The 57,671-nt window shown below is 67.1% G+C and carries 51 protein-coding genes and 1 tRNA gene (1 of these 52 running past the window's edge); 16 read left to right on the top strand and 36 right to left on the bottom strand.

Going from position 1 to position 57,671, the window contains the following annotated elements:
• From AC1DES_RS12780 to dinB, 12 genes are all read right to left on the bottom strand, one after another.
• A protein-coding gene (locus tag AC1DES_RS12780) for a UDP-N-acetylglucosamine--N-acetylmuramyl-(pentapeptide) pyrophosphoryl-undecaprenol N-acetylglucosamine transferase (RefSeq protein ID WP_476896074.1) crosses the window boundary here: on the bottom strand, window positions 1–390 show its start. Its footprint begins 738 nt before the window's first position; 390 of the gene's 1,128 nt are visible here — the first part of the coding sequence; the start codon lies at window positions 388–390; its stop codon lies off the left edge, out of view.
• A complete protein-coding gene (ftsW, locus tag AC1DES_RS12775; protein ID WP_476896073.1) occupies window positions 380–1,906 on the bottom strand; it encodes a putative lipid II flippase FtsW in 1,527 nt (508 codons plus the stop codon). Before ftsW ends, AC1DES_RS12780 begins: the two co-directional genes overlap by 11 nt.
• A 2-nt stretch (window positions 1,907–1,908) precedes the next feature.
• A complete protein-coding gene (murD, locus tag AC1DES_RS12770) occupies window positions 1,909–3,510 on the bottom strand; it encodes a UDP-N-acetylmuramoyl-L-alanine--D-glutamate ligase (protein ID WP_476896072.1) in 1,602 nt (533 codons plus the stop codon).
• Entirely contained in the window at window positions 3,492–4,601 is a 1,110-nt protein-coding gene (gene mraY, locus AC1DES_RS12765; protein WP_476896071.1) for a phospho-N-acetylmuramoyl-pentapeptide-transferase, read from the bottom strand. Before mraY ends, murD begins: the two co-directional genes overlap by 19 nt.
• Window positions 4,598–6,085 (bottom strand): UDP-N-acetylmuramoyl-tripeptide--D-alanyl-D-alanine ligase, encoded by a 1,488-nt coding sequence (locus AC1DES_RS12760; protein WP_476896070.1) that lies wholly within the window; start codon window positions 6,083–6,085, stop codon window positions 4,598–4,600. The genes mraY and AC1DES_RS12760 overlap by 4 nt, the downstream gene beginning before the upstream one ends.
• Window positions 6,086–6,091: 6 nt before the next feature.
• Window positions 6,092–7,750: a UDP-N-acetylmuramoyl-L-alanyl-D-glutamate--2,6-diaminopimelate ligase gene (locus AC1DES_RS12755; RefSeq protein WP_476896069.1), complete on the bottom strand. Its 1,659-nt coding sequence runs from the start codon at window positions 7,748–7,750 to the stop codon at window positions 6,092–6,094.
• 116 nt (window positions 7,751–7,866) lie between these two features.
• Window positions 7,867–9,669, bottom strand: a complete 1,803-nt coding sequence (locus AC1DES_RS12750; RefSeq protein WP_476896068.1) for a peptidoglycan D,D-transpeptidase FtsI family protein — start codon at window positions 9,667–9,669, stop codon at window positions 7,867–7,869.
• Between the two features lie 101 nt (window positions 9,670–9,770).
• Complete coding sequence (gene ftsL, locus AC1DES_RS12745) at window positions 9,771–10,424, bottom strand: cell division protein FtsL (RefSeq protein ID WP_476896067.1); 654 nt, start codon at window positions 10,422–10,424, stop codon at window positions 9,771–9,773.
• Window positions 10,421–11,419: a 16S rRNA (cytosine(1402)-N(4))-methyltransferase RsmH gene (rsmH, locus tag AC1DES_RS12740; protein WP_476896066.1), complete on the bottom strand. Its 999-nt coding sequence runs from the start codon at window positions 11,417–11,419 to the stop codon at window positions 10,421–10,423. Before rsmH ends, ftsL begins: the two co-directional genes overlap by 4 nt.
• A 199-nt stretch (window positions 11,420–11,618) precedes the next feature.
• Window positions 11,619–12,047, bottom strand: coding sequence for a division/cell wall cluster transcriptional repressor MraZ (mraZ, locus tag AC1DES_RS12735; RefSeq protein WP_116767521.1), 429 nt, complete (start codon window positions 12,045–12,047; stop codon window positions 11,619–11,621).
• Window positions 12,048–12,570: 523 nt separating this feature from the next.
• The gene (locus AC1DES_RS12730; RefSeq protein WP_476896065.1) at window positions 12,571–12,945 is read right to left on the bottom strand and encodes a DUF3040 domain-containing protein; all 375 of its coding nucleotides are present in this window, start codon (window positions 12,943–12,945) and stop codon (window positions 12,571–12,573) included.
• A gap of 299 nt (window positions 12,946–13,244) precedes the next feature.
• Complete coding sequence (dinB, locus tag AC1DES_RS12725) at window positions 13,245–14,405, bottom strand: DNA polymerase IV (RefSeq protein WP_476896126.1); 1,161 nt, start codon at window positions 14,403–14,405, stop codon at window positions 13,245–13,247.
• 200 nt (window positions 14,406–14,605) lie between these two features.
• Between dinB and AC1DES_RS12720 the strand changes: the two genes are divergently transcribed.
• Both AC1DES_RS12720 and AC1DES_RS12715 read left to right on the top strand, forming a co-directional pair.
• Window positions 14,606–15,142 (top strand): hypothetical protein, encoded by a 537-nt coding sequence (locus tag AC1DES_RS12720; RefSeq protein ID WP_476896064.1) that lies wholly within the window; start codon window positions 14,606–14,608, stop codon window positions 15,140–15,142.
• Window positions 15,139–16,233 carry a polyprenyl synthetase family protein gene (locus AC1DES_RS12715; RefSeq protein ID WP_476896063.1) on the top strand — a complete coding sequence of 365 codons (1,095 nt, stop codon included), beginning with the start codon at window positions 15,139–15,141 and terminating at the stop codon, window positions 16,231–16,233. The genes AC1DES_RS12720 and AC1DES_RS12715 overlap by 4 nt, the downstream gene beginning before the upstream one ends.
• A 90-nt stretch (window positions 16,234–16,323) precedes the next feature.
• Here AC1DES_RS12715 and AC1DES_RS12710 read toward each other — a convergent pair whose 3' ends face one another.
• A complete protein-coding gene (locus AC1DES_RS12710; RefSeq protein ID WP_476896062.1) occupies window positions 16,324–16,677 on the bottom strand; it encodes an Rv2175c family DNA-binding protein in 354 nt (117 codons plus the stop codon).
• Between the two features lie 319 nt (window positions 16,678–16,996).
• On the opposite strand from AC1DES_RS12710, the gene AC1DES_RS12705 reads away from it, so the two are divergent.
• Together AC1DES_RS12705 and AC1DES_RS12700 are read left to right on the top strand one after the other, a co-directional pair.
• Window positions 16,997–18,385, top strand: coding sequence for a lytic transglycosylase (locus AC1DES_RS12705; protein ID WP_476896061.1), 1,389 nt, complete (start codon window positions 16,997–16,999; stop codon window positions 18,383–18,385).
• A gap of 134 nt (window positions 18,386–18,519) precedes the next feature.
• Window positions 18,520–20,607, top strand: coding sequence for a Stk1 family PASTA domain-containing Ser/Thr kinase (locus AC1DES_RS12700; protein ID WP_476896060.1), 2,088 nt, complete (start codon window positions 18,520–18,522; stop codon window positions 20,605–20,607).
• 89 nt (window positions 20,608–20,696) lie between these two features.
• Here the strand turns inward: AC1DES_RS12700 and AC1DES_RS12695 are convergent, their stop codons facing one another.
• Together AC1DES_RS12695 and AC1DES_RS12690 are read right to left on the bottom strand one after the other, a co-directional pair.
• Complete coding sequence (locus AC1DES_RS12695; protein WP_476896059.1) at window positions 20,697–22,088, bottom strand: class II 3-deoxy-7-phosphoheptulonate synthase; 1,392 nt, start codon at window positions 22,086–22,088, stop codon at window positions 20,697–20,699.
• Between the two features lie 110 nt (window positions 22,089–22,198).
• Window positions 22,199–22,948 carry a lysophospholipid acyltransferase family protein gene (locus AC1DES_RS12690; protein WP_476896058.1) on the bottom strand — a complete coding sequence of 250 codons (750 nt, stop codon included), beginning with the start codon at window positions 22,946–22,948 and terminating at the stop codon, window positions 22,199–22,201.
• 111 nt (window positions 22,949–23,059) lie between these two features.
• Between AC1DES_RS12690 and AC1DES_RS12685 the strand changes: the two genes are divergently transcribed.
• From AC1DES_RS12685 to AC1DES_RS12675, 3 genes are read left to right on the top strand one after another with little or no spacing between them, the layout of a single operon-like run.
• Window positions 23,060–23,905, top strand: coding sequence for an alpha/beta hydrolase (locus AC1DES_RS12685; protein WP_476896057.1), 846 nt, complete (start codon window positions 23,060–23,062; stop codon window positions 23,903–23,905).
• Window positions 23,902–24,705 (top strand): alpha/beta hydrolase, encoded by an 804-nt coding sequence (locus AC1DES_RS12680; protein WP_476896056.1) that lies wholly within the window; start codon window positions 23,902–23,904, stop codon window positions 24,703–24,705. Before AC1DES_RS12685 ends, AC1DES_RS12680 begins: the two co-directional genes overlap by 4 nt.
• Entirely contained in the window at window positions 24,698–25,273 is a 576-nt protein-coding gene (locus AC1DES_RS12675) for a hypothetical protein (RefSeq protein ID WP_476896055.1), read from the top strand. Before AC1DES_RS12680 ends, AC1DES_RS12675 begins: the two co-directional genes overlap by 8 nt.
• A 29-nt stretch (window positions 25,274–25,302) precedes the next feature.
• Here the strand turns inward: AC1DES_RS12675 and AC1DES_RS12670 are convergent, their stop codons facing one another.
• Window positions 25,303–26,394 (bottom strand): ROK family glucokinase, encoded by a 1,092-nt coding sequence (locus tag AC1DES_RS12670; RefSeq protein WP_476896054.1) that lies wholly within the window; start codon window positions 26,392–26,394, stop codon window positions 25,303–25,305.
• A gap of 210 nt (window positions 26,395–26,604) precedes the next feature.
• On the opposite strand from AC1DES_RS12670, the gene AC1DES_RS12665 reads away from it, so the two are divergent.
• Window positions 26,605–28,425 carry an AMP-dependent synthetase/ligase gene (locus AC1DES_RS12665; protein WP_476896053.1) on the top strand — a complete coding sequence of 607 codons (1,821 nt, stop codon included), beginning with the start codon at window positions 26,605–26,607 and terminating at the stop codon, window positions 28,423–28,425.
• A gap of 89 nt (window positions 28,426–28,514) precedes the next feature.
• Here the strand turns inward: AC1DES_RS12665 and AC1DES_RS12660 are convergent, their stop codons facing one another.
• Entirely contained in the window at window positions 28,515–31,910 is a 3,396-nt protein-coding gene (locus tag AC1DES_RS12660; RefSeq protein WP_476896052.1) for a pyruvate carboxylase, read from the bottom strand.
• 322 nt (window positions 31,911–32,232) lie between these two features.
• Here AC1DES_RS12660 and AC1DES_RS12655 point away from each other — a divergent pair, with 322 nt between their 5' ends.
• A complete protein-coding gene (locus tag AC1DES_RS12655) occupies window positions 32,233–33,069 on the top strand; it encodes a ParA family protein (RefSeq protein ID WP_476896051.1) in 837 nt (278 codons plus the stop codon).
• Between the two features lie 103 nt (window positions 33,070–33,172).
• Here AC1DES_RS12655 and AC1DES_RS12650 read toward each other — a convergent pair whose 3' ends face one another.
• The 5 genes from AC1DES_RS12650 to gcvH all read right to left on the bottom strand — a co-directional run bounded on the left by AC1DES_RS12650 (window position 33,173) and on the right by gcvH (window position 36,292).
• Window positions 33,173–33,769 carry a MerR family transcriptional regulator gene (locus tag AC1DES_RS12650; RefSeq protein ID WP_476896050.1) on the bottom strand — a complete coding sequence of 199 codons (597 nt, stop codon included), beginning with the start codon at window positions 33,767–33,769 and terminating at the stop codon, window positions 33,173–33,175.
• Between the two features lie 272 nt (window positions 33,770–34,041).
• A complete protein-coding gene (locus tag AC1DES_RS12645) occupies window positions 34,042–34,545 on the bottom strand; it encodes a bifunctional nuclease family protein (protein WP_476896049.1) in 504 nt (167 codons plus the stop codon).
• A complete protein-coding gene (ftsR, locus tag AC1DES_RS12640) occupies window positions 34,545–35,261 on the bottom strand; it encodes a transcriptional regulator FtsR (RefSeq protein ID WP_476896048.1) in 717 nt (238 codons plus the stop codon). Before ftsR ends, AC1DES_RS12645 begins: the two co-directional genes overlap by 1 nt.
• Before the next feature lie 23 nt (window positions 35,262–35,284).
• Complete coding sequence (locus AC1DES_RS12635; protein ID WP_476896047.1) at window positions 35,285–35,761, bottom strand: FHA domain-containing protein; 477 nt, start codon at window positions 35,759–35,761, stop codon at window positions 35,285–35,287.
• 144 nt (window positions 35,762–35,905) lie between these two features.
• Entirely contained in the window at window positions 35,906–36,292 is a 387-nt protein-coding gene (gene gcvH, locus AC1DES_RS12630; RefSeq protein WP_476896046.1) for a glycine cleavage system protein GcvH, read from the bottom strand.
• Window positions 36,293–36,446: 154 nt separating this feature from the next.
• On the opposite strand from gcvH, the gene AC1DES_RS12625 reads away from it, so the two are divergent.
• A complete protein-coding gene (locus tag AC1DES_RS12625; protein WP_476896045.1) occupies window positions 36,447–37,316 on the top strand; it encodes an Fpg/Nei family DNA glycosylase in 870 nt (289 codons plus the stop codon).
• Between the two features lie 80 nt (window positions 37,317–37,396).
• Here the strand turns inward: AC1DES_RS12625 and AC1DES_RS12620 are convergent.
• The 10 genes from AC1DES_RS12620 to AC1DES_RS12575 all read right to left on the bottom strand — a co-directional run bounded on the left by AC1DES_RS12620 (window position 37,397) and on the right by AC1DES_RS12575 (window position 47,226).
• Window positions 37,397–37,473, bottom strand: a tRNA-Pro gene (locus AC1DES_RS12620).
• Between the two features lie 148 nt (window positions 37,474–37,621).
• Window positions 37,622–39,172, bottom strand: coding sequence for a ribosome biogenesis GTPase Der (gene der, locus AC1DES_RS12615; RefSeq protein WP_476896044.1), 1,551 nt, complete (start codon window positions 39,170–39,172; stop codon window positions 37,622–37,624).
• Window positions 39,169–39,849, bottom strand: a complete 681-nt coding sequence (locus tag AC1DES_RS12610; RefSeq protein WP_476896125.1) for a lysophospholipid acyltransferase family protein — start codon at window positions 39,847–39,849, stop codon at window positions 39,169–39,171. Before AC1DES_RS12610 ends, der begins: the two co-directional genes overlap by 4 nt.
• Window positions 39,850–39,910: 61 nt before the next feature.
• Window positions 39,911–40,636 carry a (d)CMP kinase gene (cmk, locus tag AC1DES_RS12605; RefSeq protein ID WP_476896043.1) on the bottom strand — a complete coding sequence of 242 codons (726 nt, stop codon included), beginning with the start codon at window positions 40,634–40,636 and terminating at the stop codon, window positions 39,911–39,913.
• Entirely contained in the window at window positions 40,636–41,745 is a 1,110-nt protein-coding gene (locus AC1DES_RS12600) for a prephenate dehydrogenase (protein ID WP_476896042.1), read from the bottom strand. The genes cmk and AC1DES_RS12600 overlap by 1 nt, the downstream gene beginning before the upstream one ends.
• A 1-nt stretch (window position 41,746) precedes the next feature.
• Window positions 41,747–43,012, bottom strand: coding sequence for a pseudouridine synthase (locus tag AC1DES_RS12595; RefSeq protein WP_476896041.1), 1,266 nt, complete (start codon window positions 43,010–43,012; stop codon window positions 41,747–41,749).
• Window positions 43,013–43,125: 113 nt separating this feature from the next.
• On the bottom strand, window positions 43,126–43,719 hold the full coding sequence (gene scpB / locus AC1DES_RS12590; protein ID WP_476896124.1) for an SMC-Scp complex subunit ScpB: 594 nt from the start codon (window positions 43,717–43,719) through the stop codon (window positions 43,126–43,128).
• Window positions 43,720–43,832: 113 nt separating this feature from the next.
• Complete coding sequence (locus AC1DES_RS12585; RefSeq protein WP_476896040.1) at window positions 43,833–44,684, bottom strand: segregation and condensation protein A; 852 nt, start codon at window positions 44,682–44,684, stop codon at window positions 43,833–43,835.
• A gap of 8 nt (window positions 44,685–44,692) precedes the next feature.
• On the bottom strand, window positions 44,693–45,592 hold the full coding sequence (locus AC1DES_RS12580; RefSeq protein ID WP_476896039.1) for a ParA family protein: 900 nt from the start codon (window positions 45,590–45,592) through the stop codon (window positions 44,693–44,695).
• Between the two features lie 266 nt (window positions 45,593–45,858).
• Window positions 45,859–47,226, bottom strand: a complete 1,368-nt coding sequence (locus AC1DES_RS12575; RefSeq protein WP_476896038.1) for a cation:dicarboxylate symporter family transporter — start codon at window positions 47,224–47,226, stop codon at window positions 45,859–45,861.
• A gap of 139 nt (window positions 47,227–47,365) precedes the next feature.
• Here AC1DES_RS12575 and AC1DES_RS12570 point away from each other — a divergent pair, with 139 nt between their 5' ends.
• A complete protein-coding gene (locus tag AC1DES_RS12570) occupies window positions 47,366–49,174 on the top strand; it encodes a sensor histidine kinase (RefSeq protein WP_476896037.1) in 1,809 nt (602 codons plus the stop codon).
• Window positions 49,174–49,890: a response regulator gene (locus AC1DES_RS12565; protein ID WP_476896036.1), complete on the top strand. Its 717-nt coding sequence runs from the start codon at window positions 49,174–49,176 to the stop codon at window positions 49,888–49,890. The genes AC1DES_RS12570 and AC1DES_RS12565 overlap by 1 nt, the downstream gene beginning before the upstream one ends.
• Window positions 49,891–49,928: 38 nt before the next feature.
• On the opposite strand, the gene AC1DES_RS12560 is transcribed toward AC1DES_RS12565, so the two are convergent.
• Window positions 49,929–51,830: an AMP-binding protein gene (locus AC1DES_RS12560; protein WP_476896123.1), complete on the bottom strand. Its 1,902-nt coding sequence runs from the start codon at window positions 51,828–51,830 to the stop codon at window positions 49,929–49,931.
• A gap of 176 nt (window positions 51,831–52,006) precedes the next feature.
• Between AC1DES_RS12560 and AC1DES_RS12555 the strand changes: the two genes are divergently transcribed.
• The 4 genes from AC1DES_RS12555 to AC1DES_RS12540 all read left to right on the top strand — a co-directional run bounded on the left by AC1DES_RS12555 (window position 52,007) and on the right by AC1DES_RS12540 (window position 56,296).
• The gene (locus tag AC1DES_RS12555) at window positions 52,007–52,666 is read left to right on the top strand and encodes a GntR family transcriptional regulator (RefSeq protein WP_476896035.1); all 660 of its coding nucleotides are present in this window, start codon (window positions 52,007–52,009) and stop codon (window positions 52,664–52,666) included.
• Window positions 52,659–54,179: an MmgE/PrpD family protein gene (locus AC1DES_RS12550; protein WP_476896034.1), complete on the top strand. Its 1,521-nt coding sequence runs from the start codon at window positions 52,659–52,661 to the stop codon at window positions 54,177–54,179. The genes AC1DES_RS12555 and AC1DES_RS12550 overlap by 8 nt, the downstream gene beginning before the upstream one ends.
• On the top strand, window positions 54,179–55,081 hold the full coding sequence (gene prpB / locus AC1DES_RS12545) for a methylisocitrate lyase (RefSeq protein WP_476896033.1): 903 nt from the start codon (window positions 54,179–54,181) through the stop codon (window positions 55,079–55,081). Before AC1DES_RS12550 ends, prpB begins: the two co-directional genes overlap by 1 nt.
• A 63-nt stretch (window positions 55,082–55,144) precedes the next feature.
• Window positions 55,145–56,296 carry a bifunctional 2-methylcitrate synthase/citrate synthase gene (locus tag AC1DES_RS12540; protein WP_476896032.1) on the top strand — a complete coding sequence of 384 codons (1,152 nt, stop codon included), beginning with the start codon at window positions 55,145–55,147 and terminating at the stop codon, window positions 56,294–56,296.
• Window positions 56,297–56,370: 74 nt separating this feature from the next.
• On the opposite strand, the gene AC1DES_RS12535 is transcribed toward AC1DES_RS12540, so the two are convergent.
• The 3 genes from AC1DES_RS12535 to AC1DES_RS12525 all read right to left on the bottom strand — a co-directional run.
• A complete protein-coding gene (locus AC1DES_RS12535) occupies window positions 56,371–56,847 on the bottom strand; it encodes an 8-oxo-dGTP diphosphatase (protein ID WP_476896031.1) in 477 nt (158 codons plus the stop codon).
• Window positions 56,848–56,881: 34 nt separating this feature from the next.
• Entirely contained in the window at window positions 56,882–57,043 is a 162-nt protein-coding gene (locus AC1DES_RS12530) for a hypothetical protein (protein ID WP_476896030.1), read from the bottom strand.
• A 133-nt stretch (window positions 57,044–57,176) separates the two neighbouring features.
• Window positions 57,177–57,671, bottom strand: a 495-nt coding sequence (locus tag AC1DES_RS12525; protein ID WP_476896029.1) for an HNH endonuclease signature motif containing protein, incomplete at its 5' end; no start/stop codon positions are given.

Here is a 57,671-nt window from a genome sequence, read left to right as displayed (position 1 = left end):
GTTGGCTTCGTGGACCACGATCGGAATTTTCCGCCGCCACGCGGCGAGGTACAGCGGCGTGCACACATATCCACCGACCCCCACCAGGACGTCAGCCCGGGCCTCGTCAAGGATCACGCCGGCCTGCTTCACCGCACCGGCCAGCCGGCCCGGAAGCCGGAGCAGGTCGGGTGTGGGCCTGCGCGGGAACGGCACCCGGCTGATGGTGGCCAGGTCCAGCCCGGCGGCCGGGACCAGCCGGGCTTCCATCCCGCCGGGCGTGCCGACAGCCAGGAGCTGCGCCCCGGGACGGAGTTCCCGGACCGCGCGGGCAATGGCCAGCAGCGGGCTGATGTGCCCGGCGGTTCCGCCGCCGGCGAGGACCACGGACAAAGACGACTCAGTGTTCATGAAGGGGCTGTTTACGCTTTCGTGCGGGATTGCCGGGTGCGGGGCTTGTCAATGCAGGGCTCTTTGGGGACGCGTTCTTTGGTGCGGGGTTCGTTGGAGCCGGCTTCTTTGCGGCGGGGTTCGTTGGTGCGGGTTTCTTTGGTGCGGGGCCGGACCGCTTGGTCCTGGTGCGCCGGGGCAGGTTCATACCGAAGAGCCGCTTGGGCTGGACACCTGGTGCCATCTGCGCCCTGGCCAGGGACAAGACTACGCCGATCGCGCACAGCGACATGAGCAGTGCGGAGCCGCCGTAGGAAATAAACGGCAGGGGTACGCCGATGACGGGCAGGAGTCCGGTCACGACCGCCATGTTCACGACCGCCTGGCCCAGCAGCCACACCATGATGGAGCCGCCCAGAACGCGGTGGAAGAGCCCTTCCTGGGCCGCGACCACGCGGTAGATGGCCGCGCCCAGGATGGCGAACAGGACGAGGACGACGACCGTGCCGACCAGTCCAAGCTCCTCGCCGATGATCGCAAAGATGAAGTCGTTGTGGGCTTCCGGAATCCAGCTGTACTTCTGCCGGCTTTGGCCAAGGCCAACGCCAAGCCATCCGCCGGAGGCGAGCCCGTAGAGGCCGTTCGTTGACTGGTAGTTCAGGTCAGACCCGTCGGCGCAGGTCTGGCCGGTCCACGAAAGGATCCGGCACATGCGGTTCGGGCTGGTGATCGCCAGGACCGCGGTGCCAAGGGCCAGTCCTGCCCCGGCAATGCCGAACAAGCGCAGCCGCACACCGGCGAAGAAGAGTGCCGAGGCCATGATCACCATGACGATCATGGCCGTGCCGAGGTCGTTTCCGGCCAGGATGAGTCCGATGATGACCACAGCGCCCGGGAGCACCACGGGAACCAGTGCGTGCCGCCACTGCGTCAGCAGCTTGGCCTTGCGGTGCAATACCGTGGCCATCCACAGGGCGAGGGCGAGCTTGGCGGCCTCGGAAGGCTGGAAGGTGAAGGGGCCGACGTCGATCCAGTTCTGGTTGCCGAGCGTACTCCGGCCCACCAGCAGAACCAGCAGGAGGAGCACGGTTGCCACGGCAATCGCGGGCCAGGCGAAGCGCTTGAGCCAAACGACGTTGACCCTCGAGAGCACGAGCATGGCAAACACGCCAATGGCAGCGAAGAGGCCCTGTTTGAGGGCGGCCGAGTAGGGCGACTCCCCTGCCGCAATGGCTTCGACACTGGAGGCGGAGAGCACCATCATGATGCCGATCGCGGTCAACGCAAGGGTGGAGCCGAGGATCAGGTAGTACGTGGAGCCGTTCCGGGACTTGCCCGGGCCCTCCAGCGCCGCCCAGAAGCCCCGGTACCAGCGGCGCAGCGTCCCCGGAGGGAGCCCCCGGCCCAGGACCCCGCGGGGTGCCGTGGGTTTGCCGGCGGCGGGTCTGATGGCGCCGGGTTTGCCGGCGGGTTTGCCGCCGGGTTTGCCGGCGACGGCGGGCTTGACCGCCGTCGTGCGTGTGGGCGTGCTGACCATTGTTACTCCTCGCTGGTCTGAGCCTGCCCTTCCACGAGCTCGCGGACAGCTTCGATGAAGGCATCGCCACGGTGAGCGTAGGAAGAGAACTGATCCATGGAAGCAGCTGCCGGGGCCAGGAGCACAGTGTCCCCGGAGGCGGCCAGCTGCGCCGCCGATGCAACGGCCTGTGCCATCACAGTTTCGCCGAAAATCGGCGAAGGGCCTGCGGCGGCTTTGGCCGTTCCGGCAGTCTGCACCATTTCAGTGTCGCCCTTCCCCTGGCCGATCACGGGGACATCGGGTGCGTGTCGCTGCAGGGCCTCCTGGAGTTCGCTGGAGTCCGCGCCGATCAGGACGACTGCCTTGAGCCGGTGGGCATGCTCCCGGACCAGGGCATCGTAGTTCACGCCCTTGGAGAGGCCGCCGGCGATCCAGACGACGTCCTGGAACGCGGACAGCGACGCCGACGCCGCGTGGGGGTTGGTGGCCTTTGAGTCGTTGACCCAGAGGACGCCGTTGTGCCGGGCGACGGGCTGGATGCGGTGGTCGCCCGGAAGGTAGTTCTGCAGGCCCTGGCGGACGGCGGACGCTTCGACCCCGTAGGCCCGCACCAGGGCGGCGGCGGCCAGCGCGTTGGCCACCATGTGGCGCGGTGCCACCGCGCCCAGATCCGAGACGGCGGCCAGTTCCGCGGCACTATCCTTGCGCCCGGGAATGAACGCCCGGTCCACGAGCAGGCCTTCCACGACGCCGAGCATGCTCACGGCAGGCGACACCGTGGTGAAGGCCACCGCCCGGCAGCCTTCGACGACGTCGGCGTCTTCGACCATGCGCTCGGTTTCGATCTGCTCGGCGTTGTAGATGCACGCCTTCCGGGTGTTCGCGTAGACCTTGGCCTTGTCGGCCAGGTACGAAGCGTAGGAACCGTGCCAGTCGACGTGGTCCTCGGCGACGTTGAGGCACACGCTCGCGACGGGCGAGATGGAGTGGCTCCAGTGCAGCTGGAAACTGGAGAGCTCCACGGCGAAAACGTCGTAGTCCACCGGGTCGCGGAGGGCGTCCAGGATAGGGGTCCCGATGTTGCCGACGGCGATCGCCTTCAGTCCGGCCGCCTGCAGCATGGACTCGGTCAGGCCCACGGTTGTGGTCTTGCCGTTGGTCCCGGTGATGGTGAGCCAGTCGGCGGTCTTGCGGCCTTTGCGTTCGCGGACGCGCCAGGCGAGTTCGACGTCGCCCCAGACGGGAATGTGCGCCCGCGCGGCGCCGGCCAGCAGCGACTGGTCCGGCCGCCACCCCGGCGACGTGACGATCAGGTCCGGCTTCTGGCCATCGACCTTCGGGACGGACTCCACCGCCTCCTCGCCGAGCAGGACGTCTGCCGCGCCGACGATCCGGAGCGTGTCCGCCTGGGCCTGGGCTTTGGGGGTGGTGGCCGAGTCCACGACAACCACCCGGGCGCCGAGTTCGATCAGGGTGTCGGCGGCCGCGAAGCCGGAGACTCCGAGGCCGGTGACCACTACCCGCAGTCCGGCCCAGTCGGAATCCCAGCTGACGAGGTCGTTGAGCCGCGCCGAGGTCGTGAGGGGGGCGGGGATCGAACCGGTCACAGGAGCACCACCCATTCGGCGTAGAAGACACCCAGGCCCGCGGCGACGAACAGCCCGCAGAGGATCCAGAAGCGGACTACGACGGTGACTTCGGCCCAGCCTTTGAGTTCAAAGTGGTGCTGCAGCGGTGCCATCTTGAAGAAGCGCTTGCCCTTGGTGATCTTGAAATAGCCCACCTGGATGATGACCGAAAGGGTGATGAGGACGAAGAGGCCGCCGATGAAGGCCAGCAGCAGTTCGGTCCGCGACAGGATGGCGAAGCCCGCAACGGCGCCGCCGATGGCCAGCGAGCCGGTGTCCCCCATGAAGATCTTTGCCGGGGACGTGTTCCACCACAGGAATCCGACGAGGGCCGCGCTGAGGATCGCCGCGAGCAGTGCAAGGTCCAGCGGATCCCGGACCGAATAGCAGCCGCTGCCGGCCTGGCGCGGGGAACCGCAGGCCTGGTTGCTCTGCCAGATGCCCATGAGGGTGTACGCGCCGAACACCATGACCGAGGCGCCGGCGGCGAGGCCGTCCAGTCCGTCGGTGAGGTTCACCCCGTTGGTGGCCGCCGTGACAATCAGGTTGGACCACAGGACGAACAGGATCGCGCCGATCACCGTGCCGCCGAAGGCCAGGTTGAGCCACGGGATGTCGCGCACCAGGGAGATCTGCGTGGACGCGGGGGTTACCCCGGCTGAATTCGGAAAGTTCAAGGCCAGGACAGCGAAAATAATCCCGACCGCCGCCTGCAGGATCAGTTTTGCCTTGGCGTTCAGGCCAAGGCTGCGCTGCTTGGAGATTTTGATGAAATCATCCAGGAATCCGACGAGCCCCATGCCGACCATGAGGAACAGCAGCAGGATCGCCGAGGCTGTCGGGCCCGGGGATCCCGGGTTCATCAGCCACATGATCAGGTGCGTCAGGCCGTAGCTGACCAGCACGGCCAGGACAACGACGGTTCCGCCCATCGTGGGCGTGCCGCGCTTGGTGTGGTGGGACGTGGGACCGTCGTCCCGGATGAACTGTCCGTAGCTTTTCCGGACCAGGAGCCGGATGAACAGCGGGGTGCCCGCGAAGGCAAAGAGCAAGGCCATTCCAGCGCCCATCAGCAGTGCAATCACAGCAGTGCACTCCCTTCTGTGGCGGTTCCGTGGGCTTGTGGGGGTAATGCTATCCGATCGCCCAGATGGCGCAGTCCGATGCTGTTCGAGGACTTGAACAACACCAGATCACCGGGCCTGAGTTCGGCCTGCAGGAGTTCGTAGGCCTCGTCGGCGGTCTCGGCGAAGACACATTCATCGCCCCACGAGCCCTCCTGGACGGCAGAGACGTAGAGGGAGCGCGCCTCGCGGCCGACGACAACCAGCCGGGAGATGTTGAGCCGCACCACCTGGGTGCCCACGGCCGTGTGCTCGCGGATGGAGTCCGGGCCCAGTTCGAGCATGGCGCCGAGCACTGCCCAGGTCCGGCGGCCGCGGCCGAGGTCGGCCAGTGTCCGCAGGGCGGCCCGCATGGATTCCGGGTTGGCGTTGTAGGCATCGTTGATGATGGTCACGCCGTCGGCGCGTTCCGTGCGTTCCATCCGCCAGCGGCTGGCGGCCGTCTGGGCACTGAGCGACGCGGCGATCCGGGCGCCCGGGATGCCGGCTGCGTGGGCAGCTCCCGCCGCGGCGAGGAGGTTCGCGACGTGATGGGCCCCGATGAGGCCGCTGGACACGTGGTGCCCTGCGGTGTTGTCCGGCACGAAGAGCTCGAACTCGGGGTGTCCCGCGGCGTTCAGTTCAACGTCTTCCGCCCGGACCGGGGCCGGCTGGCCGTCGCGGGCAGGCTGGGAGCTGTAGCCGAGGACGCGTGCCTGCGTCCGGGCGGCCATGGCCGCGACGCGGGCATCGTCCAGGTTCAGCACCGCGGTGCCGGCGGCGGGGAGTGCCTCGACGAGCTCGCCCTTGGCGACGGCGATGTTCTCGATGCCGCCGAACTCGCCGGCGTGGGCGGAGCCGACGCCCAGCACGACGCCGATGTCCGGGCGGACCATGTCCGCGAGGTAGCGGATATGGCCGATCCCCGTGGCGCCCATTTCGATCACGAGGTAGCGGGTGTCAAACCCGGCCTTGAACACGGTCAGCGGGACGCCGATCTCGCCGTTGTACGAGCCCTGCGGGGCGACGGTGTTGCCGTCGGCGCCGGCGTCGGCGGCGAGGATCCCGGCCAGCAGGTCCTTGGTGGTGGTCTTGCCGGCGGAACCGGTGATGCCAATGACGGTGAGAACAGAACCGTCGGCTTCGCGGCGGGCCCGGATCCGGCGGACTGATTCAGCCGCCAGGGCGCCCATCGCGAGGACGGAGTCCTTCACGACGACGGCCGGGAAGTTCCGCCCGTCGGCGTCGGCAACGTCATGCTCCACGAGCGCCAGGACGGCACCCCGGTCGAAGGCGGCGCCCACGAAGTCGTGGCCGTCGGCCACCTCCCCCGGTTTGGCCACATAGAGGGAACCCGCTGTGGCTTCGCGGGAGTCGGTCACTACGGAGCCCGGCGTGATCCCCGGTTCCGCAGCCAGCCGGCCGTCGGTTATTTCGGCGATTTCCGCCGCTGTAAATGCAATCATCTCGGTTTAGGACTCTATCCGCTGGTCTTCGAGAACGGTGAATCCCCGTGCTGTCAAGGCATTCCGGAGCTCCACCCTGTCATCCAGTGCAAGGTTGACCCCCTTGACCTCCTGCCATATTTCGTGGCCCCGCCCGGCCACGAGGACGGTGTCCCCGGGCGCTGCGAGCTCCACGGCCTTCCGGATGGCGGCGGCCCGCGGGAAGACCTCCAGGACCGTACAGTCGAGCCCCTCGGCGTTCTTCGCCTCGAGCGCCCCTGCCATCACGTCCTGACGGATCGCGGCTGCGTCCTCGTCGTGCGGGTCATCGTCACTGACGATCACGGTGTCCGCCAGGCGTGCCGCGATGGCTCCCATGGCGGGCCGCTTCCCCTGGTCGCGCTGGCCTGTGGCGCCGAAGACAATGATCACCCTGGAGCCGGGCTGCGGGGAACGGACGGCCTCGAGCGCCCGGGCCAGGGCGTCCGGGTTGTGCGCGAAGTCGACCACTGCTGCGGGAGCGGTGGAGACGAGCTGCATGCGGCCAGGGACCGCGACGGTGAACGGATCCCCGGCGTCGAGGGCGGCCTGCACGGCGGCAGCATCGGCCCCGCCGGCGAGCACCATGACGGTGGCCAGCGCGGCGTTGGCGACGTTGAAGCTGCCGGGGAGGCCCGTGTGGACGCGCAGTTCGGCGCCCCCGCGGTGCCGCAGCACGAAATCGGTGCCCAGCCCGCGCGGGACAGGGTTGAGGACCGTCCAGTCGGCGTCTGCAGCCGGGCTGCCTTCCGCGCCCACGGAACGGGCGGTCGCCAGGGTCGTCACCGGGATTTCCGCCGCGGCGGCAAGCTTTCGCCCCCAGTCGTCGTCGACCGTCACGACCGCCGCGTGGGCGCGCCCGGGGGTGAACAGCCGGGCCTTGGTCTGGAAGTACTCCTCCATGGTTCCGTGCAGGTCCAGGTGGTCCTGTGTCAGGTTGGTGAAGCCTGCGACGTCGAACTCCACTCCGTCGACGCGGTGGAAGGACACGGCGTGTGAGGAGACCTCCATGGAGGCCGCGTCGAGCCCGCGTTCGCGCATCAGTGCGAGCAGGGCGTGGACGTCCGTGGATTCGGGGGTTGTCAGGAGGCTGGGGATCGGTTCTCCGCCCGCCAGGATCTCGATGGTCCCGATCAGTCCGGTCCGCTTCCCGAGCGCCTGCAGCAGTGAATTGATGAAGTAGGTGGTGGTGGTCTTGCCATTGGTGCCTGTAACTCCGAAGAGCGCCGGAGCGCCGGCTCCCTCCGGCCGGCTCTGGTAGATCAGGGCCGCGAGCCGGCCGACCAGGCTGCGCGGTTCATCGGCGAGCAGCACCGGGACCGGAACGTCGTTGGAGAGTGCCAGCAGGCGTGCACCGCCGTCGTCCGTCAGGACCGCTGCGGCACCGGCGTCAACCGCCTGGGCCACGAAATCAGCCCCGTGGCGCGTGGCGCCGGGCAGCGCAACGTACAAGTCCCCCGGCCGGACCGCACGGGAATTCAGTGAAATCCCCGTCACAGGGACGGAGCTGGACGCCCCTGGAACGACGACGCCGATCGACTCACCGATGGTTGCCAGCGGCACTGCGGCAACCGCAGCGGGCCGGAAGCCCTGGGTGGAGTCCTGGCCGGACGGCGCGGAAGCGTCGGGGGCGTTGAGCTCTGACAAGTGGATCTCCGTTGTGGTGCTAGTGGATCTTGCGCTGCGCACGGAGGCGTGCTCCGGCCCGCAGGCACTGTGGTTTGGCACTGGTTCGTGACGCCGGGTGCTGTGTGGAACTGGTGCTACTTGACGTACTGCGGCAGATGTACGGGGGTGCCGGTGGAAGGCTGGACGTTGAACGTGCGCAGCGTCTGGCTCATCACCGAACGGAACACCGGTCCGTTGGTGATTCCGTAGATGCTGCCCTTGGGCCGTTGCAGGACCACTTCAACAATAAACCGCGGATCGTCCATCGGCGCCATTCCCACCATGGAAGCGGTGTAGCCGCAGAAGCCGGACTTGCCGTCGTCACAGGGTGATTCCGACGTTCCGGTCTTTGCCCCGACCCGGTAGCCGTCAATCGCGGCGTCCTTGATTTCGCCCTCGGTCACGGCGCTCTCCAGGATGTCGCGGACCTGCTGGGCGGTGTCTTTGGTGACAATCTGCCGGGGCGCCTTGGCCGGGACCTTCTCCTCTGTCCCGTCCGGGTTGATGTAGCTGTCAATGAGCCTCGGCTGGAGCATGACGCCGCCGTTGGCGATGCTTTGGTAGGCACGGACGGTCTGGAGCGTCGACTGGGCCACGCCCTGGCCGAAGAGGACGGTGTACTGCTGCCGCCCGTCCCATTGATCGGCCGGGGTGAGGATGCCCGTGGACTCAGCGGGCAGCCCGATGTCCGGCGCTTCGCCGATGCCGAACTTCTGCAGCCAGTCGTGGCGCTTTTCCTTGCTGATCCGCTGGCCCACCATCACGGTGCCGGTGTTCATGGAATAGCCCACGATGCCAGCAAGGGTCCGCTCTTCCGTGCCGTGCACAAAGGCATCGCTGAAGGTCTGGCCGTCGACGGTGTAAGTCGGCGGAACGGTGAAGTGGTCCAGCGGGTGGGCGGTGCCTTCTTCGATCGCGGCCGCGGCGGTGATCATCTTCTCCACCGAACCCGGCTCATAGGCGGCCGTGACGGCGCGGACGCCGCGGTCCTTGGCTGCGACCTTGCCCGGGTCATTGGGGTCGGGCGCATCGGTGTCCGCCATCGCAATGATGTTTCCGGTTTTGACATCGGAGATCACTATCACGCCCCATTCGGCGCTGAGCTTGTCCTTCTGGCTCTGGATTGCCTGCTGGGCGAAGTACTGCAGGTCCGAGTTGAGCGTGAGCTTGATGTCCTTGCCGTTGACGGCGGGCGTCAGCTGGTCCACGCCCACCGGGATGCGGAGCCCGTCGGCGCCGATTTCGAAGAGGCGCTTGCCGGGGGTGCCCTTGAGGATGTCATCCTGGGTCTGTTCGAGTCCGGCCTGGCCGGTGGTGCCGTCCTTCAGGAAACCGACAATCCCGCCGGCCACGGAGCCGTTCGGGTAGACCCGCTTGCTGGTGCCTTCTGTGACGAGACCGGGAATCTGCAGCTTCGAGATGCGGTCCTCGACGTCCGGCATCACGTCCTTCGCGACGATGTAATAGCGCTGGTTTCCGGTCAGGGCGGCCCGCACGGCGTTCGTATCCATGCCGAGCACTGACGCCAGGTCGGAGATGCCTTGGTCGCGGGTGACCTTGACGAGCTGGTCCTTGCCGTCGACTGGTTCCAGGCGGTGAAAGGAGTCGGTCTTGGTGTTGACCGTCTGGTCGACCACGACGTTGTACCGGATGACGCTGCTGGCGAGGACGGTGCCGGAGGAGTCCAGGATGCTGCCGCGTTCGGCCGGCAGTTCGATCGGGGTGAGGCGGTTCTTGAGCGCGGCCTCGGCCATCCCGCCGACGTCCAGTCCCTGGACCAGGAACAGCTTGCCGCCGACGACGAGCAGGAGCGTCAGCATGAGGCCCAATCCCACGCGCAGCCGTCGCGTCGCGCTCGGCGCTTTCGCCTTGCGTGCCTTGCCGGTGTTTTGCGCCACGATGATTCCTTGCTGCTTGCCGTGCTGGTCGTCAGTGGTCTGTTACTGTCCCGGAACCTTCTGGGCCGGTGCCGGAACGGAGCCGCCGTGGAGTTCGACGGTTACTGTCCCGGAACCTTCTGGGCCGGTGCCGGAACGGAGCCGCCGTGGAGTTCGACCACGGGCACCGGTGGCGCTGCAGGCGCGGCCGGAGTTGCAGCAGGGGTTGGGGCGCTGTCAACCGGCTTGCGGTTCTCGAGCGGCTCCTTGGCCGTTGCCGGCGGGACAACAGTGAGCTGCCCTGCGACGGCCGGCGCTGCGATAACGGCTCCCGGGGCGTCCCCCTTGACGGCAGGTTTGGCCTTGCCCGTGACGCTCAGGGTGGAGAGGTCGATCTGGCCCTTGGCAACGGAAGCCACCATGCCCAGTTCCGTGGCCTTGGCGGCAAGGTTCTGCGGTGCGTCAAAGTTCTGCACCTGCTGGGTGAGGTCCTGGTTTTGCTTCGTCAGGGTGGTCTGCTCGCTCCGGAGCTGCACCAGCTGGTACTGGGCCGAGGACACGGAGATGTTCAGGACCAGCACGGCCAGGAGCGCAACCGCCAGGAGCCCGAAGCAAAGCACAACGAACGGGGCTCGGCGCTTGCGGGGAGCAGAGCGGACCACCGACAGCGGAGTGCGTGACTTCCGCGCCGGGCCCGTGCCGGGGTTGATTCCCGGCAGGGCACGGGCAGTGGCGCCTGTGGCAACGGGATAGCGGTTGACAGCGGCAGTGCTCATGCGGCTCTCCTGGCCTTGATGCGTTCTACGGCGCGGAGCCTGGCGGAGGCTGCGCGTGGGTTCTCAGCGATTTCAGCGGGTGTGGGCACCTCGGTGCCTTTCGTCAAGGTCTTCAATTCCGCTTTGTGCTCTTCGAGCTCCACCGGGAAGCCGAGCGGGGCGGCTGACTTCGATCCGCGCTGGAAGAAGCCCTTGACGATCTTGTCTTCCAGCGAGTGGTAGGACATGACGACGACCCGGCCTCCGAGGGCAAGGGCCTCGATGGCTGCGGGGACGGCGCGTTCCAGGACATCCAGTTCCTCGTTGACCTCGATCCGGAGCGCCTGGAACGTGCGCTTCGCGGGGTGTCCCCCGGCCTTGGCGGCCCCGGCAGGAACCACGGCACGGATCTGTTCGACCAGTTCCCCGGTGGTGGTGAAGGGCTTCCCGGCGCGTGCGGCGACAATCCTGTTCGCGATTCGGCCGGCGAACTTTTCTTCGCCCCATTTACGGATGATGCGGACGAGGTCTTCTTCGCTGTAGTTGTTGACGACGTCGGCGGCCGTCTGGCCGCGGCTCGTGTCCATCCGCATGTCCAGGGGCGCGTCGAAGGAGTAGGCGAAGCCGCGTTCCCGCTCGTCGAGCTGGAGGGAGGAGACGCCGAGGTCCATCAGGACGCCGTGGACTTCAGTGAAGCCCAGGTCAGCGAGGACCTCCGGAATTTCGTCGTAGACGGCGTGCACTAGGTCGATCCGGTCCGCGAAAGGTTTGAGCCGCTCCCCTGCCAGGGCCAACGCTTCCTCGTCGCGGTCGATCCCGATCAGGTGAAGATCGGGAAAGCGCTGAAGAAGGGCTTTGGAGTGGCCGCCCATGCCCAGGGTGGCATCAATGACCACGGGTGTCTCGCCGCGGCTCCGGGCCGCGTCGAAACCTGGTGCCAACAAATTGATGCACCGGTCCTTGAGGACCGGTACATGGCGTTCGGACGTAGGTTTCGCCTGGTCGGGATCCGTCATACCTTCGTCCTTTCGTGGTCCGGAGTCTTGCTGGCCGTCATACTTTTGCTCTTTGCCGTGGCTGCTCCTTGATCCAGATCCCCATCCGCGCCTATCCGGCGTCGGCCTGGCTCCGGGGAAGTGAGCCAGGACAACAGCCGGATGGGCGGCTGGAGATCTCGATCAAGGAACGTCTCTTGCGGGTGGGTCTTTCGGGTCTTCAGAGAATCCCCGGGATGGCGTCGTCGGTCTCCGAGAAGGCAGTTTCCTTTTCGGCCAGGTACTCGCTCCAGGCTTGGGCGTCCCAGATCTCTGCACGGGATCCGGCGCCGATAACCGCCAGTTCCCGGCCAAGGCCTGCGTATTCCCGGAGCGCCGGCGGAATCGTCACGCGCCCCTGCTTGTCAGGTACCTCGTCCGAGGCTCCAGAGAGGAATACCCGGATGTAGTCACGCGCCTGCTTGGAGGAGATTGGAGCCTCCCGCATCTGCTCGTGAACCCGGCCGAACTCCGCCTCACTGAAGACGTAGATGCAACGCTCCTGGCCCCTTGTGAGAACCAGCCCGCCGGCGAGTTCCTCACGGAACTTCGCCGGGAGGATAATTCGACCTTTTTCGTCCAGACGCGGCGAATGTGTGCCGAGAAACACGGCCCACCGCCTGTCTGGTCTTGGAAGTCCAACGTCCCCCGTGCTGCCACTACCCTCTTACCGCCTCCACATTACTCCACATCCCTCCACAGTCAACGACACGCGCGATTTATTTGCGTAAATCCGGGGGAGTTTTCCCGGGCTCAACCCTGCAGTGGCGCGGAGACGGGGAAGGTGGCGAGCAGTGGAGGGATTGCGGGCCGCCGGCGTCCCGGTCACCGGCGCACGGGGCGTGGCGCCCCGGCGTTCCCGGCGTCCCGGTCACCGGCGCGCGGGGCGTGGCGCCCCGGCGTTCCCGGCGTCCCGGTTACCGGCGCGCGGGGCGTGGCCCCTGGTGCTCCCGCCGCCAGCCGCGGGATCGTGGCGTTAAACGGCAAAAGACCCGCCGAAGCGGGTCTTCTGCCGTCGTCCGCGGAGGACGGGTGGTGGGAAGTGGAGGTCGGGGTGGTGGGAAGTGGAGGTCGGGGTGGTGGGAAGTGGAGGTCGGGGTGGTGGGAAGTGGAGGAGCTCCCGCGGTAAACGGTCAGGATTCCCCGCGGTGCCTTTCGTCCCAGCGCTGCTCGAGGTTGCTCATGAACGAGCTCCGGGGCTTTCCCGGCTTCCGGCCGGCACCGGAGGCTTTCGCCTTGCCGACTGCCGAACTGCGCATCGTGGCGAAGTACACGCCGGCACCCATGACCACAAAGCCCAGGACTCCGACCAGGATGTTCTGCATCGACACGCCGACCAGCAGGAGCAGGACGCCCGCCAGTGTTGCGAGGACGCCGATAACAAGATGGCGGGTGGACCATGAACGTCCCGGATCCGAGCCCATTGAGCTGGCGAACTTGGGATCGTCCTCATGCAGCTGCTTCTCAAGTTGCTCCAGCAACTTCTGTTCGTGCTCCGAGAGCGGCATCACGACCTCCTTAAGTCGGCCAACGCCCAGACTTGACGCGGCCAGTGCCTAATCCCATAACGCCCGGGAATCTCAAGTGGTTCCCATTCGCCGTCATTGGCCGAATAGGGGTTCCACCATGGGGGTTTCCACGGCCCAGGGGGTTGTTCAGCTGGTCAGGTCGTAGCCCGAACGTTCGATCCGGTCGTTCTAAACCTACGTATAAATAAGGATAGTTTGTTGCGCCCTGTTCTGAAAGACGCTCTTGCTGCCCGGCCGCCCTCCCCCGGCACTTCACGGCAGGAACGGCCTCTTCCGGGTCAGCCCGTGTTGCGGCCGGGATCCAGGAGCCGCGCAGGGAGGACCGACTTAGTACCGAATTTCCGGGTGACTTCATCCAGCGCCTGCTCCGCTGCGCGCCAGTTGTCGTCCCGGCGGTCCAGGCTGAGCTGGAGGGCGGCCTGGGCCGCCTCTTCCAGCTGTTCTGCCCGAATGCCCACCAGCCGCACGGTCATGGGGCGGTCGCCAACCGATTCCAGGAGCTGCACAGCGACGGCGTACAGCAATTGGGCGCTGTCAATCGGGGTGCCCACGGTGCGGCTGCGCGTGATGGTCGAAAAATCCGCATAGCGGAGCTTGAGGGCGACCGTTCGGGCGTGCATGCCCGCGCTGCGGAGGCGCTCGGCCGTCCGGTGCGAGAGGCGCAGGAGCTCCCGGCGCAGCAGTGCGTCGTCGGCGGTGTCGACAGCAAAGGTCTCCTCGGCACCGATGCTCTTCTCCAGCCGGACGGGCGTCACGGGCCGGGGGTCGATCCCCGACGCGAGCCGGTAGACGTGCTCCCCGGACGCACCGAGCACTTTGCGGAGCGAGGGCAGGGGCGACGCCGCGACATCCGCGACCGTCCGGATGCCCATCCGGGCCAGCACTTCCACGGTCTTGGCGCCGACCCCCCAAAGGGCGCTGACGGGAAGGCTGTGCAGGTACGGGACCGTCTCGTCCGGGCCGATGAGCAGCAGGCCGTCGGGCTTGCAGCGGGTTGAGGCGATCTTGGCGACGAATTTGCTCGCCGCAATCCCCACCGATGCCGTGATGCCCAGTTCCCGCTGGACCCGTGTGCGGATCAGCTCGCCGATCTCGCGCGGGGGGCCCAGCCGGCGGATCGCTCCCCCGACGTCGAGGAAGGCCTCATCGACGCTGAGCGGCTCGACGAGTTCGGTGATGGAACCGAAAATGGCCATGATCTGGCCGGACACTTCGTAGTACAGCTTGTGGCGGGGCTCGATGATTACTGCAGGGGGGCACATGCGGGCGGCAACCACCATGGGCATCGCCGACTTGACGCCGAAGGCCCTGGCTTCGTAGGAGGCGGATAGCACCACGGAACGGTCCGCCGGGTAGCCGACAATCACGGGCTTTCCCTTTAACTGCGGGCGGCTGCGCAGCTCCACCGAGACGAAGAAAGCGTCCATGTCCACGTGCATGATGCTGCTGCGCCGCAGCTCACGGAGCTCTGCCTCACTGAGCCGCCTGTCCGGCCGCGTGCCGGGCCGGTTATCGGGCTGGTTCAAAGGCTGCCCTGTCTGCTGTTTATCTACGTCCGGCCCCACGACTTCAATCCTATGCCCAGGGACTGACTAAACTGGAGGCTGAATCCGGCGTCGATACCAGGAGGAAAGTCCCTGTGAAGGTTTTTGGAGAGCACCCACGTGCCGCGGTTGCCCTGATGGCAGCCGGCACGGTACTGGCTTTGGCCGCATGCACGCCGGCCAGCACCGGGACTGGCACGCAGACGCCGTCGCCGTCGTCCGCAGGTGAATCCGCAACCGCGCAGTCCTCCACGACGGCACCGCCGAGCCCCTCCGCGGCGCCCGGCACCTCTGCCACCGTAGGCGCCTTGGTTCCCGGATTCCCCGAGAAACTCCTGCCGCTGATGCCGGGCGCCAAGGTTGTCTCCAGCAGCTTTGACAAGACCACCGTGCCCGCAACGGCAGCGATCGTCGGAAGCATCGCGTCGCCGGCCGCCGACGTCCTGGCCTATTACACCAAGGAGCTTGAGGCGCAGGGCTTCAAGGCCGTGCCCGGGGAAACCGTGGGCACAGTGCCATCCAAGGACTACCTTCGCGGTGACAACGAGACCGTGAACATTTCCGTCGTGGAGACCGCCGGCGTGTCCACTTTCACCATCGGCGCGAATGTCGCTGCCGAGTCCGTCAAGTGACGCTCGCCGAACAGTTGCGCCTCGAGCAGACGGCTTACGTCGCTGCGGTCGCCGGCAAGCTCACCGATTTCCTGACCAGCCGCCAGGCGGTCATGTCGTCGATCTCCCAGGACATCGATCCGCTCATGGGATCGATCTCGAACCTGGTCACGGGCGGCAAACGCCTCCGTGCCCTCATGTGCTACTGGGGATGGCGCGGTGCAGGCGGGGAAGCCGGCGCCCGCGAGGTGGTCACCGCCGGCTCGGCCCTGGAGCTGTTCCAGGCCGCTGCCCTCATCCATGACGACATCATCGACCGCTCCGACACCCGCAGGGGCGGCCCGAGCGTCCACCGCCGCTTCAGCGAACTGCACGAGACCCAGGGATGGGCGCTTGATCCGGAGCGGTTCGGCCACGCCGCCGCAATCCTGACCGGCGATCTCTGCCTGTCCTTTAGCGAGGAATCCTTCACGGAAATCGGTGACAGGGCCGCTTCCGGAAGCCAGGCGAGGCTCATCTTCAACCTTATGCGCGCCGAAGTCATGGCCGGGCAGTACCTGGACATCCTGGAAGAGGTTGCCGGACCGCGGCGGGACCGCGCCGGTGCGGTCGGCCGGGCCCAGTCCATCATCCGGTTCAAATCGGCAAAGTACTCCACCGAGCACCCCCTGGCGCTGGGGGGCGCCCTGGCCGGTGCGGGCGACGAGCTGCTGCGGGGCTACTCCGCCTTCGCCCTGCCCCTGGGCGAGGCGTTCCAGCTGCGCGACGACGTTCTCGGCGTCTTCGGCGACCCCGTCACTACCGGCAAGCCCGCCGGGGACGACCTGCGCGAAGGCAAGCGGACGGTCCTGGTGGCCTTCGCCCTGGACCAGGCCTCGCTTGCCGAATCCGAATTCATCGACGCCAAGCTGGGCAGCCCCGAGCTCAGCGACGCCGATGTGGCGGAGATCCGCCGCATCATTGTTGACTGCGGGGCGCTGCAGGCCACGGAAGTCCTGATCGAAGAGTTCGGGCGTGCCGCCTTCGCCGCTTTGGACCTCCTGCCGCTGGAGGAGCTGCCCAAGACGGCGCTCCGGAAACTGGCCGAGGCGTCAGTGAGCCGGGCCGCCTGAGACGTTCGCTGCCAGACCTCCTGGACAGGGCTTAAAGAGTCGAAGGCCGTGCGCAACAGCGCACGGCCTTCGGTCATTTCCTCAGAAGTACTACCAGGCCAGGGACTGCGCCCGGCGGCGGATCTCCGTTTTGCGCCCCTCGCGGAGGGCATCGATCGGGCGCCCGCGCAGGGACTCATCGGGCGTGAACAGCCAGGTGATCAGTTCTTCGTCCGAGTAACCGGCGTCCGAAAGGACCACGACAGTCCCCTTCAGGCTCTCCACGGCGTGGCCGTCCTGGATGAAAGCTGCCGGTACGGACCGAATGCGCCGGTCACCAATTCTCACAGCAGCCAGCGCGCGTTCGTCCAGAAGCGCGTGGACCTTGGTAATTGAAACGTTCAGAAGCTGTGCGACATCGGGCAGGGGCAGCCATTCGCCCACAAGGCTTTCTACATTACTCACGGATAAAGATTGCCACGGCTGATGCCCCGGCGCCTAGTCGGCGCCAGGCTTGGACCGTCACTTCTGCCGCAGTCTCCCCGCACCGCGGCCGGGCCGGGCCCGGGCGCTGGCCAACACCAGGGTCGGCACACGGGCCCACACCGGAGCCGACACTCCGTGAGGGTGTGTTTGCCGATCGTCAAACAGTTCTTGTGCTAATTCCCAATTCATGAGAGATTCACATAGATCACATTTGTAACACTAATAACTTTTGTCACACTGGTACCACCAGTAACACGGCCTGACATGCAGCGTTGCCGCTGAGAAGAGGATCTTTCCCATGACGACGTCACGTTCGCCAAAGCCCCACCCGAGGCCTAGCCTGCCGATGATTGCCGCGACAACCGCGGCCCTCCCGGCTGTCATGCTGTCCTCCATGGCGCTGGCCCAGCCGGCTGCGGCAGAAGCCCGCCCGCGCGCCATCCCGGCAACCCTGGCGGCCGCCATGCGCGCGCAAGCGCAGGCAGCCACGGCAATGTCGTTGCAACCGGCAGTCATCCCTGCCGGGGCCGTATCCGCGGCAATCCCCATGACCTTCATGCCTGCCCAGGCACCGGCACCGGCCGAATACACGATCGCCCGGGGCGACACCATCAGCGCCATCGCCGGGCACTACGGCCTGGACGTCTACGAGGTGCTGAAGCTGAACAACCTGCAGGCCAGCACCATCATTTACCCCGGGCAGAAGATCAAACTCACCGGCTCAGCTGCTGCCCCGGCACCGGCATCCCAGCCGTCGGCTCCCGCTGCTGCGCCTTCCGCCGGCGGCAGCGACTACACCGTGAAGTCGGGCGACACGCTCAGCGCCATCGCGTCGCGCAACGGCGTCAAACTCTCAGATGTGTTCGGCTGGAATGGACTCAACGCCCGCTCGATCATCTACCCCGGCCAGAAGATCAAGCTCGGTGGAGGTGCGGCCGCTCCGGCCCCCTCCGCTCCCGCTGCGCCCGCACCTGCACCCGCAGCTCCTGCTCCCGCCGCACCGGCCAGCTCCGGTTCCTACACCATCAAGTCCGGTGACACCCTCTCGGGGATTTCCGCCCGGAACGGCGTCAAACTCTCCGACGTGCTTTCCGCCAACCGGCTGACGATGAGCAGCATCATCTACCCCGGGCAGAAGCTCGTGATCCCGGGTGCGTCCATCGCACCGGCTTCGAGCCAGCCTGCGGCCACAGTAACGCCGCTGGTGCCGAGCACGTTCCTCGGTTTCAGCTACCCGGCCGCCGTGGTCGACTCGGCGAACCAGAACAAGGCGCTGCTCAACGCCGCACCTGTGCCGAGCCGCGAACAGATGAAGTCGATCGTTACGGACACGGCACGCCGCATGGGCGTGGATCCGTCCCTCGCGCTGGCGTTCGCCCTCCAGGAGTCCGGCTTCAACCAGCGCGCCGTTTCGCCGGCCAACGCGATCGGCACCATGCAGGTCATTCCGTCTTCGGGCCAGTGGGCCTCGGACCTCGTGGGCCGCAAGCTGAACCTCCTTGACCCGTATGACAACGCCACGGCCGGCGTCGCCATCATCCGCCAGCTGGTCCGCGCCAGCCCCGACCTGGACCACGCCATCGCGGGGTACTACCAGGGGCAGTACTCGGTCAGCGTCCACGGCATGTACGACGACACCAAGGACTACGTGGCGGCCATCAAGGCCAACCAGAAGCAGTTCAGCTAGGTCCACGACTCAGGCGGGGGTGTGCGCGGGCGCAGCCGCTGAATCCGCTTCAGTTTTGCCCTACCGATTTGCCCTACGGGCCCGGATCGCATGTCGATCCGGGCCCGTTTCCGTGCAACGACTAGGATTGTAAAGTGCAGGAATATGCGTCGGACCCTCTCGTTGGAACCCTCGTCGACAACCGCTACCTGATTCAGTCCAGGCTGGCCCGCGGCGGGATGTCCACCGTCTACCTCGCCACGGACAAGCGCCTGGAGCGCGACGTGGCGCTGAAGGTGATGCACCCGCACATGGCGGACGACCCGCAATTCCTGGATCGGCTGGGGCGCGAGGCCAAGGCCGCGGCGAGGCTTTCCCACCCGCACGTCGTGGGCGTGCTGGACCAGGGCGAGGACGGCCGGATCGCCTATCTGGTGATGGAGTACATCAAGGGCCACACGCTGCGGGACGTCATCGATGACAAGGGCGCGCTCTCCCCCCGCCTCGCTCTCGCGCTGATCGATCCCGTCGTCGAAGGGCTTGGGGCCGCGCACGCGGCAGGCCTCATCCACCGGGACATCAAGCCGGAGAACGTGCTCATTGCCGACGACGGCCGGATCAAGCTCGGCGACTTCGGCCTGGCGCGGGCAATCTCGACCTCCACCAGCACGGGAGCCCTGATCGGAACCGTCGCCTATCTCTCCCCGGAACTGGTGCTGGGCAGGCAGGCCGATGCCCGCAGCGACATCTACTCCGTCGGCATCATGCTCTATGAGATGATCACGGGACGGCAGCCGTTTGACGGCGAAGTGCCCATCCAGGTCGCCTACCAGCACGTAAACTCGGCCGTGGCTGCCCCGTCGGTGGCCGTGCCGGGGCTGGCCGCCGAGGTGGACGAGCTGGTGCAGTGGTGTACCGCCAACGACCCCGACAAGCGGCCCGTCGACGGAGACGCGCTGCTGTCGGAGCTACGGCATATCCGGACCAACCTGAGCGACGCCGAGCTCGACCTCCAGCCCCCCGCTGCCGTCCGAAGCCCTCTGCCGGCCGTGGCCGCCCCGCCGGGCCGGCCCCCGGCACAGGCCCCTACCGAGATGCTCCTTGGCCTCCCGCAACCGACCGAAGTGATTTCCCGCAGCGGCAACCCCACCACGATCATGTCCGCTCCGCAGCCGCGCCCCGCCTACGGCCCGTTGTCCGCCCCCGGGGAGCAGCCGTTCCGCGACGTTCCGGAGGAGGACGGCGATCCGGGCCTCCCGGCCAGCAAGAGGGCACAGCGCAAGCAGGACCGCGACGAGGAGAAGGCCCGCCAGCGTGCGGCTGCCACGCCCCTCAGGACGCTTCGTGAGGGCAACGGACGACGCCGGGGGCTGCTGTGGGTCCTCGTGCTGGTCATTGTGGCACTCCTGGCTGCCGGTGCCGGCTGGTTCTTCGGCATGGGACCCGGTTCGCCCGGAACCATCCCCCAGCTGGCCAACAGGACTGTGGCGGAGGCGCAGCAACTGCTCCGGACTGCCGGCTTCCAGTCCACCGTCAAAGACGTCTTCGACGACAACGTCTCGCCGGGACTCGTCGTCGCTTCCGAACCCGTTGCCGGCCAGGTCATCCGGAAGTTCCAGCCGGTGTCCCTCGCCGTCTCCAAGGGTCCCGAGCTGTTTCCGCTGCCGGATCTGGGCGGCAAGACCCTGGACCAGGCCAAGACGGCCCTGAACGCCGCAGGGATGGCGCTGGGGCCGGTTACCGAGACATACGACGAGTCGGCTGCCGCCGGGACCGTCCTGGCGCAGGCTCCACGCAGCGGCAATCCGGTGAAGCACGGCACGCCCGTGAACCTGACGGTGTCAAAGGGTCCCCAACCCATCCCGGTCCCGGACGTGCGGGGCCAGGAGCAGGACGCCGCAGTCAAGTCCCTGGAAGCTGCCGGGCTGAAGGCCATGATCTCTCCCGAGACCGTCAATGACCGGAAGGTCCCCAAGGGATCCGTCGTTGCGCAGGACCCGTCGTCGGGCAACCTGACAAAGGGCGGGACCGTCACCCTGACGGTCTCCAAAGGCCCGAAGCTCGTGGACGTCCCGAGCTTCATCGGCAAGCAGGCCTCGGTAGCCCAGCAAGCGCTCGAGGATCTCGGCTTCAAGGTCAAGATCGACAAAATCCTGGGCGGCTTCTTTGGCACCGTCCGTGACCAGGAGCCGGTGAACACGAAGGTGCCCGAGGGCTCCGTCGTCACGCTCACCGTGGTCTGACCGGAGCCGGCACCCGTTTACGGCAGGCGCACCCCAAAAAGGATCCGCCCGGCTGAACCAGCCGGGCGGATCCTTCTTTGGACAGAATCTCAGCGTTTGGAGAGCGCACCCGCCACGAGGAACGCCATCTCCAGCGACTGCATGTGGTTCAGTCGCGGATCGCAAACCGATTCATAGCGGTCCAGGAAGGCTTCCTGATCGATGGGATCGGCCCCGCCCAGGCACTCGGCGACGTCGTCGCCGGTCATCTCCACGTGCAGGCCGCCAGGAACGGTCCCGAGCGCATGGTGGACCTCGAAGAAGCCGCGCACCTCATCAATGACGTCATCGAAGTTGCGGGTCTTGTAGCCGTTCGGCGATGTGACCGTGTTGCCGTGCATGGGGTCGGTGACCCAGAGGACCTTCGCCCCGGAGGCAGTGACCCGCTCGACGATGGGCGGCAGCTTCTCGCGGATGTTCGTGGCACCCATCCGGGTGATGAAGGTCAGGCGGCCCGGCTCGCGGTCCGGATCCAGCTTGTCGATCAGGCGCAGCGCGTCATCGCCGGTCGTGGACGGCCCGAGCTTGACGCCGATGGGGTTGCGGACGCGGGAAAGGAAGTCAACGTGCGCGTGGTCCAGTTCGCGGGTGCGCTCCCCGATCCACAAGAAGTGCGCGGAGGTGTCATACGGCAAGCCGGTGCGCGAATCGATTCGGGTCAGGGCGCGTTCGTAGTCCAGGAGCAGGGCCTCGTGGCTGGCGTAGAACTCCACGCGTTTGAGCGCCTCGAAGTCGGCCCCGCAGGAGGCCATGAACTTGATGGCACGGTCGATGTCGCGCGCCAGCGACTCGTAGCGGGCGTGGGCGGGGTTTTCCGTGAAGCCCTTGTTCCACTGATGCACGAGGCGCAGGTCCGCGAAACCGCCCTGGGTAAATGCCCGGATCAGGTTCAGCGTCGAGGCCGAGGTGTGATAGGCCTTCAGCATCCTGCCGGCGTCATGCGCGCGGGATTCGGGGGTGAAGTCGTAGCCGTTGACGATGTCGCCGCGGTAGGCCGGCAGCGTGACGCCCTCGCGGGTTTCGTCGTTAGAGGAACGCGGCTTGGCGAACTGGCCCGCCATGCGTCCCATCTTGATGACCGGCATGGCTGCGCCGTAGGTCAGGACAACAGCCATCTGGAGGATGGTCCGGACGCGGGCGCTGATCTTGTCCGCGGTGGCGGCCTCGAACGTCTCGGCGCAGTCACCGCCCTGGAGCAGGAACGCCTTGCCCTGCGCAGCCGCCGCAAGCCGCTCGCGAAGGATGTCCACCTCACCGGCGAACACGAGGGGCGGAAGGACGGAAAGTTCCTTCACGGATGCTTCGAAGACCGCCTGGTCCGACCACGTGGGCTGCTGCGAGGCCGGGAGTTCCCGCCAGTTGTCCAGTCCTGGATAGTTGGCGGCACCGCTCTGGGCGGTACTGGTCAGCGGGGAAACGGATTTCTCAGATAGCTCGGTCACCCTCTAAGGATAGTTGGCCCGGCAGCCATCGGCGGTCCGGCCGCGTCATTGACAGTTCCGTCGCCGTCACACGCGCCGTGCGTCACCAGCCTGCCGTCACCAGCCTGCCGTCACGAGCTCCCGGGGGCGGCGGGACCGTCTTCGGTCACCGGCGGCGGCCCCTGCTCCTGTTCCCTGGCCTTTCCAGCGAGCCGAAGTTTGACGACGGCGGCGTACTCGTCGACGTATTCCTGCCCGGACAGCCGCATGAGCGCATACATGATCTCGTCGGTGACAGATCGCTGGATGAGCCGGTCGTCCTCCATGCCGTAATAGCGGCTGAAGTCCAGCGGTTCGCCGAAGATCATCCCGATGCGCCGGATGTTGGGCATCCGCTTCCCGATCGGCTGGACCTTGTCCGTTCCGATCATGGCGACCGGGATCACCGGAACGCGCGCCTGCAGGGCGAGCTTGGCCACGCCCACTTTCCCCCGGTAGAGCCGGGCATCGGGACTGCGCGTGCCCTCCGGGTAGATTCCCAGAAGGGAACCGTCCTTCAGGACGCCCATGCCGGCATCCAGGGACAGCGCCGAGGCTGCTCCCCCGGACCGGTCCATCGGCAGCTGGTTGGTGAGCCGGAAGAAAGTTGCCGTCAGCCTGCCTTTGATCCCCTTGCCGGTGAAGTATTCGGATTTAGCCAGGAACACCACGGGCCGGGGAACCATGAGGGGCATGAAGATGGAATCGGAGAAGGACAAATGGTTGGAGGCCAGAATTGCCGCGCCTTCGGCGGGGACGTTGTCCAGGCCTTTGACCCACGGCCGGAACAGAGTCTTCAGCACCGGCCCAAGAACAAAGGTCTTCATGAACCAATAAAACACGTGGTGTCCCTCTCCGGCAGGCGTCTGGCCGGCCCTTCGTCGGGCCCGGCGCGGACTTCAATGACACCCTACTCTAGTGAGTTTTGTCCCGAAGGGTGACACGATGGGCGCATGAGTGAAAGCAGCAATCCGGCGGCTCCTGCGGCTTTCAGCTACCCCGGCCACGGAGCCAACGCAGGCATCGGCGTGGCCATCTGCCACGGCTTCACCGGCAGCCCGCTGAGCATCCTTCCCTGGGCCAGGTACCTCGCCGGCCGCGGCTTCGCGGTTTCCGTTCCGCTGTTGCCCGGGCACGGTACGCACTGGCGGGACCTCGCCCGCCATGGATGGCAGGACTGGTACTCGTCCTTCGAAACGGCGTACTTGGAGCTCGCAGCCGGAACCCGGGACTGCTACGTCGCCGGCCTGTCCATGGGCGGGACCATCGCACTGCGTACCGCTGCGCGACACCGTGTCACCGGCGTGGCGGTGGTAAACCCCGGCCTGAGCTTCTATGACCGCAGGGTCAGGTTCATTGGGCTCCTGAAGCATTTCCAGCGGACCACCGTGCCGATCCAGGAGGAGAACACCACGGCGTCGCCTACTGACGACGGCGACTACTCCCTGACGCCGCTCGCCGCCGTCCACCAATTGCGCCGGTTGTTCGCCGCGACGCTCCGGGACCTCCCCGCCGTCGACGCCCCTGCGCTGGTCTTCGCATCGGACCATGACGCTGTCGTCCCGCCGTCGTCCCTGGCACTTCTCACCAAACGCCTGGGATCCCGCGACCTGGAGGTGGTCCGTCTGCCAGGCAGCGGCCACGTCGCGACGCTCGACGTCGATGCGCCGCTAATCTTTGACCAGTCAGTCCGCTTCTTCCTGCAGCACGCATCCTCCCGAACATCGTCCGCGGCAGTTTCAGGCACAGCGGCTTCAGACGCAGCACCCGCAGACTCAGCCCACTCGGAGACACCATGAGCATCCTCCCGGACCACTCGCCGTTCAGCAGCCCGTTCACCGGAAGCGGCCCCCGGACGGGCATCGTGGTCTCCCATGGATTCACGGGGAGCCCGCACGGTGTGCGGGACTGGGCACAGTCGCTGGCCGCGGCGGGATTCGCCGTGCGCATGCCCCTGTTGCCGGGGCACGGGACCAGTTGGCAGGAGCTGGCCAGGACACGGTGGCAGGACTGGCACACCGCCCTGGACGCCGCCTATGCGGAACTCGCTGCCGAATGCGACTTCGTCTTCGTCGCGGGCCTGTCCATGGGCGGGGCGTTGGCGCTGCGGATTGCCGCCACCCGTCCTGTCGCGGGGGCCGTCGTTGTCAACCCGGGGCTGGTCATTGACGACCCCCGGGCTCCGCTCGCAGGGGTCCTCAAGTTCGTCCTGAAGAGCACCCCGGCGATCGCCAATGACATCCTCAAGGCAGGCATGGACGAGGGCGCGTATCCCCGGACTCCGGTTGCCGCTGCCTATGAGCTGAACAAGATGTTCAAGGACACCGTGCGGCTGCTGCCCCGCATTACGGCGCCAGTGCGGGTATACCGCTCCGACGTGGACCACGTGGTGTCAGGCGCGAGCATGGCTGCGCTGCGCCGCGGGCTGGTACACGCCCCGCTGGAGGTGATCCGGCTTCAAAACAGCTACCACGTGGCTACCATGGACAACGACGCTCCTGGGATCTTCAGCGGCACGGCCGAATTCATGCGCTCCGTCGTGGCTGCCGGAAACCCGGGTGCCGCCCACTCGAGCTCGAAGGACACGGCACATGACTAGACCGGATCCCAACTCCCCGGACCCCGGCGCCAACCAGGACGACGCCGTCTGGCTGGACCTTGTTGCCAGGCTGGAAGCAACCCCGGCCCGGCAGGACGACCCCCGGCCCGGGGGAAACGGCACGGACAGCCCGGCCGGGCCGGCAGACCCGTCTGCAGCCCCCCGGACTTTCCGGGACTTCGATCCCCTGGGGCTCTCCGTCCCGGCGCCGGTCGAGCTCTCTGCAAAGGAACGGCTCACCCCTGGCCAGGACATTCCGCCGGCCGGCAGTCTCGAAGCGGGTGCGGAAACGCCCCCCGGCCCCCGCGACTATGAGCCCGACGACGACGGCGGCGGTTTTGTGCCTGAGGAGCCGCCCAGCCTTGCCGGCGCCGATCCGATGAGCGTGCTTGCGTGGCTGGGGGCCGTCGGCGGCCCGATTGCGCTCCTGCTGTCAGCGATGTTCTGGCGCTCGGCGCCGCTGCTGGCCATCCTGGGCATGGTCGCAGTCTTCGCGGCCTCGGTGGTCTTCCTGATCATGAAGCTGCCGAGTGAGAAGGACGAAAACGACGACGGAGCCCGCGTCTAGGACACCGTGCCTGCCCGGAATGCCGGGACCTAGCTGTGCATGCGGCTGCTGACCCGGGAAAGGTCGGCAGCGCCGATCAGCCCGGCGTTGGGGCCGAGCGCCGCGAGTTCGATCGTTGCAGCGGGGCGGAAACCGCGCCCGGTCAGGTTCCGCGCGAAGGCCTTCCGGGCCGGGGCTGCGAGGAGTTCGCCGGCGTCGCAGAGTCCGCCGCCGATTACGAACTTGCCCGGGTCCAGGGCGGCGGCAAGGTTGGCCAGTCCCAGGCCGAGCCACTCCCCGACGTCTTCAATGAGTTCGCGGGACGTCGGATCGCCGGCCTTGGCAAGTTCGGTGACGATCACGCCTGTGATGCGCTCAACGTGCCCGTCCACCGCTTTCAGCAGTTCCTGGGCGACCGGTGAGTTGGCGGCTGCCAGTTCCCGGGCCTCGCGCCCGAGCGCGTTGCCTGAGGCGTACTGCTCCCAGCAGCCACGGTTTCCGCACTCGCAGCGGTGGCCGCCAGGCATGATGATCTGGTGGCCGAATTCCCCGGCCACACCGAAGCGGCCGCGTTCGACCCTGCCGTCCATAACCATGGCGCCGCCGATTCCGGTGCCCAGGGTGATGCAGACCAGCCGGTTCTCGCCCCGCCCCGCGCCGAAGCGCCACTCCGCCCATGCTGCGGCATCCGCATCGTTCGTCAGCAGCACAGGCCTGCGCAGAAGGCGCTGCAGGTTCTCCCGCAACGGTTCGTTGCGCCAGGCCAAGTGAGGGCTGAACAGGACGGTTCCGCCGTCGAGGTCCATCCACCCGGCGGCGCCGATCCCGACCGACCAGATCCGGTGTCCCCGGCCGAGCTCTTCGACCAGTTCGACAATGACCTGTTCCACGGCGCGCGGGTCATTGCCCGGCGTGGACCGTTTCGCCTGGCTGAGGATGCGCCCCTCCGCATCGACGACGCCGGCGGCGACTTTCGTTCCCCCGATGTCGACGCCGATGGCCAGGCCCTTGCGGCCCAGCCGCAGGTGCGAACGCAAGCCCTCGTCCGCCGCCACGGTACCGGCATCCGCCAGTGCCCTGCGCCGCCAGGCGGCAGTCCTCCGGTGCGGGACGGGCTGCTGGCCGGGCGTTGGTGTGTGCATGGTTCCCTATTCTATTCGGCGCGCGCAGCCGCCCGCCCAGGGCCCGCCGTCGCACGCCCGTGTTGGCGGCCGAACGGCCCATAAGTGGCGGAACAGCGGGCGTGACCGTAAAGTTACTCGCCAGTAGGTAATGCAGATCACGCCCGGCGCGGACCGCATACTACTCTTAGCTGTACCCCCTGCGGGTCTATGGATATCAAAGGAGCTATCGTGCGAGAAATCAGTGTCCCGCCCCTGGCGTTCGTCGCCCCGGAATCGAATGTCACCGATCTGGTGCTGCGCCAGGCGGCCAAGGCCTCGGACCCCGCACTGTTCTCCCGGCTCGACGCGGCAGGCCAGTGGCAGGACGTCCGGGCCACCGATTTCCTCGCCGATGTGTCGCTGCTCGCGAAGGGCCTCATGGCCAGCGGCGTTGCAGCAGGCGACCGGGTCGGCATCATGTCCCGCACGCGGTACGAATGGGCCCTCGTTGACTTCGCCATCTGGTTCGCCGGCGCCGTCTCCGTCCCCATCTACGAAACGTCGTCCCCCTCTCAGGTCGCCTGGAACCTTGGCGATTCGGGCGCCGTGGCCGCGTTCGGCGAGTCAGCCCACCACGAAGACATCATCCGCCAGGCAGCGGCGTCCGAGGGGCTGACGGCCCTCAAGAACGTCTGGCAGCTGGCCGGCACCGGCCTCGACGAGGTCCGCGCGGCAGGCACCGGCATCACCGACGAGGAGCTGGAGGCGCGGCGCAGCGGGGCCCGCCTCGCGGACATCGCGACGATCATCTATACGTCCGGCACCACGGGCCGGCCCAAGGGCTGCGAGCTCACCCACGGCAACTTCGTCGAACTCTCCGAGAATGCACTGGCGACGTCGCTGGCCAGCATCGTCCACGAAGAGGCCCGGACGATCATGTTCCTGCCGCTTGCCCACGTCTTCGCACGCTTCATCTCGGTGCTGGCAGTCGCTGCAGGTGTCACGGTCGCGCATACCCCGGATATCAAGAACCTGCTGCCGGACCTGCAGAGCTACCGGCCCACCTTCATCCTCGCGGTGCCGCGGGTGTTCGAAAAGGTCTACAACTCGGCGCTCACCAAGGCCGAGGACGGCGGCAAGGGCGCCATCTTCCACCGCGCGGCCGACACAGCGATCGCCTACTCACGCGCACGACAGGCCGGCAAGGTGGGACTGGGCCTGCAGCTCAAGCACTTGGTGTTCGACAAGCTCGTCTACGGCAAGCTCCGGGCCGCCATGGGCGGCCAGGTCTCGCACGCTGTCTCGGGCGGCGGACCGCTCGGCGAACGGCTCGGACACTTCTTCCAGGGCATCGGCATGCAGATCCTGGAGGGCTACGGTCTCACGGAAACCACGGCGCCCATCACGGTGAACACGCCGCAGCTGATCAAGATCGGCACCGTAGGCTCGCCGTTGCCCGGAAACGCTGTCAGGATCGCCGACGATGGCGAGATCCTCGCCAAGGGCGTGTGCGTCATGCGCGGCTACTACAAGCGCGATGACCTGTCGGCCGAAGCCTTCGACGACGGCTGGCTGCGCACCGGGGACATCGGCCGGCTCGATGAGCAGGGTTTCCTGACCATCACGGGCCGCAAGAAGGAGATCATTGTGACGGCCGGCGGCAAGAACGTGGTCCCTGCCCTGCTCGAAGACCAGATTCGGGCCGATGCCCTGGTCTCCCAGGTGCTGGTGGTGGGAGACAACCGACCGTTCATCGGCGCCCTCGTCACGCTCGACGAGGACGCGCTCCCGGGCTGGCTGGGCCGCCACGGGCTGCCCGCCTCGACCTCGCTCGCCCAGGCGGCCGGGAACCCGGCGGTCAAGGCCGCTGTCCAGGAACTGATCAACCGTGCCAACCAGTCGGTGTCACAGGCCGAGGCGATCAAGTCCTTCCGGATCGTGCCGGCAGACTTCACCGAGGCATCCGGCCATCTGACGCCGTCCATGAAGGTCAAGCGGGCCCAGGTGCTGAAGGACTTCGAGGACGTGATCGAGGAGATGTACGCCGCGAAGCGTCCCACCCACGCCTGAGCGCCAGCGCCCCACTAAGGCAACGCGGGGTCACATACAGCCCATCGGAGGCCCTCTGATGGGCTGTATGTGACCCCGCGTTGTAGCTGCTATTCGACGACGAGCAGCAAGTCACCGCCCTGGACCTGCTCGACCGCGCCGACGGCGAGGCGCGACACCGTGCCGGCTACCGGCGTCGTGATGGAGGCCTCCATCTTCATGGCCTCGATCGTGGCGACAGTGTCGCCGGCCTTGACGGTTTCCCCTGACTTGACCGTCAGGGTGACGGCACCGGCGAACGGCGCTGCGACCTGGCCGGGCTGGGAGGTATCGGCCCGTTCGGCGGCCTTGACGTTGCTCACGACGGAACGGTCACGGACCACCACGGGCCGGGACTGTCCGTTGAGCGTGCACATCACGGTGCGCATGCCCTTCTCATCGGGCTCCGAGACCGCTTCGAGCGACGCAATCAGGCGCACGCCCTTCTCCAGCTCGATCTCGTGCTCCGCGCCGCGCTGCAGGCCGAAGAGGTAGTCCCGGGTATCGAGCACCGAGAGGTTGCCGTACGACTCCACGCTCTTCAGGTAGTCCTTCGTGGGACCGGCGAAGAGCAGGCGGTTAAGGGTGTGCTGGCGGGTCTTGGAGTCCGCCTTGAGCGCTGCGCTGTCCTCGGGGCTGAGCTCGACGTCGCGGACCTTGACGGTGCGGCCCTGCAGGGCCTTGGTCCGGAACGGCTCGGGCCAGCCGCCGGGAGGATCGCCCAGCTCTCCGGAGAGGAAGCCGATCACGGAATCGGGGACGTCGTATTTCTGCGGGTTCTCGTTGAAGTCCGCGGGGTCGGCGTTGAGGCCGACGAGGTGCAGGGCAAGGTCACCCACCACCTTGGACGACGGCGTTACCTTCACGAGCCGGCCGAGGATGCGGTCCGCCGCGGTGTACATGTCCTCGATGGCTTCGAATCGTTCGCCGAGTCCCAGCGCGATCGCCTGCTGCCGCAGGTTCGAGAGCTGGCCGCCCGGAATCTCGTGCTGGTAGACGCGGCCGGTGGGACCCGGCAGCCCGGACTCGAACGGCGCGTACATGCGGCGGACGGCCTCCCAGTACGGCTCCAGGGCGCAGACGTTGGCCAGGTCCAGCCCCGTGTCGCGGGGTGTGTGGGCCAGCGCCGCCACGAGCGCCGAGGCGGAGGGCTGGCTCGTCGTGCCGGCCAGCGAGGCGGAGGCGACGTCGACGGCGTCCACGCCGGCGTCGACCGCCGCGAGGAGGGTGGCCAGCTGTCCGCCCGCAGTGTCGTGCGTGTGCAGGTGGACGGGGAGGTCGAACTTCTCCCGCAGGGCCGTCACCAGGCGCGCGGCCGCGGCAGGGCGCAGGAGCCCGGCCATGTCCTTGATCGCAAGGATGTGCGCACCGGCGTCGACGATCTTCTGTGCCAGCCCGAGGTAGTACTCCAGGGTGTACAGCTTTTCGTCGGGATCCATCATGTCCGCGGTGTAGCACAGGGCGACCTCGGCGACGGCGGTGCCCGTTTCCCGCACGGCGCGGATGGCCGGGGCCATCTGGTTGACGTCGTTCAGGGCGTCGAAGATGCGGAAGATGTCGATTCCGGTGGCAGCGGCCTCGTTGACGAACGCTACTGTGACCTCTTCCGGGTAGGGCGTGTAGCCCACAGTGTTGCGGCCGCGCAGGAGCATCTGCAGGCAGATGTTCGGCAGCGCCTTGCGCAGCGCCGCGAGCCGGTCCCAGGGGTCTTCGCCCAGGAAACGCAGGGCGACGTCGTAGGTGGCGCCGCCCCAGGCCTCCACCGAGAGCAGTTCGGGCAGAAGCTTCGAAACGGCCGGGCCGGCCGCCACGAGGTCCCGGGTCCGGACACGGGTCGCGAGCAGCGACTGGTGGGCGTCACGGAAGGTCGTGTCCGTGACGGCTACGGCGGCCTGGCCGCGCAGGTCCTTGGCGAAGCCTTCCGGGCCCAGCTCCAGGAGCCGCTGGCGTGAGCCCGGCGCGAAGGCGGAGCCGTCCAGGACCGGGAGCTTGGCGGCGGGGTCCGAGTGGACTGTCAGCTCACCGTTGGGCTTGTTGACCGTGACATCGGCGAGCCACGTGAGCAGTTTGGTGCCGCGGTCCGCGGAGACCCGGGCCTTCAGCAGCTCGGGGCGTTCGTCGATGAACGAGGTGGCGACGTTGCCGGCGACGAAGTCGGCGTCGTCCAGGACGGCCTGCAGGAACGAAATGTTGGTGGACACGCCGCGGATACGGAATTCGGCGAGGGCACGCCGCGCGCGGGCCACGGCTGTGGGATAGTCGCGGCCGCGGCAGGTCAGTTTCACCAGCATCGAGTCGAAGTGCGGGCTGATCTCCGCACCCGAGTAGACGGTGCCGCCGTCGAGCCGGACGCCGGCGCCGCCGGCCGAACGGTAGCCGGTGATCTTGCCGACGTCGGGCCGGAAGCCGTTGGCCGGGTCCTCGGTGGTGATGCGGCACTGAAGGGCCGCGCCCTTGAGGTGGACGCTCTCCTGCGAAAGGCCCAGGTCCGCGAGGGTCTCGCCGGCAGCGATGCGCAGTTGCGCCTGGACGAGGTCGACGTCGGTGACTTCTTCAGTGACAGTGTGTTCGACCTGGATGCGCGGATTCATCTCGATAAAGACGTGCTGGCCGGCCCGCTCCCCCACGGTGTCGACGAGGAACTCCACGGTGCCGGCGTTGACGTAGTTCAGTGCCTTGGCGAACTTCACGGCATCACGGTAGAGCGCCTGCCGGATGCCTTCGTCGAGGTTCGGTGCGGGCGCGATCTCAATGACCTTCTGGTGGCGCCGCTGGATCGAACAGTCGCGCTCGAAGAGGTGCATGACGTTGCCCTCGGCATCGGCCAGGATCTGGACTTCGATGTGGCGCGGGCGCAGGACAGCCTGCTCCAGGAACATGGTGGGGTCCCCAAACGCAGCGTCTGCTTCACGCATGGCCGCCTGCAGGGCTTCCGGCAGGGCTTCCCGGGTGTCCACACGGCGCATGCCGCGGCCGCCGCCGCCGGCAACGGCCTTGGCAAAGATGGGGAAGCCGATCTCGTCAGCCGCGGCGATCAGCTCATCAAGATCCTTCGACGGCTGGCTGGACTTGAGCACGGGGACGCCGGCCTCGCGGGCAGCGGCAAGGGCAGCGACCTTGTTCCCGGCAAGTTCCAGGACTTCCGCCGGCGGTCCGACGACCGTAATGCCCGCCGCCTGGGCCGCGCGTGCCAGCCGCGGGTTCTCCGACAGGAAGCCGTAGCCGGGGTAAATCGCGTCCGCCCCGGATTCCTTCGCCACGCGCACGACCTCGTCGACGTCAAGGTAAGCCCGGACGGGATGGCCCTCCTCGCCAATCAGGTATGCCTCGTCTGCCTTCTGGCGGTGGATCGAGTTGCGGTCCTCGTTAGGGAACACGGCAACGGTCTTGGCACCCAGCTCGTAGCTGGCACGGAAGGCCCGGATCGCGATTTCGCCGCGGTTAGCCACCAGAATCTTGGAAAACATACTTCTCCTGCATCATCGCGGGTGTATCGGTAAGTGGTCACAGTGTCTAAGACCGGCGTAGTCAAACACAAATCATTGTGGCGACCATCACAGCATTATGCGTCACGGATCCGGCAATAGGCAGGGGGGCCGGGCCGGCCCCCGCTCCGTTATCCGCCGGGTTCCCCGACGTTCTGCCGGCCCGGCGCCGGATGAGACGGGTTTAGCCGGAGCATCAACATATGATGAGGGGGTGGGTGGCGCATGCACGCCCCGGCTCCGAAGAACGCAGGAGCCGGCACGACCCCGTCTCGGCAACCGGCGTTAGGTATTGGTTTTTCAAGTGCAAGTAGTCAGCATCAGCAGCCTCAAAGGCGGTGTCGGCAAGACATCCGTGACCACCGGACTGGCATCTGCGGCACTGGCCGCCGGCATCCCGACCCTCGTCGTCGACCTTGACCCCCACGCGGATGCGAGCACGGCACTCGGGGTGAGCCTGAACGGCCAGCTCGATATCGGCCGGATGCTCAAGGCCCCCCGGAAGGCGCGCCTGTCCGACAACGTCGTTCCCAGCGGCTGGGTGGAACGCGCCCGCAGCAACGGCTCCGCCACAGCTGTCCTTGACGTCGCAGTGGGCTCGGCGTACACGGGCATCTATGACCGCCCTGACCTCGGCCGCCGCGACCTGCGCAGGCTGTCCGCTGTGCTGGCGGGCGCCGGTCGGTATGACCTGGTCCTGGTGGACTGCCCGCCCTCACTCAACGGACTCACCCGGATGGCGTGGTCGGCCAGTGACAAGGTAACGCTCGTCGCCGAGCCCGGACTCTTCTCCGTTGCAGGCACGGAGCGGACCATGCGCGCGATCCAGTTGTTCCGCAATGAGTTTGCCCCCAAGCTGTCCCCGGCAGGGATCGTGGCCAACCGCGTGCGCAGCGGCTCCGCCGAGCACACGTTCCGCCTCTCCGAGATGCAGTCCATGTTCGGCGAGCTGTTGCTCACCCCGCACATCCCGGAGCAGGCAAACTGGCAGCAGATCCAGGGCGCCGCCCACTCGATCCACCACTGGCCTGGAGATTCCGCCAAAAACGCCGCGGCACTGTTTGACGTGCTGCTGGAGAACCTGATGAAGTCCGCTGGCCCGGCCCCGGCCGGCACCGTCCGCGACCGCAGCAAGCGCTAGGCGCCTCCGCCCGCACACCCGGTCGTTGAACATCCGGCGAAGGCCGCCTCCCGATCGGGAGGCGGCCTTCGTGTTATGTCCATGGAATGTCGGGCGTAGGGGGCTAGCTGATCTTCCGTGCGGCCCGCCGCTTGCTGAGTTCGTCGTCGGGGAAGGACTGGTCCGAGACATGCTCGCTGGGGAGTGCCGCGAGGCTGCCTTCGACTTCCCGCCAGACACGGCCGACGGCGATGCCAAAGACGCCCTGGCCGCCCTGGACCAGATCGATGACTTCATCGGCCGAGGTGCACTCATAGACACTCGCGCCGTCACTCATGAGGGTGATCTGGGCGAGGTCCTCGACGCCGCGTTCCCGAAGGTGCTCGACCGCGGTGCGGATCTGCTGCAGCGAGACGCCGGTGTCCAGGAGCCGCTTGACCACCTTGAGGACGAGGATGTCACGGAAGCCGTACAGCCGCTGTGAGCCTGATCCTGCGGCGCCGCGGACGGCGGGCTCCACGAGCCCGGTCCGGGCCCAGTAGTCGAGCTGGCGGTACGTGATGCCGGCTGCTTTGCACGCGGTGGGCCCGCGGTAACCGGCGTCCTCGTCCAGAACAGGAAGGTCCTCGGTGAACAGCAGGCCCTGGGCACCGCTGGCGGGCACGGCGACACCAGCCGCCGAGGCCTGCTTGAGCTCGCCTGCTTCGCCTTTCGGACTCACGTGGACCCTCCTTGTCATGGGTTCCCCTGAATAAGTTGCAGCGGCAGCCAGCTAACTCAGCAACAACGAATAAAAATTCATCCGTGTAATTTAGCCGGGAGTGCATTTTCCAGTGTGACTTGCGCGGCTACCGTATGCAATGGGAACTTGTACCTCCGACGTTAGGCCTGCCAGAGCCCAAGGTCAAAGACGTTCGCGCTATTCGGGGGGCGTGTCGAAACTTTCATCCTCGACTTTAACCTTGGCGTCGCCCCGGAAAGCCTGAAAGGACCTCAGCCGGCGAAGTCCTCGGGTTCAACGTCGTCGAGAAATTCGCGGAAGCGCCGCAGTTCGCCTTCTTCGTCCACGGCAGGTCCGGGGTGCGTATCCTCGCCCTCGTCGTGTTCGGTAATCCGGACGCCCGCCTCGTCCATGACGGCGTCGGCGCACCAGATCCGGCACTTGGCACGCAGCGCAAGCGCCAGCGCATCCGAGGCCCGCGAGCTCACCGTAGTGCCGTTTTCGAATTGCAACTGACCGTAGAAAACGTTGTCCTCCACGGCCACGATGTTGACGCTGACGATGGTGTGCCCGAGGGACTCGACGACGTCCACCAGCAGGTCATGGGTCATCGGCCTGGGCGGGACCACGCCCTGCTGCGCCAGGGCGATGGCACTGGCTTCCGGCGTGCCGATCCAGATCGGCACGTGGCGCTCCCCGTGGATTTCCTTGAGTAGGACGAGCGGCTGGTTGGACGGTAACTCGATCCGCACGCCGACAATCTCCACCTCAATCATCAGATGTCCATCCGTGAGATGCGGTCGTGGACCAGCGCCTGGTGCAGCGACAGGCAGAGGTCGCTGATTTCCCGCGCGGCCTCGGCCGCGCGGGCATGCGAGGCGGCGTCCTTGCGTGAGGTCAAGGTGGCGACCGCGCGCTCCACGAGCCCGAATTCGCGTTCCGCGGCCGCCTGGAAGGGCCGCAGGTGCCGTGGCTCCAGGCCGTGGCTCTCCAGCTGCACGCAGGCGCGCGCGACCTGCAGGGCGTGTTCGTCGAATTTGCCGTTGACGTGGCCGATCAGGCCGAAGCTCAGGAGGGACTCCAGGAGCGGGACGCTGGCGCCGGACTCGGCCCTTAGCTGTTCCTCGCTCAACCGCCGCGCGCGGCTCTGCAGCTCTGTCGCGAGCTCGTCGGAGACGATTCTCGGGGAGACCGTGACGCCCGCCGGCAGGTTGTCCGGACGTTCGCCACGGTCAATTGCGTCAAGATAGTCCTTAATGACCTTCAGCGGCAGGTACTGGTCGCGCTGGAGGGCCAGCACGAACCGCAGCCGTTCGACGTCGCTCTCCGAGTACTGCCGGTAACCGGCAGGTGTCCGCTGCGGATTGATGAGCCCCTTTTCCTCAAGGAACCGGATCTTCGACGCCGTCATGCTGGGGAAGTCATCGCTCAGCTGAGCCAGGACTTCCCCGATGTTCAGAACCTGGGGTCCGCGCCGTTCAGCTTGTGCCATAGCCACAGGCAGCTACCCCGGGATCAGACGTTGCCTGCTGCGCGGGCAGGGCTCAGGTAGAAGGTGAGGCGGAACTTGCCGATCTGGACCTCGTTGCCGGACTTCAGCTCGACGCTGTCGACGCGGTCGTGGTTCACGTACGTCCCGTTCAGGCTTCCGGTGTCCACGACTTCAAAGCTGCGGGCCGTACGCCGGAATTCAACGTGGCGGCGCGAGACCGTGACGTCGTCCAGGAAGATGTCGGCGTCCGGGTGGCGGCCCGCCGTCGTGACGTCGGAGTCCAGGAGGAAGCGGGCGCCGGAGTTGGGTCCGCTGTGTGCGACCAGGAGGGCCGACCCAAAGGGCAGGGCCTCCACGGCAACCCTCTCCTCGGAAGAGAGCTTCGGGGTGAAGGTGGGTTCGTCGCGCACCGGAGTGAGGTTGATCGACGTGGTCTCCGAAGCCTTCACTCCACCCGTGCCGTAACCGTCACCGGTGTCGTTCCGTTCGTGCCCAAACATTGAGTCCTCCTCATTCGTTGCAGGTGTCCCCCCTGCAAACAACGCATGCCGTCCGGAAAAGCCCCGCAGTTCCGGTAATGAGCCCTTCGGCGGGGCGTTGCTTGGCTTGTGCCCCCAACGCCCCGGCCCGAATGACCTGTCCCTTTAGCCTACCTGCTGTTCGTACTCGGATGCACTGAGCAGCGACTCGACCGCGTCGGCCTCGGCAAGCCTGATTTCGATCAGCCAGCCCTCGCCGTACGGATCCGAATTGATCAGGGCCGAATCGGTGTCCAGGGACTCGTTCCGGGCCACGACCTCGCCCGACACGGGGGCGTAGATATCGCTGACGCTCTTGGTGGATTCCACCTCGCCGACGACGTCGTTGGCCTTGATGCTGGTGCCAACTTCCGGCATCTGGGCGTAAACGACATCCCCGAGGGCGTCCTGGGCAAAATCGGTGATACCCACGCGCACGACGCCGTCGGCGTTCGGGGCAGAAACCCATTCGTGTTCTGCGGTGTAGGACAGCTCTTCGGGAATGATGCTCATGACGGGCCTTTCATCGGGTCAATCACTAAATGGCGACGGCGGTCAACTGGAGGGGGCCGCCGCTGAAAGTATAAGCCGATCCTCAAGTGTCCGGGAGGACTCTGGCATGATGGGGCCATGGCAGCTCATGCACCCTTTCCGGTCGGATTTGCCCGTGCCTGAGCTACCGGAAGTGGCCGCCCTTGCGGACTTCCTGGACGGGCAGCTGCGCGGAGCGGTTCTGGCGAAAGTCCAGATTGTCTCGTTCGCGGTGCTGAAGACGGCGGATCCTCCCCTCTCCGACCTTGTGGGCAGGACCGTGACAGGCGTGCACCGCCACGGCAAGTTCGTGGACCTGGAAGCCGGGGGCCTGCATTTTGTCTTCCACCTGGCGCGGGCCGGCTGGGTCCGGTTTACTGACGCCCCCACGGACGCCCGGCTGAAGATGGGCAAGGGGCACATCGCGGTGCGGCTTTCGTTTTCAAGCGCGGCCGGACCGCTCGACCTGGACTTGACCGAGGCGGGCACGAAAAAGAGCCTGGCGGTCTACGTGGTCCGCGGTCCACTCGACGTTCCCGGCATCGCGGCGCTCGGACCGGATCCGTTTAGTCCAGGCTTCGACGTCGACGCTTTGGCTGGGATCCTCGGTGCCAGCTCCCAGCAGATCAAGGGCGTCCTGAGGAGCCAGAGCATCATCGCCGGGATTGGAAATGCCTACAGCGACGAGATCCTGCACGCAGCCAGGACATCCCCTTTCGCCCTCGCCAGATCCCTGGAGCGGACGGACGTCCAGCGCCTCTACGACGCCATCCACACTATTCTGGGAACGGCCGTGGCGGAAGCCCGAGGGAAGCCGCCCGGTGAGCTTAAGGACACGAAGCGGAGCCACATGCAGGTGCACGGCCGGACCGGCGAAGCGTGCCCCGTGTGCGGAGACACGGTTCGGGAGGTCTCTTTTGCGGACACCGCCCTGCAGTACTGCCCGACGTGCCAGACGAAGGGAAAGATCCTGGCCGACCGCCGGACGTCGCGCTTCCTAAAGTAGGCGCTTCCGGAAATACACGCCTCCGGAAGAAACAGAAAACCCCGCCACTCCCTTGTCAGGAATGGCGGGGTACTTTCTGTTGGTCGGGCTGACAGGATTTGAACCTGCGACCCCTTGACCCCCAGTCAAGTGCGCTACCAAGCTGCGCTACAGCCCGTTAGTTCCGCCGTTCTCCGCCTGGAAATCATTCTGGTTTCTCTCCAGCTTTTCTTCCAGGCAGTCCGGCCGAACCACCTCCAAAAGCTTACACGATCCCGGAGGGTGCCTGTGACATTTTCAGGTGCCACAGGCCCGGTGTGTCGGAATTAACGCTTCTTGCCGCGCTTTTCGCGCACCCGCATGTTGACCTCGATCGGAGTGCCTTCAAAACCGAAGGTTTCGCGGAGCCGGCGGGTGATGAAGCGGCGGTATCCGGGATCCAGGAACCCGGTGGTGAAAAGCACGAACTTCGGGGGCCGGCTTGAGGCCTGGGTTCCGAACAGGATGCGTGGCTGCTTGCCGCCGCGCACCGGGTGCGGGTGCGCTGCGACGAGTTCGCCCAGGAACGCGTTCAGGCGCCCGGTGGGGATGCGCTTGTCCCAGCTTTCCAGTGCCGTGTCGAGGGCCGGGACGAGCCTGTCCTTGTGCCAGCCGGTTTTGGCGGAGATGTTGACGCGGGGAGCCCATGCCACGTGGGCCAGGTCCTGGTCGATCTCGCGCTCAAGGTAGCGGCGGCGTTCGTCGTCGAGCAGGTCCCATTTGTTGAAAGCCAGCACCAGCGCGCGTCCGGATTCGATGGCGAGCTGCAGGATGCGCACATCCTGCTCGCTGAGCACTTCGTCCACAGCCAGGAGCACGACGGCGACCTCGGCCTTTTCGAGCGCGCTCTGCGTCCGCAGCGAGGCGTAGAAGTCGGCGCCCTGGGCCATGTGCTGGCGGCGGCGGATGCCGGCGGTGTCGACGAAGCGCCAGGTGCGGTCACCGAGTTCGATGAACTCATCGACCGGGTCCCGGGTGGTGCCGGCGGTGTTGTCCACGACCACGCGTTCAGAACCGGCGAGCTTGTTCAAGAGCGAGGACTTGCCGACGTTCGGGCGTCCGATCAGGGCGACGCGGCGGGGGCCGCCGGAGCGCTCAAGGCCTTCGATGGTGGAGAACTCCGGGAGCGTGTCCATCACGTGGTCCAGGAGGTCGGCCACGCCGCGGCCGTGGAGGGCCGAGACGGGGTACGGCTCGCCGAAGCCGAGCCCCCAGAGAGTGGCCGAGTCGGCTTCCTGCGCGAAGTCGTCCACCTTGTTGGCCACCATGATGACCGGCTTCTTGGACTTGCGGAGCATCTTCACGACGCCCTCGTCAGTGGCGGTCGCGCCCACTGCGGAGTCGACGACGAACAATACGGCGTCCGCGAGCTCGACGGCCATCTCGGCCTGCTCGGCAACCCGGGCGTGGATGCCGCGGGCGTCGTGCTCCCAGCCGCCGGTGTCGACGACGGTGAAGTTCCGGCCGTTCCAGTGCGCCGCGTACATGACACGGTCCCGGGTAACACCGGGAGTGTCTTCCACGACTGCCTCGCGGCGGCCCAGGATGCGGTTGACCAGCGTGGACTTGCCCACGTTGGGCCGGCCGATGATGGCCAGGACCGGATCCAGCTTGACGGGACCGTCGAAGTCCTCGTCGTCGAAGTGGCCGCTCAGCAGGGCGGCGTCTTCCTCATCCAGTTCGTAATCGTCGAGGCCGGCACGGAGGGAAGCTGCGCGCATCTCTGCTTCATCGTCGTCCAAGGCGGCGAGATGCTCAGCCACCTGGTCCGTGCCGGTGGGCGTGTATTCGTCTTCGCCGGCGCCAAAATTGCCGGAGGTTTGAGTCGTATCGCTCATTGCACTTTCCTTAGGTGGTGATCTGCCGGCGTCGCGGCTACTTCTTCATGACGTTCTTGCGGGGAATCCGCGTCGGGCAAGGGCTGCCCGGTCCTTTTGATGGAGTCCTGGACATGGCGCGCCAGCGCGGCGCGGATCTCGTTTCCCGCCCTGTCCATTGAAACACGCCCGGTCTCCCCGGGCCTGCGGCTGACATTGAGGGCTCCGCCGAAGCTGACGCGCAGCCGGCGGCGCAGCCGGGGAACTGTGTCCAGGTGCTCGGCGTCGACGCGGGTGCCCAGGATGGCCACCGGCACCACCGTCGCGCTCGAGTTCAGTGCGAGCCAGGCGACGCCGTTGTTGATGGCGGCAGCCTCGCCGCTCCCCCGCGTCCCTTCGGGGAGGATCCCGACGCACCGGCCCGCCTCGAGCAGCCTCCGGGCCGTGGCCAGGGCCTCCCGGCCGCCGCTGCGGTCCACGGGCAGCTGGCCGGATGCCGTCAGCACCCGGCCCAGGAAGCCGGCGAACATCTCCTGCTTTACCAGGATGTGCATGGGCCGGGGCGCGGCCCCGAACATGACCGGTCCGTCCAGGAAGCTGATGTGGTTGCCGGCAAAGATAACCGGGCCGGTTGCGGGGACGTTGGAGCGTCCGGTGACCGAGGTCCGGTACAGGACATGGTCCAGGATCCAGCCCACGGGCCGGCTCCAGGCGGTGGTCCAGCGGCCCGGCAGGAGCGCCGGTGTCGGGGTGCCGGCCTCAGTCACGGGCGGCCTTGTGGTCGAGGATCCTGTGCACGATGCCGAGCGCGGCGTCCACCGTCTCCTGGAAGTCCAGCTCGGAGGAGTCCAGCGTGACGACGCCGTCCGCGGCCGTCGTGAAGTTCACCACGGTCGAGTCCCTCGCATCGCGGCGGGTCACCTGGGCTGCGAGCTGCTCGGCATCCTGGCTGCCGCCGAGCTGGATACCGCGGCGGCGCAGCCGCGCCTCTTCGCTGGCGGTGAGCAGCATCCGCACTTCAGCGTGGGGCGCGACGACGGTGGTGATGTCGCGGCCTTCGACGACGATCCGGCGGTGGTGCTTCTCGATCAGCTGGCGCTGGCGGCGGATCAGCTCCGTGCGGGCGCCGAGGGTCGTGGCCACGGCGCTGACGGCGGCCGAGATCGACGGCTCGCGGATCGCGAGCGTGACGTCCTCGCCGTCGACGCGGACGTACTCCTCCTGCGGGCCGGTGCTGATCTCCAACGGCAGGTTCTCGGCAGCAGCCTCGACGGCGGCACCGTCATCCAGGTCCGTGCCGCGGTCCAGGCAATACCAGGTCAGTGCCCGGTACATGGCACCGGTGTCGAGGTACGCCAGTTTGAGCCGGCGCGCCACCTCTTTGCTGACGCTCGATTTGCCGGAGCCGGAGGGGCCGTCAATCGCGACGACAAGGCCTTTCCCGGGGCGGAGAATGTCCACCGTTTCGATGAGTTCCTGGGTCATTACTGAAGTACCCGCCATCCGCGGTCGTTAAGGGCTTCGATCAAAAGGTCGTGCTTGTTGGGCAGGACAGAGAGTTCCACCATGCCCACGTTCTGTCCCGAGGAGTGGTCCAGGCGGAGGTCCTCCAGGTTGACACCGATCTCGCCAATTTCCGTCAGGAGCCTGGCAATCTGGCCGGGCGTGTCATCCACCAGGACCGTCAGCCAGGAGTAAGCCTGCGGCGGTCCGCCGTGCTTGCCCGGAATCCGGGACTGGCCGGCGTTGCCTTCGCTGATCAGCTGGGCAAGGTCGAGCCGCGCGCCGGGAGCCGTGGGGTGTTCGAGGGTGCCGATCAGCCGGTTGAGGTCCTCGCGGACCCCCTGCAGGATCCCGACCACCTTGTCCGCGTTCGCGCCCAGGATCTGGACCCACAGCGTGGGATCACTCGCCGCAATCCGGGTGACGTCGCGCAGGCCGTTTCCGGCCAGCGACAGTGCGTGCAGGGGTGTCCCCTGCAGGCGGCCGGCCACGAGCGAGGACATGACCTGGGGCACGTGCGAGACCAGCGCCACGGCTTCGTCGTGTTCCTCCGCCCCGAATTCGGAGACCACCGCGCCGAGGTCGCTGGCCAGCGCACGCGCCGTCAGCACGGATTCGGGAAGCGTCTCCTCCGCGGGGCACAGGACCCAGGGCATGGAGGTGAACAGTTCACCGCGGGCGGCGACGGGGCCGGACTTTTCGCGGCCGGCCATGGGGTGGGTCCCCACATAGCGGCCGAGGTCGGCTCCGCGGCTGCGGAGATCGGCCAGGATGCCGGCCTTCACGCTCGCGATGTCCACGACGACGGCGGCCGGGTAGTCCCCGAGCGCCTTGGCCACCACATCGGCGGTCACGTCCGGCGGCGCTGCCACCACTACGAGTTCGGGCTGGTCCCCGTCCAGGCGCGCCAAAGGCAGGCCGGCGCCGATGTCGACGGCGACGGCCTGGTTGGTGGGCGAGGGATCGGAGAGGAACACCGCCACGCCGCGGCCCCGCAGCCCCAGCCCGATGCTGGTGCCCAGGAGCCCGGTCCCCACGACCACCACCGGCCCGGCCAGGTGGCCGCGGCCGTGGGTGCGAAAGGCAGACATACTACAGCCCTACGGATGCCAGCAGGTGGCCGACTTCCTGCTTGCCGAGGTTGCGGATGCTGCCCTGGCGCTGGTCGCCCAGGCCGATGGGTCCGACCTTGACGCGGACCAGGCGCAGGACCGGGAAGCCGACGGCGTCGAAGAGGCGCCGGACGATCCGGTTCTTGCCCGAGTGCAGCACCACCTCGATCAGCACGTGGCCCGGGGTCGAGTCCACAAGCTTGAAGGAGTCGACCGAGGCGATTCCGTCCTCGAGTTCGACGCCGGCCTTCAGCTCGGCACCGATGCCCTGCGGAAACGGCCCACGGACCTGCACAAGGTAGGTCTTGGGGACTTCGTAGGACGGGTGCGTCAGGCGGTTGGCGAGTTCGCCGTCGTTTGTCAGCAGCAGCAGGCCCTCCGTGGCGACGTCGAGCCGGCCGACATGGAAGAGGCGTTCGCCGTGGTGGTTGCGCACGAAGTCGCTGATGCACGGACGGCCGTCGGGGTCCTCCATCGTGGAGACAACGCCCTTGGGCTTGTTGAACACCATGTAGACCATGTTTTCGTCCAGCTGGATGCGCAGTCCGTCAACGTGGATCACGGCGGTCTTCGGGTCGACGCGCACGCCAAGTTCCGTCACGACCTGGCCGTCGACCTCGACGCGGCCTTCGGCGATCATTTCCTCGCAGACGCGCCGTGACGCGACGCCGGCCGAGGCCATGACCTTTTGCAGCCGGGTGCCGTCGGCGTCGTGCAGTTCAGACTGGGGCACCTCAGCGCGGGGGCCGCGCTTGCGGGCCGGTTTACGCACGGGTCCCAGGTTCTGGCCGAAGCGTTCGCTGCCGAAGGCGCGGGGGCCCGCGAACTTGGCGGCGCCGGTGCGCGGCTTGGGCTTGAGGGCACCGGGCGTCCCGGCGGCCTTGCCGAAGCCGGGCTTGCGCGCGGCGGCCTTGCGGGCTGCGTCCTTGCCGGATGGCGCCTTGGTCTTCCAGTCTCCGGACGCGGGACGGCCCGCCGCCGGCGCGCCATCGGGACCCTGAAGGTCCGGATCGACGAAGGCCTCTTCGCGGGGCTTGGGGTGCTTGAAGGGGCGGTCTCCGCCGCCCTTGAAGCCGGCTCCCCCGCTGCGGCTGGCGCCGCTCTGGGAACCGCGGCTGGCGCCGCCCTGTGCGGGGCGGCCGGAGCCGCCCTGCGCGGGGCGGCCGGAGCCTTGCGCTGAATCTCGTCCTGCACTGTTGCGTGCTGAACTGTTACGTGGTGAACCCTGGCGTCCCGCCTGTGTCATGACCCGTCCTTCGTTTTATTGGCCAAACGGCCGCTGTCTCCCGACAACACCCGCCGGCTGGGGCAAAATGGTCCTGCCCCGGTGGATACTCGTTCGCAGGCAGTTGTTCCTGCCTACATTCTGTCTGCGTCGTAGAACTCTTCGATGCCTTCCAGCCCCGGAAGATGGGGGGAAAGCTGCGGCATGTCCGCCGCTGAGCCGATTCCCATGCGTTCCAGGAAATACGACGTCGTGCGGTACAGGACGGCTCCGGATTCGGTATCGGTACCCGAGTCCTCGATCAGTCCCCGCTGCGTCAGCGTCCGCACGACAGAGTCAACATTCACTCCTCGAATTGCAGACACCCGCGCCCTTGATACGGGCTGGCGGTAAGCGATGACGGCGAGCGTTTCGAGCGCCGCCTGCGTCAGCCTGGCTGTCTGTCCTTCCAGCACGAATCCGCCGACGATGTCCGCAAATTCAGCACGGGAATAGATCCGCCAGCCTCCGGCGATATTCCGCAATTCAAAACCCCGGGGGGTGGCACTGAAGCCGCCAGTGTTGCCGTTGCCGGTACTGTTCTGGCCGGCGAGGTCCACATCCGGGGCATTAACAGTATAACCGTTATACTCGCGCTGCAGGTCCGCCAGCAGGGATTCGACAACGTCGACCGTCAGGTTCAGGCCCGCGGCCAGCCCGACGGCGGTGGCCGGCTCGTCGATCACCATGAGCACCGCCTCGAGGGCCGCGCGTGCGCCGCCAGGGAGGCGGTGGACGTCCGGGCCGTCAGCCGAAGCGTCGTCACACGGCGGCTCCGGGCCCGGTTCATATGGTGCGTCGCTCACTGCTGCTCCTCGTATTCTTCGCTCAGGTTCCCGCTGCTCCAGTCGTCGCTATCGGCCGTCCAGTGGACCGTGAGGTCTCCCAGCGGCTCAAGCTGGTCGAAGCCCACCGCCTTGTCCCGGAACATCTCCAGCAGCGCGAGGAACCTCGCGACCACCACGAGCGTGGACTCGGCGTCGGCGACCAGCGCCCGGAAGGTCAGTCGCTTGCCCGCCCGGAGCCGGAGCCCGAGCAGTTCCGCCTGTTCCCTGACGCTGACCGGCGTGCCGTGGAGATGGGCAAGGCCGACCTCGGTGGGCGCCGCCTCTTTGGGCTTGAGCGCTTTCTCCGCCAGGGCGGCGAACTGCTGCGGGGTGTGACGCCAGAGCAGTTCCGGAAGCAAGGCTGCGAAGTGCCCCTCAAGCGCCACCTGCCGGGGGTACCTCCGGGCCTCGAGTTCAAGGGTGGAGCCCATCAATCCGGCAACGTGCTTGAAGGCTTTGTACTGGAGCAGCCGGGCAAACAGGAGGTCCCGGGCTTCCAGGAGGGCAATGTCGTCGTCATCCTCCACCTCGCCGGCCGGCAGCAGCCGGGCGGCCTTGAGGTCCAGGAGGGTTGCGGCTATGACGAGGAACTCACTGGCCTCATCGAGGGCCCATTCCTCCCCCAGCCGCTGGAGGCCCTTGATGTACTTGATGAATTCGTCCGTGACCGTCGACAACGCAACCTCGGTGATATCCAGCTGGTGCTTGGAGATCAGGGCGAGCAGGAGGTCGAACGGGCCGGTGAAGTTGGCCAGCCGCACCTCGAACCCCGGCTTCCTGGCCGCCGGCTGATCGAGCCCCGATGGCGGGACGGCTGCCTCTGCCACGGCCCTGACTAGGGCGCGCCGCCGCGCGAAATAAGCTCTTTGGCCAGGTTGCGGTAAGCGTCGGCGCCTATGTGGTTACCGGCGTAGCTGGTGATGGGCTCGGCAGCGACGGTGGCGTCCGCAAACTTGATGGAGCGTTTGATGACGGTCTCGAAAACCGTGTCGCCGAAGGCCTCCACCAGGCGGGAGATCACCTCGCGGCTGTGCAGGGTGCGGGCGTCGTACATGGTGGCGAGGACGCCGTCGACCTGGAGCCGCGGGTTCAGCCGGTCCTGGACTTTGTCGATGGTCTCCACCAGCAAGGCCACGGCGCGCAGCGCGAAGAACTCGCAGATCAGCGGGATGATCACGCCGTGGGCGGCCGTCAGTGCATTGACGGTGAGCAGGCCAAGGGAGGGCTGGCAGTCGATCAGGACGACGTCGTAGTCATCCTCGACCTTCTTCAGGGCCCGGTCCAGCACCTGTTCGCGGGCGACCTCGTTGACCAGCTGGACCTCCGCGGCGGAGAGGTCGATGTTGGCCGGGAGCAGGTCCAGGTTGTCCACGCCGGTTTTGTGGATGGCGTCGCGGATGTCGACCTTGCGGTCCATCAGGACGTTGTAGACCGTGAGATCCAGTTCGTGGGGGTTGATGCCGAGCCCGGCCGAGAGGGCACCCTGCGGGTCGAAGTCCACGACGAGAACACGGCGGCCGAATTCCGCCAGCGCGGCCGCAAGGTTGATGGTGGAGGTGGTCTTCCCCACCCCGCCCTTCTGGTTGACCATGGCGATGACCCGCGCGGGGCCATGGGATGACAGCGGCGCGGGCTCCGGAAAGTCGCGTTTGGGGCGCCCGGTGGGGCCCATGACGGCGTCTTCCAGATCGAGTTCGGTGCCTTCCAGAGTTGCTGAACCCTGTTCGCTGCTCACGTATCTATCCACACTTTCGATGACGTTGATTATCGTGCTTGAATTTGGTGCCGCTGGACTTCCGGCGCCGGCCTTATTCCAACCAAGGCTACAGCGCCCGACACGGTATTCGACGGACCTTGACAACGGCCGTCATCTGAGCCTTGACCTTCCGGTAGAAGTCGAAGGTTGCCGGCGGAGGGGCAGCGGTGCGCGAAAAACCGCCCGGACGCGGGAGGTGCGTCCGGGCGGTTTCATTGCGCCGGTGCCAGCGTCCTGCCTTCTGTTCAGGCGTTGGCCGGGACCGGACGGGCGGCCTGGGCCGGCTCGGCGGCGGTCTGGCCGACCTCGTGACCGGCGCCGTGACCGGCGATCATGGTCTGCTCATCGAAGGGCGCGGCGCCGGAGAGGACACGCTCAACCTGTGCGCCGTCGATCTCCTTGACCCAGGTACCGATCAGCACGGTGGCCACGGCGTTGCCGGTGAAATTGGTGAGCGCGCGGGCCTCGGACATGAAGCGGTCGATGCCAACGATCATGCCGACGCCGCCGAGCAGTTCCGGACGGTGGGCCTGGAGGCCGGCCGCGAGGGTGGCCAGGCCGGCGCCGCTGACACCCGCCGCACCCTTTGAGGCGATGATCATGAAGATCAGCAGCGAGATCTGCGCTCCGAGGTCCAGCGGGGTGCCCATGGCGTTGGCCACGAAAAGCGATGCCATCGTCAGGTAGATGGCCGTGCCGTCGAGGTTGAAGGAGTAACCGGTGGGAACCGTGACACCGACGACCGGCTTGGACACGCCGAGGTGTTCCATCTTCGCGATCAGGCGGGGCAGTGCGGCTTCGGAGGAAGAGGTGGAGAAGATCAGCAGGTATTCACGGGCCAGGTACTTCATCAGCCGGAAGATGTTGACGCCGGCCACGACCTGGAGCAGGCTGCCGAGGACCACGACGATGAACAGGGCACAGGTGATGTAGAAAGCGACCATCAGCGTGAACATGCCGAGGATGGCCTGGACCCCGGTGGCACCGACGACGGCGGCAATCGCACCGAAGGCGCCGACGGGTGCCAGCCACATGATCATGATGAGGATCCGGAACACGAGGGCCTGGCCGTGGCCGATGGCCTTGAGGATCGGGGCGCCCTGCGGGCCCATTTTCTGGAGGGCGAAGCCAACCAGGATCGCTGCGAGCAGGGTGGGCAGGACCGGAATGTCGTTCGGGATGATGCCGAGCAGGAAGTCGACGGTGCTGTCCGTGGCCGCCTTCTTGTTCGGATCGTAGGCGGCGAGTTTGAGTCCCTCGCCCGGGTGGATCACGTTGCCGACCACGAGGCCGATGGCCAGGGCGAAGGTGGACATGATGATGAAGTAACCCAGAGCCAGGCCGCCAACCTTGCCGACGGTTGCGGCCTTGGCGATGGAGCCGATGCCCAGCACAATCGTGCAGAAGATGACGGGGGCGATCATCATCTTGATCAGTTTGATGAAACCGTCGCCCAGTGGCTTGAGGTTCTTTCCGACCTCGGGGAACAGCAGGCCCACCACGGCACCGAGTACAACGGCGACTATGACGGCAATGTAAAGATAGTGGGACTTGTCGAGCCCTTTGCGGCGCATCTTGGCCGGCGCAGCTGACTCTCCTCGTTGAGAGGCCATGGTTGTCTCCTTAGGGATAATCTGGAAGACGCTGCGGCCCAGGCTCTGAGCTCATCACGTCGATCCGGTGTGATATCCATCATTAGGCGTGAAGTGACTCAGCTCACCGTTGCGTTCATATTGGTCGTAGGAGACGTTGATGATCCACCGCTGGAGCATTGCCCGCAGGTTGTTCGTGGCCCACCTACTTTTCATGGTCGCACTCACGGCCGTCGTCGGCACGGCAGCTTTCGTCGACGCCCGCGACCAGGCCTACAACGAGGCGGGCCGGCGCATGGCCGGCGTCGCCACAGCTGTCGCCGATAACCCGCTCGTCCTGCAGGCGGCGGGCGCCACCGACCCGTCCGCGCTCCTGCAGCCGTACGCGTTGAAAGTCACGGCGGACGCGGGCGCGGACTTCATCACGATCATGGCACCGGACCGGACACGGTGGACGCACCCCCGGAGCGAGGAACTGGGAAAGCCGTACATCGGCTCCATCGACGCGGCCCTGAACGGCGAGGCATTCACCGAGATCACTGCCGGGACGCTCGGTCAGTCCGTCCGCACCATAGTTCCGGTAAAAGACGCGGACGGAAAAGTGCGGGCCCTTGTCGCCGCGGGCGTGACGGTCGGGACCGTGGATGTGGCTGTCTCCGGACGCCTGCCGGCCCTGCTGGCCATCGGCCTGGCCCTGTTGCTGGGCGGCTCCGCGGCGTCCTGGCTGCTCGGACGCTACCTGCGCCGGGTGACCCGGGGGTGGGGGCCGGAGCAGCTCGCCCAGCTCTTCGCCTACTACGAGTCGGTGCTCCATTCGGTGCGCGAGGGTGTCATCCTGGTTGACCCCCGGGGCAAGGTGGTCATGTACAACGACCAGGCCGCGGACCTGTTGGGGCTGACAGCGCGCGGAGCGGACGCCACCGACGATGTCCGACGTCCCGGCGCCTCCCCCCTTGGCTCCCCCCTTGGCTCCACCCCTGGCTCCACTGACGGGGGTACTCCGGCGGCGCCGTCACTGGCCGGGCTTCCCCTTGCGGCCAGCCTCAAGGAGCTCTTCGAATCGGGGCGGACGGCCCATGACGAAATCCATCTGACGGGATCGCGGGTCCTGGTGGTGAACCAGGGCCCGGCGGTGGGGCCGGGCTCCCCCGCCGGCCGGCAGCGCGCCGCGGTGTTCGGCACGGTCGCCACCATCCGGGACCGCACGGAGATCGAGTCTCTGGGCACCGAGCTCGAAACCATGCGCACCCTCTCCGATGCCCTCCGGGCCCAGACCCACGAGCACGCCAACCGGCTGCACACGATCGTCTCCCTGATGGAACTGGGGCGCGGCGCAGAGGCCCTGGATTTCGCCACCAAGGACCTCGAGCTCAGCCAGCGGCTGACAGATGACCTTGTGAGCTCGATCGAGGAGCCTGTCCTCGGCGCCCTGATCATGGGCAAGGCCGCGGAAGCCCACGAACGCGGCGTCGAGTTGACGCTCAACACCGGCGGTTCGACGTCCGTCACGGGACTCGCGGTCCAGGACCTCGTGGCGATCCTGGGCAACCTGCTGGACAACGCCATCGACGCAGCAGCCGACGCGCCGGCGCCGAAACTCGTAGAGCTCACCGTCACGACGGCGGCCGGCGGCCTGGACATTACGGTGGAGGACAGCGGCCCCGGGATCGATCCCGACGCGGTGGAGGACGTGTTCAGGCACGGCTTCAGCACCAAGGAGCCAGGACCGTTCGGACGCGGGCTCGGGCTGGCCCTGGTCCGGCAGGCCGTCCGGCGCCTCGGCGGTACCATGACAATCACCAGCCCGGCCGGAGCCCTGTTCCACGTCACGCTGCCCACGCCGACTGCCTTCACGAATGTCGAACGAGGCGCCGCACCACCCGCCGTCGTCCCCGGGGACGCAGCCAAGTCCGGGGATGAAACCCGGCCCGGGGACGCAACCCGGCCGGCAACTACAGAGGGACATTGATGACCGACATCCGCGTACTCGTCGTCGAGGACGAGCCCATCGCTGCCGCCGCGCATGCCGCCTACATCGGCAGGCTGGACGGGTTCATCCTCGCCGGATCCGCCCCTGACGGGCAGTCGGCGTTGCGCCTGATGACGGAATTCGCAGCCGCGGGAGCCCCGGTGGAGCTTGTACTGCTGGACATGAACCTCCCCGATCTGCACGGCCTGGATGTAGCGCGCCGGATGCGTGCCGGCGGCCTGTTCGCGGACATCATCGCCATCACGGCTGTGCGCGAACTGAACATCGTCCGCAGCGCCGTGGCCAGCGGCGTCGTCCAGTACCTGATCAAACCGTTCACCTATGCGACCTTCGCGGACAAACTCGCCAGTTACAGGCTGTTCCGGGAGCAACTGGCGTCCCCCGGGCCGGGCGCTGCCGGCGCGGGAGCCTCCCAAAGCGACGTGGACCAGGCCTTCGCCAGCCTCCGGGCGCCCTCGGAGCTCCCGCTCCCTAAGGGGCTCTCCGCCTCGACGCTGGAATCCGTGCAGGATTTCATGAAGGTCCAGCCCGGGGCCGTGTCGGCGAGCGAGGTCATGGAGGCCCTAGGCATGTCCCGTGTCACGGCCCGGCGCTACCTCGAGTACCTTGCCGACGCCGGCATCGTTACCCGGACAGCTCGCTACGGCACCCCTGGCCGGCCGGAGAACGAATACCGTTGGCTGCGGGCCTCGTAAACGGCGCCGCGGTCCATGAGGCGACTCCCCCGCGGCGCCTAATCCCCCGCGGCGGCGGGACGCAGCGTCTCGATGAGCTGGTCGATCACACCGGCGTCTTCAATCGTGGACGGCACCACATAGGCGTCCCCGTCGGCGATCTGGCGCATGGTTTTGCGCAGGATCTTCCCCGACCGGGTCTTGGGCAGCGCGTCCACCACGGTGACGTGCTTGAAGTCCGCCACGGCCCCGATATCCCGCCGGATCAGGGCAATCAGGTCCTTCACCAGGATGTCCTCGGGCACGTCCACCCCTGATTTGAGGACCACGTAGCCGCTGGGACGCTGGCCCTTGAGCGGGTCAGCGAGCCCGATCACGGCGCATTCGGCCACGGCCGGGTGCTGGCCGATCACCTGCTCCATGGCGCCGGTGGAGAGCCGGTGGCCGGCGACGTTGATGATGTCATCAGTCCGGCCCATCACGAAGAGATAGCCGTCCTCGTCCCGGTAGCCGGAGTCGCCCGTGGCGTAGTAGCCCTCGAACGCCTGAAGGTAGGAGGAAATGTAGCGTTCGTCGTTGCGCCAGAGCGTGGTGAGCGTTCCCGGCGGCAGGGGCAGCTCCAGGACGATGTTGCCTTCCGTGCCTGCCTCGACATCCTCGCCGGCCCCGTCCACGATCTTGAGCCTGAAGCCGGGCATCGCCACGCTCGGCGAGCCGGCCTTGATCGGCAGCTCTTCGAGCCCGCGCGGGTTGGCGCAGATGGCCCAGCCGGTTTCGGTCTGCCACCAGTGGTCCACCACCGGCACGCCCAGGATCCGGGAGGCCCAGTGGAATGTGTCGGTGTCCAGCCGCTCGCCGGCGGCAAAAAGGGTCCGCAGGCTGGAGATGTCGTACTTCTGAAGCAGCGCCGCTTCGGGGTCCGTCTTACGGATGGCCCGCAGCGCTGTGGGGGCGGTGAACAGCACGTTGACTTTGTGGTCCTGGATCACCCGCCAGAACGCGCCGGCGTCGGGCGTCCCCACCGGCTTTCCTTCGTACAGGACGGTGGTGGCCCCCGCCAGCAGCGGGCCGTAGACGATGTACGAATGCCCCACCACCCAGCCGACGTCCGAGGCCGTCCACATGACGTCGCCGGGTGCGACGTCGTAGATGTTTTCCAGGGTCCAGGCCAGGGCGACGGCGTGGCCCCCGTTGTCCCGGACGACCCCCTTGGGGGCTCCGGTGGTGCCGGAGGTGTAGAGGATGTAGAGCGGGTCCGTGGCCTTGACGTCCACCGGTGCTGCGGGGGCGGCGGCGGCCATTTCGGCGTCCCAGTCCAGCCAGCCGGCGTGGTCTGCCGTCGCGGAGGCGAATCCTTCCCGGGCCTTGACCAGGACCGGGGTATCCGGCGTTCCGGCCAGGCCGAGGGCTTCCTCGACGGCCGGCAGGTACTCGATCCGGCGGGAGGGCTCGATCCCTCCGGAGGCCGTGACCACCGCAGCCGGGGCAGCGTCCCGGATGCGGGCGGCAAGCTCCTTGGGCGCGAACCCGCCAAAGACGACCGAGTGCACGGCGCCGAGCCGGGCCGTCGCCAGCATGGCGATGGCCGCTTCGGGGATCATGGGCATGTAGATGACCACGCGGTCGCCCTTGCCCACTCCGTGGCTGCGCAGGACACCGGCGAACCGTGCCACGAGGTCCGTGAGCCCGGCATAACTGAAGCGCTGCTGCATGCCCAGCATGGCGGAGTCGTAGATCAGGGCATCCTGGTCACCCCGGCCTTCCTCGACGTGCCGGTCCAGGGCGTTGTAGGACGTGTTGAGGACGCCGTCGGGGAACCAGTCGTACAGCGGGGCCCGGCCGGAATCCAGCGCCTGCCGGGGTGGTGTGGACCAGGAGACCTTCCCGGCCGCGTCCAGCCAGAATTCTGCGGGCTCAGCCAGGCTGCGTTGGTAGCTGTTCAGGTAGCTCTTGGTGACCATGAAGTTCAATCCCGTCCACGACGTTGTGATGGAGCTCATGGTAGTCCCGCGCCGGTTACCGGCACAAGACCTTATGTATACACAGCGAGCGCCCCGCCCGGAGATTGTGCGGAAATACTCCCCAAAAGGGACTTTGCTGTATACACTGAATGAGGGCAGCCAACGAAGGAGGCAGGATGCGCGCCAGCGACAAAGCCTATGCCGCCCTGCGCGAGGACATCATCGAGTGGCGCCTCCTGCCCGGAACGGTGCTCGCGGAAGTGGAGCAGTCCGCGCGGTTGGGCATCTCCCGCACCCCGCTGAGGGAGGCCCTGAGCCGGCTCACGGCGGAAGGCCTGACGACGACGGCGGGCGGCCGCGGCGTCGTCGTCACCGACATCTCGCTGGAGGACATCGACGAACTCTTTGAACTGCGCGAAACCCTTGAAGGCAAGGCTGCCGCGCTGGCTGCCGAACGGGGGGACGCCGCGACGTTCGAACAGTTGCGGCTCGAGTTGCTCAACGCCCCCGCGCTGATCAGCGACGCGGACCCCGCCCGGCACGACTATTACGGCCTTGTCGGGCGGCTGGACTTGGCGATCGACGCCGCGATATCCAACGCCTACCTCGTCCAGGCGATGCGCAGCCTGCGCGTCCACCTCGTGCGCGTCCGGCGGCTGGCCGCCGACGACGCAGCCCGGCTGACGGCCGCCGCCGCCGAGCACGCCGCCATCGCCGAGGCGATCGCGGCCGGCAACCCGCGGCTGGCCGAGGCCGCCACCACGCTTCACCTGCACCGCAGCCTTTCCCACGTCAAAGCCACACATACACCTCACCAGAAGGAGCACCATGGTTAAGGAACACCACGTCCGCGTTTACAAGAGTGAGGAAAACCTGGCCCGCGAGGACCAGCTTGCCTACAAGATCGCGAAGGTGGCCGCGGATCCCGTCGCCGTGTCTGACGAGGTCACCGACATGGTCATCAACCGCGTCATTGACAACGCCTCAGTAGCGATCGCCTCGCTGAACCGCGCCCCCATCGTCGCGGCCCGCGCCCAGGCCCTGACCCACGGACCCACCACCGGCGGCAAGGGCTCGAAAGTCTTTGGAATCGAAGGGCGCGTGGCACCGGAATGGGCGGCCTGGGCCAACGGCGTCGCGGTCCGCGAACTTGACTATCACGACACCTTCCTCGCCGCGGACTACTCCCACCCGGGCGACAACATCCCGCCAATCCTTGCCGTGGCCCAGCACGTCGGCTCGAGCGGCCAGGACCTGATCCGCGGCATCGCGACCGGTTACGAGATCCAGGTCAACCTGGTCAAGGCGATCTGCCTGCACAAGCACAAGATCGACCATGTGGCCCACCTCGGCCCCTCCGCGGCGGCCGGCATCGGCACCCTGCTGGGTCTCGACGTCGAGACGATCTTCCAGTCCATCGGCCAGGCCCTGCACACCACCACCGCCACGCGGCAGTCCCGCAAGGGCGAGATCTCCACGTGGAAGGCCCACGCCCCGGCGTTCGCCGGCAAGATGGCCGTCGAATCCGCGGACCGTGCCATGCGCGGGCAGACCTCCCCCGTGCCGATCTACGAAGGCGAAGACGGCGTGATCGCGTGGATGCTGGACGGCCCGGACGCCTCCTACACCGTGCCGTTGCCCGAAGCCGGCGAAGCCAAGCGCGCCATCCTGGACACCTACACCAAGGAGCACTCGGCCGAGTACCAGGCCCAGGCCTGGATCGACCTGGCCCGCAAGCTCCACGGCGAACACCCCGAGGTCACCGACCCCGCCAACGTGGAGTCGGTGCTGATCAAGACCAGCCACCACACCCACTATGTGATCGGCTCCGGCGCCAACGACCCGCAAAAGTACAGCCCCACGGCCAGCCGCGAGACCTTGGACCACTCCATCCCGTACATCTTCACGGTCGCCCTGCAGGACGGGGCCTGGCACCACGTCGACTCCTACGCACCCGAACGCGCCGCGCGTCCGGACACCGTGGAACTCTGGCACAAGGTCACCACCGTCGAGGACCCGGAATGGACCCGCCGCTACCACTCGCTGGACATCGCCGAAAAGGCGTTCGGCGGCACCGTGGTGATCACGCTCAAGGACGGCAAAGTCATCACCGAATCGATCGCCGTCGCCGACGCGCACCCGCTGGGCGCCCGGCCGTTCGCCCGCGAACAGTACGTGAACAAGTTCCGCACCCTCGCCGCCGGCCTCGTGGCCGATGCGGAGATCGAACGCTTCCTTGCCGCCGCCGCGCGGCTCCCCGAGCTCGCCGCCGGCGAGCTGGACCAGCTGAACATCCAGGCGGCCGACGGCGTGATCGACCTCGCGTCCGCACCGAAGGGACTCTTCTGATGCTGTACTCCAAGACCACGCCGGAGCAGAAGCGGATCCGTTTCCGTGAGCTCCTGGCCTCCGGCACCGTCCAGCAGTTTCCGGGCGCCTTCAACCCGCTTTCCGCCCGGCTGATCGAGGAGAAGGGCTTCTCCGGCGTCTACATCTCCGGCGCCGTCCTGGCCAATGACCTCGGCCTGCCGGATATCGGATTGACCACGCTCACCGAGGTGGCCACCCGGGCCGGGCAGATCGCCCGGATGACGGACCTGCCGTGCATCGTCGACGCCGACACAGGCTTCGGCGAGCCGATGAACGTGGCCCGCTCGGTCCAGGAACTCGAGAACGCCGGCCTCGCCGGCTGCCACATCGAGGACCAGTTCAACCCGAAGCGCTGCGGCCACCTGGACGGGAAGAACGTCGTGGACCTCGACACCGCCACTAAGCGCATCCGCGCGGCGGCCGACGCCCGGCGGGACCCAAACTTCCTGATCATGGCACGCACCGACATCCGGGCCACCGACGGGCTCCAGGCCACCCAGGACCGTGCCAGGGCGCTCGTGGAGGCCGGCGCCGACGCTATCTTCCCCGAGGCGATGAAGGACCTCAGCGAGTTCCAGGCCATCCGGGACGCCGTCGACGTGCCAATCCTCGCCAACATGACCGAATTCGGCCAGAGCGCACTGTTCACGGTCGACCAGCTGGCCGGCGTCGGCGTCAACATGATCATCTATCCGGTGACGCTGCTCCGTAGTGCCATGGGCGCTGCGGAGCGTACTCTGGAATCGATTAGGGCCGACGGAACACAGGAGGCACAGGTTGGAAGCATGCTGACCCGTGCGCGTTTGTATGACCTCGTCGACTACGAGGCCTATAACCGCTTTGACACCGGGGTCTTCAATTTCAAGATCCCCGGCCAGTGACCCCCGCAATCGACTTCCGGCTCCGGCCGGCACAACAGGCGACAGGAACAAAGGAGTTTCAGCATGGCTGAACAAGACATCAAAAAGGGCCTCGCCGGCGTCGTGGTGGACTACACCGCCGTCTCCAAGGTAAACCCCGACACCAACTCACTGCTTTACCGCGGCTACCCCGTCCAGGAGCTTGCCGCCAAGTGCAGCTTCGAGGAAGTCGCCTACCTGCTCTGGAACGGCGAGCTGCCCACCCCGGAGCAGCTCGCGGAGTTCACTGCAAGGGAACGGGCCGGACGGGCACTGGATCCGGTCGTCAAGCAGGTAATCGATGCCCTGCCGACGACCTCGCACCCGATGGACGTCTGCCGGACAGCCGCGTCCGTCATGGGCGCCCGGCACCCCCTCGCTGAGGACTCCTCCCGCGAGGCCAACATGGCCAAGGCCGTTGACCTTTTCGCGGCCATGCCGGCGATCGTGGCCTACGACCAGCGTCGCCGGCACGCGGCGGGACGCCCCATTGACCCCGTGGCACCGCGCGATGACCTGGGCTACTCGGCCAACTTCCTCTGGATGACGTTCGGCGAGGAACAGGTCCCGGAAGTCGTGGACGCCTTCAACGTGTCGATGATCCTGTACGCCGAGCACTCCTTCAACGCCTCGACGTTCACTGCCCGTGTCATCACGTCCACGCTCTCGGACCTGCACTCGGCCGTCACCGGCGCCATCGGCGCGCTCAAGGGCCCGCTGCACGGCGGCGCCAACGAGGCCGTCATGCACACCTTCGACGAGATCGGCATCCGGCCGGAAGAGTCGCTGGACGAGGCCGCGGCCCGGGCCAAGACCTGGATGGAAAATGCCCTGGCCCAGAAGAAGAAGGTCATGGGCTTCGGCCACCGTGTGTACAAGCACGGAGACTCGCGGGTGCCCACCATGAAGGCGGCCCTGGACAAGATGATTGCGCACTACGGCCGGCCCGAGCTGCTGGGCCTGTACAACGGGCTGGAATCGGCCATGGATGAGGCCAAGGCGATCAAGCCGAATCTCGACTACCCGGCCGGTCCCACCTACCACCTGATGGGCTTCGACACCCCCACCTTCACTCCCCTGTTCGTGGCCAGCCGCATCACCGGCTGGACCGCGCACATCATGGAGCAGCTGGACTCGAATTCCCTGATCCGTCCGCTGAGCGAATACAACGGCGTCGAGGAACGGCACCTGCCGTAGTTCTTCCCGACGTACGACGGCGGGCCGGTCACCTTTCGAAGGTGGCTGGCCCGCATCTTTTTCCGCTGCCGGGATCAGCCCATGCGCACGGACGCCACAGTTTCATTGTCATTGTTCATGACGATCACGACGTCGAGCAGTGCTCCTGCCAGCGCGGGGGGCAGCCAGTGCTCCGCGTCCTGCCACATCCGCTCCCTCGGCAGCGCCGCAGTGTCGAACCATTCCGGAATGATCTCGGAGCTTTCGCCCGGTTCGCCTTCCCACTGCCGGGTGGTGAAGAGCCGGCACGACATGTTCCATTCGGGCCGGGCAGGAAAGATGAACTCGACGACGCCGGCGTGGGCCAGGTGCTCCTGGAGCACGACGATGCCGACCTCTTCCCAGACCTCGCGGACCACGGCCTCGGCGTCGCTCTCCCCCGCTTCCACGTGGCCGCCGATGCCCACGATCTTGCCGGTGCCGAACCCGGTCCGTTTCAGGCCGAGCAGCACTTCGGTGCTGGAGCCCGCTTCGCGGAGCAGGAAGCAGAGCGTGACGGGGGTCGAGATCATGAATCCAGCCTATAGCTGCCGCAGGCTGGCGAAGCTATCCTGCAGCCGGGCCATCGTCTGCGAGCTGCGGCTGCAGTTCGACTGGAATCCCTTTCTGCGCGAATTCCTTGTCCGTGGCCTGCTGCGGCGTGAGTCGCTGGCCGTTCCGCGAGACGTCATTGTTCAGCGCCTGCAACTTCCGGTTGAATACGGGCAAATAGGAGTCGGTTGAAACCGGATCCCGGCGGCCTCGAGGGTCCTTCCGGTCGACGCGAGAATCTACAGATCGCTATGCCCGCCGTCCAGCCCCACGGGGCCGCCAACACGGTTGGGTTACTGGAGATAGCCGCTCACACGTACAGGAGCGGGAGGTCGTCCGGGATGGGGTCGTCCAGGGGTGCTGGCCAGCCCGGGTCGTCCGTGTCGGTGACTCGGAATTGGTGCCCGGCCGTGAAGTGGTGCCAGTCCGGGAAGGGGTCCCGGGGCAGATCCGGTTCTGTGGGCAGGCCTTCGTCGGGCCCGGTGTCCGCGGCCGGGATGTGGTCCGGCCAGTGGGGTGGTTCCCAGTCCTGGTGCTCGCTCGCGTAGTACCGGCCCGTCGGTGAAGTCCACCCCGGCGGGCTGTCCTTGCCCGCCCCGGTGGGTGTCCACGCGGAGGCGTGTTTGAGGCGGTGGTGTTTGCGGCACGGCTGGCCCAGGTTGGAAATACCGGTGGTGCCTCCGTCGGCCCAGGCCAGGAGGTGGTCTGCTTCGTTATCCAGGGAATGGTTGCTGCAGCCCGGGAACGGGCACCTGCCGTCGCGCAGCCGCAGCCAGTGCCGCTGGGCCTTCGTAAGCCGGTAGCT

The organism is Arthrobacter sp. 05T442 (genome assembly GCF_056395945.1).
This window is presented reverse-complemented; position numbering and strand designations above follow the sequence as displayed.

Coding starts and splice junctions, on each gene's coding strand:
- ftsW (WP_476896073.1), bottom strand. CDS start 1,906: ATGGTCAGCACGCCCACACGCACGACGGCGGTCAAGCCCGCCGTCGCC.
- murD (WP_476896072.1), bottom strand. CDS start 3,510: ATGGGTGGTGCTCCTGTGACCGGTTCGATCCCCGCCCCCCTCACGACC.
- AC1DES_RS12760 (WP_476896070.1), bottom strand. CDS start 6,085: ATGATTGCATTTACAGCGGCGGAAATCGCCGAAATAACCGACGGCCGG.
- ftsL (WP_476896067.1), bottom strand. CDS start 10,424: ATGAGCACTGCCGCTGTCAACCGCTATCCCGTTGCCACAGGCGCCACT.
- rsmH (WP_476896066.1), bottom strand. CDS start 11,419: ATGACGGATCCCGACCAGGCGAAACCTACGTCCGAACGCCATGTACCG.
- AC1DES_RS12730 (WP_476896065.1), bottom strand. CDS start 12,945: ATGCCGCTCTCGGAGCACGAACAGAAGTTGCTGGAGCAACTTGAGAAG.
- dinB (WP_476896126.1), bottom strand. CDS start 14,405: ATGCACGTGGACATGGACGCTTTCTTCGTCTCGGTGGAGCTGCGCAGC.
- AC1DES_RS12705 (WP_476896061.1), top strand. CDS start 16,997: ATGACGACGTCACGTTCGCCAAAGCCCCACCCGAGGCCTAGCCTGCCG.
- AC1DES_RS12685 (WP_476896057.1), top strand. CDS start 23,060: ATGAGTGAAAGCAGCAATCCGGCGGCTCCTGCGGCTTTCAGCTACCCC.
- AC1DES_RS12680 (WP_476896056.1), top strand. CDS start 23,902: ATGAGCATCCTCCCGGACCACTCGCCGTTCAGCAGCCCGTTCACCGGA.
- AC1DES_RS12675 (WP_476896055.1), top strand. CDS start 24,698: ATGACTAGACCGGATCCCAACTCCCCGGACCCCGGCGCCAACCAGGAC.
- AC1DES_RS12670 (WP_476896054.1), bottom strand. CDS start 26,394: ATGCACACACCAACGCCCGGCCAGCAGCCCGTCCCGCACCGGAGGACT.
- AC1DES_RS12660 (WP_476896052.1), bottom strand. CDS start 31,910: ATGTTTTCCAAGATTCTGGTGGCTAACCGCGGCGAAATCGCGATCCGG.
- AC1DES_RS12645 (WP_476896049.1), bottom strand. CDS start 34,545: ATGATTGAGGTGGAGATTGTCGGCGTGCGGATCGAGTTACCGTCCAAC.
- ftsR (WP_476896048.1), bottom strand. CDS start 35,261: ATGGCACAAGCTGAACGGCGCGGACCCCAGGTTCTGAACATCGGGGAA.
- AC1DES_RS12635 (WP_476896047.1), bottom strand. CDS start 35,761: ATGTTTGGGCACGAACGGAACGACACCGGTGACGGTTACGGCACGGGT.
- gcvH (WP_476896046.1), bottom strand. CDS start 36,292: ATGAGCATCATTCCCGAAGAGCTGTCCTACACCGCAGAACACGAATGG.
- der (WP_476896044.1), bottom strand. CDS start 39,172: ATGAGCGATACGACTCAAACCTCCGGCAATTTTGGCGCCGGCGAAGAC.
- cmk (WP_476896043.1), bottom strand. CDS start 40,636: ATGACCCAGGAACTCATCGAAACGGTGGACATTCTCCGCCCCGGGAAA.
- AC1DES_RS12600 (WP_476896042.1), bottom strand. CDS start 41,745: ATGTCTGCCTTTCGCACCCACGGCCGCGGCCACCTGGCCGGGCCGGTG.
- AC1DES_RS12595 (WP_476896041.1), bottom strand. CDS start 43,012: ATGACACAGGCGGGACGCCAGGGTTCACCACGTAACAGTTCAGCACGC.
- scpB (WP_476896124.1), bottom strand. CDS start 43,719: ATGGTGATCGACGAGCCGGCCACCGCCGTCGGGCTGGCCGCGGGCCTG.
- AC1DES_RS12575 (WP_476896038.1), bottom strand. CDS start 47,226: ATGGCCTCTCAACGAGGAGAGTCAGCTGCGCCGGCCAAGATGCGCCGC.
- AC1DES_RS12570 (WP_476896037.1), top strand. CDS start 47,366: ATGATCCACCGCTGGAGCATTGCCCGCAGGTTGTTCGTGGCCCACCTA.
- AC1DES_RS12565 (WP_476896036.1), top strand. CDS start 49,174: ATGACCGACATCCGCGTACTCGTCGTCGAGGACGAGCCCATCGCTGCC.
- AC1DES_RS12560 (WP_476896123.1), bottom strand. CDS start 51,830: ATGGTCACCAAGAGCTACCTGAACAGCTACCAACGCAGCCTGGCTGAG.
- AC1DES_RS12555 (WP_476896035.1), top strand. CDS start 52,007: ATGCGCGCCAGCGACAAAGCCTATGCCGCCCTGCGCGAGGACATCATC.
- AC1DES_RS12550 (WP_476896034.1), top strand. CDS start 52,659: ATGGTTAAGGAACACCACGTCCGCGTTTACAAGAGTGAGGAAAACCTG.
- prpB (WP_476896033.1), top strand. CDS start 54,179: ATGCTGTACTCCAAGACCACGCCGGAGCAGAAGCGGATCCGTTTCCGT.
- AC1DES_RS12540 (WP_476896032.1), top strand. CDS start 55,145: ATGGCTGAACAAGACATCAAAAAGGGCCTCGCCGGCGTCGTGGTGGAC.
- AC1DES_RS12535 (WP_476896031.1), bottom strand. CDS start 56,847: ATGATCTCGACCCCCGTCACGCTCTGCTTCCTGCTCCGCGAAGCGGGC.